Annotated in this window: 52 protein-coding genes, 2 tRNA genes and 2 rRNA genes (1 of these 56 cut by a window edge); 27 read left to right on the forward strand and 29 right to left on the reverse strand. The window is 51.4% G+C overall.

Translation table 11 applies throughout. From position 1 onward, the window contains the following. The first annotated feature begins 78 nt into the window (after window positions 1–78). The 6 genes from HND56_02150 to HND56_02175 all read left to right on the forward strand — a co-directional run bounded on the left by HND56_02150 (window position 79) and on the right by HND56_02175 (window position 5212). Window positions 79–155, forward strand: a tRNA-Ile gene (locus HND56_02150). Window positions 156–175: 20 nt separating this feature from the next. Further along, window positions 176–251: transfer RNA gene (locus HND56_02155), tRNA-Ala, on the forward strand. Between the two features lie 274 nt (window positions 252–525). Then, window positions 526–3292, forward strand: a 23S ribosomal RNA gene (locus tag HND56_02160). 162 nt (window positions 3293–3454) lie between these two features. Continuing rightward, window positions 3455–3569: ribosomal RNA gene (gene rrf, locus HND56_02165) — 5S ribosomal RNA — on the forward strand. Between the two features lie 128 nt (window positions 3570–3697). Then, window positions 3698–4684 carry a putative sulfate exporter family transporter gene (locus HND56_02170; protein ID QKK04562.1) on the forward strand — a complete coding sequence of 329 codons (987 nt, stop codon included), beginning with the start codon at window positions 3698–3700 and terminating at the stop codon, window positions 4682–4684. Between the two features lie 12 nt (window positions 4685–4696). Further along, window positions 4697–5212 (forward strand): DNA-deoxyinosine glycosylase, encoded by a 516-nt coding sequence (locus tag HND56_02175; protein ID QKK04563.1) that lies wholly within the window; start codon window positions 4697–4699, stop codon window positions 5210–5212. On the opposite strand, the gene HND56_02180 is transcribed toward HND56_02175, so the two are convergent. Continuing rightward, complete coding sequence (locus tag HND56_02180) at window positions 5209–6552, reverse strand: MFS transporter (protein ID QKK04564.1); 1344 nt, start codon at window positions 6550–6552, stop codon at window positions 5209–5211. The two genes, HND56_02175 and HND56_02180, sit on opposite strands and share 4 nt — an antisense overlap. 200 nt (window positions 6553–6752) lie before the next feature. On the opposite strand from HND56_02180, the gene ppa reads away from it, so the two are divergent. Together ppa and HND56_02190 are read left to right on the forward strand one after the other, a co-directional pair. Beyond that, complete coding sequence (ppa, locus tag HND56_02185) at window positions 6753–7418, forward strand: inorganic diphosphatase (GenBank protein ID QKK04565.1); 666 nt, start codon at window positions 6753–6755, stop codon at window positions 7416–7418. An 87-nt stretch (window positions 7419–7505) separates the two neighbouring features. Then, on the forward strand, window positions 7506–7997 hold the full coding sequence (locus HND56_02190) for a DUF1232 domain-containing protein (GenBank protein ID QKK04566.1): 492 nt from the start codon (window positions 7506–7508) through the stop codon (window positions 7995–7997). On the opposite strand, the gene HND56_02195 is transcribed toward HND56_02190, so the two are convergent. The 5 genes from HND56_02195 to HND56_02215 form a co-directional block, all read right to left on the reverse strand. Continuing rightward, complete coding sequence (locus tag HND56_02195) at window positions 7994–8497, reverse strand: hypothetical protein (protein QKK04567.1); 504 nt, start codon at window positions 8495–8497, stop codon at window positions 7994–7996. The genes HND56_02190 and HND56_02195 overlap by 4 nt on opposite strands. A gap of 10 nt (window positions 8498–8507) precedes the next feature. Continuing rightward, window positions 8508–9236: a hypothetical protein gene (locus tag HND56_02200; GenBank protein ID QKK04568.1), complete on the reverse strand. Its 729-nt coding sequence runs from the start codon at window positions 9234–9236 to the stop codon at window positions 8508–8510. Window positions 9237–9316: 80 nt separating this feature from the next. Then, window positions 9317–9799 (reverse strand): hypothetical protein, encoded by a 483-nt coding sequence (locus HND56_02205; protein QKK04569.1) that lies wholly within the window; start codon window positions 9797–9799, stop codon window positions 9317–9319. Window positions 9800–9858: 59 nt separating this feature from the next. Further along, a complete protein-coding gene (locus HND56_02210; GenBank protein ID QKK04570.1) occupies window positions 9859–10278 on the reverse strand; it encodes a hypothetical protein in 420 nt (139 codons plus the stop codon). Between the two features lie 2 nt (window positions 10279–10280). Further along, window positions 10281–10682, reverse strand: coding sequence for a hypothetical protein (locus HND56_02215; protein ID QKK04571.1), 402 nt, complete (start codon window positions 10680–10682; stop codon window positions 10281–10283). Window positions 10683–10827: 145 nt separating this feature from the next. Here HND56_02215 and HND56_02220 point away from each other — a divergent pair, with 145 nt between their 5' ends. Beyond that, window positions 10828–11418, forward strand: a complete 591-nt coding sequence (locus HND56_02220; protein ID QKK04572.1) for a hypothetical protein — start codon at window positions 10828–10830, stop codon at window positions 11416–11418. Window positions 11419–11424: 6 nt separating this feature from the next. Here HND56_02220 and HND56_02225 read toward each other — a convergent pair whose 3' ends face one another. The 3 genes from HND56_02225 to HND56_02235 are packed head-to-tail and all read right to left on the reverse strand — an operon-like array spanning window position 11425 to window position 13785. Next, window positions 11425–12183, reverse strand: a complete 759-nt coding sequence (locus tag HND56_02225) for a tetratricopeptide repeat protein (protein QKK04573.1) — start codon at window positions 12181–12183, stop codon at window positions 11425–11427. Next, window positions 12146–12433: an acylphosphatase gene (locus HND56_02230; GenBank protein ID QKK04574.1), complete on the reverse strand. Its 288-nt coding sequence runs from the start codon at window positions 12431–12433 to the stop codon at window positions 12146–12148. The genes HND56_02225 and HND56_02230 overlap by 38 nt, the downstream gene beginning before the upstream one ends. A gap of 14 nt (window positions 12434–12447) precedes the next feature. Beyond that, window positions 12448–13785, reverse strand: coding sequence for a D-alanyl-D-alanine carboxypeptidase (locus HND56_02235; protein ID QKK04575.1), 1338 nt, complete (start codon window positions 13783–13785; stop codon window positions 12448–12450). Between the two features lie 333 nt (window positions 13786–14118). On the opposite strand from HND56_02235, the gene HND56_02240 reads away from it, so the two are divergent. From HND56_02240 to HND56_02255, 4 genes are all read left to right on the forward strand, one after another. Continuing rightward, complete coding sequence (locus tag HND56_02240) at window positions 14119–14382, forward strand: DUF2312 domain-containing protein (GenBank protein ID QKK06524.1); 264 nt, start codon at window positions 14119–14121, stop codon at window positions 14380–14382. A 157-nt stretch (window positions 14383–14539) separates the two neighbouring features. Further along, entirely contained in the window at window positions 14540–15874 is a 1335-nt protein-coding gene (locus HND56_02245) for a sel1 repeat family protein (GenBank protein ID QKK04576.1), read from the forward strand. Between the two features lie 39 nt (window positions 15875–15913). Further along, complete coding sequence (locus HND56_02250; protein QKK04577.1) at window positions 15914–16483, forward strand: LemA family protein; 570 nt, start codon at window positions 15914–15916, stop codon at window positions 16481–16483. A 220-nt stretch (window positions 16484–16703) separates the two neighbouring features. Continuing rightward, window positions 16704–19331, forward strand: coding sequence for a PAS domain-containing sensor histidine kinase (locus tag HND56_02255; GenBank protein ID QKK04578.1), 2628 nt, complete (start codon window positions 16704–16706; stop codon window positions 19329–19331). Here the strand turns inward: HND56_02255 and HND56_02260 are convergent, their stop codons facing one another. Further along, window positions 19332–19619, reverse strand: coding sequence for a 4a-hydroxytetrahydrobiopterin dehydratase (locus HND56_02260; protein QKK04579.1), 288 nt, complete (start codon window positions 19617–19619; stop codon window positions 19332–19334). A gap of 145 nt (window positions 19620–19764) precedes the next feature. Between HND56_02260 and HND56_02265 the strand changes: the two genes are divergently transcribed. Further along, entirely contained in the window at window positions 19765–20196 is a 432-nt protein-coding gene (locus HND56_02265; GenBank protein QKK04580.1) for a metallopeptidase family protein, read from the forward strand. Between the two features lie 14 nt (window positions 20197–20210). Here the strand turns inward: HND56_02265 and HND56_02270 are convergent, their stop codons facing one another. The 4 genes from HND56_02270 to HND56_02285 form a co-directional block, all read right to left on the reverse strand. Then, complete coding sequence (locus tag HND56_02270) at window positions 20211–20915, reverse strand: hypothetical protein (protein QKK04581.1); 705 nt, start codon at window positions 20913–20915, stop codon at window positions 20211–20213. Window positions 20916–20938: 23 nt separating this feature from the next. Beyond that, complete coding sequence (locus tag HND56_02275) at window positions 20939–22933, reverse strand: hypothetical protein (GenBank protein QKK04582.1); 1995 nt, start codon at window positions 22931–22933, stop codon at window positions 20939–20941. Next, window positions 22930–24741, reverse strand: a complete 1812-nt coding sequence (locus HND56_02280) for a M3 family oligoendopeptidase (GenBank protein QKK04583.1) — start codon at window positions 24739–24741, stop codon at window positions 22930–22932. The genes HND56_02275 and HND56_02280 overlap by 4 nt, the downstream gene beginning before the upstream one ends. Before the next feature lie 135 nt (window positions 24742–24876). After that, a complete protein-coding gene (locus tag HND56_02285; protein QKK04584.1) occupies window positions 24877–26022 on the reverse strand; it encodes an L-lysine dehydrogenase in 1146 nt (381 codons plus the stop codon). A 76-nt stretch (window positions 26023–26098) separates the two neighbouring features. Between HND56_02285 and HND56_02290 the strand changes: the two genes are divergently transcribed. The 3 genes from HND56_02290 to HND56_02300 are packed head-to-tail and all read left to right on the forward strand — an operon-like array spanning window position 26099 to window position 28970. Continuing rightward, window positions 26099–26866 carry a rhomboid family intramembrane serine protease gene (locus HND56_02290; protein QKK04585.1) on the forward strand — a complete coding sequence of 256 codons (768 nt, stop codon included), beginning with the start codon at window positions 26099–26101 and terminating at the stop codon, window positions 26864–26866. Window positions 26867–26886: 20 nt separating this feature from the next. After that, a complete protein-coding gene (locus HND56_02295) occupies window positions 26887–28293 on the forward strand; it encodes a dihydrolipoyl dehydrogenase (protein ID QKK04586.1) in 1407 nt (468 codons plus the stop codon). Next, a complete protein-coding gene (locus tag HND56_02300) occupies window positions 28293–28970 on the forward strand; it encodes a hypothetical protein (protein ID QKK04587.1) in 678 nt (225 codons plus the stop codon). The genes HND56_02295 and HND56_02300 overlap by 1 nt, the downstream gene beginning before the upstream one ends. A 2-nt stretch (window positions 28971–28972) precedes the next feature. Here the strand turns inward: HND56_02300 and der are convergent, their stop codons facing one another. Together der and HND56_02310 are read right to left on the reverse strand one after the other, a co-directional pair. Then, window positions 28973–30430, reverse strand: coding sequence for a ribosome biogenesis GTPase Der (der, locus tag HND56_02305; protein QKK04588.1), 1458 nt, complete (start codon window positions 30428–30430; stop codon window positions 28973–28975). Then, window positions 30427–31749 (reverse strand): RsmB/NOP family class I SAM-dependent RNA methyltransferase, encoded by a 1323-nt coding sequence (locus tag HND56_02310; protein ID QKK04589.1) that lies wholly within the window; start codon window positions 31747–31749, stop codon window positions 30427–30429. The genes der and HND56_02310 overlap by 4 nt, the downstream gene beginning before the upstream one ends. A gap of 86 nt (window positions 31750–31835) precedes the next feature. On the opposite strand from HND56_02310, the gene HND56_02315 reads away from it, so the two are divergent. Continuing rightward, window positions 31836–33230 carry a hypothetical protein gene (locus HND56_02315; GenBank protein ID QKK04590.1) on the forward strand — a complete coding sequence of 465 codons (1395 nt, stop codon included), beginning with the start codon at window positions 31836–31838 and terminating at the stop codon, window positions 33228–33230. 34 nt (window positions 33231–33264) lie between these two features. On the opposite strand, the gene prfA is transcribed toward HND56_02315, so the two are convergent. The 4 genes from prfA to HND56_02335 are packed head-to-tail and all read right to left on the reverse strand — an operon-like array spanning window position 33265 to window position 39040. Next, window positions 33265–34344, reverse strand: a complete 1080-nt coding sequence (prfA, locus tag HND56_02320) for a peptide chain release factor 1 (GenBank protein QKK04591.1) — start codon at window positions 34342–34344, stop codon at window positions 33265–33267. A gap of 3 nt (window positions 34345–34347) precedes the next feature. Further along, on the reverse strand, window positions 34348–35373 hold the full coding sequence (locus HND56_02325) for a helix-turn-helix domain-containing protein (GenBank protein QKK04592.1): 1026 nt from the start codon (window positions 35371–35373) through the stop codon (window positions 34348–34350). A gap of 27 nt (window positions 35374–35400) precedes the next feature. After that, on the reverse strand, window positions 35401–37809 hold the full coding sequence (gene ptsP / locus HND56_02330) for a phosphoenolpyruvate--protein phosphotransferase (protein ID QKK04593.1): 2409 nt from the start codon (window positions 37807–37809) through the stop codon (window positions 35401–35403). Continuing rightward, on the reverse strand, window positions 37796–39040 hold the full coding sequence (locus HND56_02335; protein ID QKK04594.1) for an aspartate kinase: 1245 nt from the start codon (window positions 39038–39040) through the stop codon (window positions 37796–37798). The genes ptsP and HND56_02335 overlap by 14 nt, the downstream gene beginning before the upstream one ends. 130 nt (window positions 39041–39170) lie before the next feature. Here HND56_02335 and HND56_02340 point away from each other — a divergent pair, with 130 nt between their 5' ends. The 6 genes from HND56_02340 to HND56_02365 all read left to right on the forward strand — a co-directional run bounded on the left by HND56_02340 (window position 39171) and on the right by HND56_02365 (window position 47627). Continuing rightward, window positions 39171–40460, forward strand: a complete 1290-nt coding sequence (locus HND56_02340; GenBank protein QKK04595.1) for an adenylosuccinate synthase — start codon at window positions 39171–39173, stop codon at window positions 40458–40460. 51 nt (window positions 40461–40511) lie between these two features. Further along, window positions 40512–41600 (forward strand): TRAP transporter substrate-binding protein, encoded by a 1089-nt coding sequence (locus HND56_02345; protein ID QKK06525.1) that lies wholly within the window; start codon window positions 40512–40514, stop codon window positions 41598–41600. Between the two features lie 319 nt (window positions 41601–41919). Further along, window positions 41920–43851 carry a molecular chaperone DnaK gene (gene dnaK / locus HND56_02350; GenBank protein QKK04596.1) on the forward strand — a complete coding sequence of 644 codons (1932 nt, stop codon included), beginning with the start codon at window positions 41920–41922 and terminating at the stop codon, window positions 43849–43851. A gap of 139 nt (window positions 43852–43990) precedes the next feature. Next, window positions 43991–44881, forward strand: a complete 891-nt coding sequence (gene cysD / locus HND56_02355) for a sulfate adenylyltransferase subunit CysD (protein ID QKK04597.1) — start codon at window positions 43991–43993, stop codon at window positions 44879–44881. Continuing rightward, window positions 44881–46806 carry a sulfate adenylyltransferase subunit CysN gene (gene cysN / locus HND56_02360; protein ID QKK04598.1) on the forward strand — a complete coding sequence of 642 codons (1926 nt, stop codon included), beginning with the start codon at window positions 44881–44883 and terminating at the stop codon, window positions 46804–46806. Before cysD ends, cysN begins: the two co-directional genes overlap by 1 nt. A gap of 2 nt (window positions 46807–46808) precedes the next feature. Then, complete coding sequence (locus tag HND56_02365) at window positions 46809–47627, forward strand: hypothetical protein (protein ID QKK04599.1); 819 nt, start codon at window positions 46809–46811, stop codon at window positions 47625–47627. A gap of 33 nt (window positions 47628–47660) precedes the next feature. Here the strand turns inward: HND56_02365 and HND56_02370 are convergent, their stop codons facing one another. From HND56_02370 to HND56_02410, 9 genes are all read right to left on the reverse strand, one after another. Continuing rightward, complete coding sequence (locus HND56_02370; protein ID QKK04600.1) at window positions 47661–48440, reverse strand: methyltransferase; 780 nt, start codon at window positions 48438–48440, stop codon at window positions 47661–47663. Further along, window positions 48437–49201, reverse strand: a complete 765-nt coding sequence (locus HND56_02375; GenBank protein QKK06526.1) for a cephalosporin hydroxylase — start codon at window positions 49199–49201, stop codon at window positions 48437–48439. The genes HND56_02370 and HND56_02375 overlap by 4 nt, the downstream gene beginning before the upstream one ends. After that, a complete protein-coding gene (locus tag HND56_02380; protein QKK04601.1) occupies window positions 49164–50012 on the reverse strand; it encodes an NAD(P)-dependent oxidoreductase in 849 nt (282 codons plus the stop codon). Before HND56_02380 ends, HND56_02375 begins: the two co-directional genes overlap by 38 nt. Next, window positions 50009–50500: an acyltransferase gene (locus tag HND56_02385; GenBank protein QKK04602.1), complete on the reverse strand. Its 492-nt coding sequence runs from the start codon at window positions 50498–50500 to the stop codon at window positions 50009–50011. Before HND56_02385 ends, HND56_02380 begins: the two co-directional genes overlap by 4 nt. After that, window positions 50497–51723: a methyltransferase domain-containing protein gene (locus HND56_02390; GenBank protein ID QKK04603.1), complete on the reverse strand. Its 1227-nt coding sequence runs from the start codon at window positions 51721–51723 to the stop codon at window positions 50497–50499. The genes HND56_02385 and HND56_02390 overlap by 4 nt, the downstream gene beginning before the upstream one ends. Before the next feature lie 20 nt (window positions 51724–51743). Further along, window positions 51744–52310: a dTDP-4-dehydrorhamnose 3,5-epimerase gene (gene rfbC / locus HND56_02395; GenBank protein ID QKK04604.1), complete on the reverse strand. Its 567-nt coding sequence runs from the start codon at window positions 52308–52310 to the stop codon at window positions 51744–51746. Window positions 52311–52332: 22 nt separating this feature from the next. Continuing rightward, window positions 52333–53442 carry a CDP-glucose 4,6-dehydratase gene (rfbG, locus tag HND56_02400; protein ID QKK06527.1) on the reverse strand — a complete coding sequence of 370 codons (1110 nt, stop codon included), beginning with the start codon at window positions 53440–53442 and terminating at the stop codon, window positions 52333–52335. Window positions 53443–53483: 41 nt separating this feature from the next. Further along, window positions 53484–54257: a glucose-1-phosphate cytidylyltransferase gene (gene rfbF / locus HND56_02405; protein ID QKK04605.1), complete on the reverse strand. Its 774-nt coding sequence runs from the start codon at window positions 54255–54257 to the stop codon at window positions 53484–53486. Window positions 54258–54374: 117 nt separating this feature from the next. Beyond that, window positions 54375–55292 (reverse strand): glycosyltransferase family 9 protein, encoded by a 918-nt coding sequence (locus HND56_02410; GenBank protein QKK04606.1) that lies wholly within the window; start codon window positions 55290–55292, stop codon window positions 54375–54377. Window positions 55293–55383: 91 nt separating this feature from the next. Between HND56_02410 and HND56_02415 the strand changes: the two genes are divergently transcribed. The 3 genes from HND56_02415 to HND56_02425 form a co-directional block, all read left to right on the forward strand. Then, complete coding sequence (locus tag HND56_02415) at window positions 55384–56307, forward strand: glycosyltransferase family 2 protein (protein ID QKK04607.1); 924 nt, start codon at window positions 55384–55386, stop codon at window positions 56305–56307. A gap of 63 nt (window positions 56308–56370) precedes the next feature. Then, the gene (locus HND56_02420) at window positions 56371–57522 is read left to right on the forward strand and encodes a patatin-like phospholipase family protein (protein ID QKK04608.1); all 1152 of its coding nucleotides are present in this window, start codon (window positions 56371–56373) and stop codon (window positions 57520–57522) included. A gap of 69 nt (window positions 57523–57591) precedes the next feature. After that, window positions 57592–57671 carry the beginning of a hypothetical protein gene (locus HND56_02425; GenBank protein QKK04609.1) on the forward strand. Its footprint extends 748 nt past the window's final position, so 80 of the gene's 828 nt are visible here — the first part of the coding sequence; its start codon is at window positions 57592–57594; its stop codon lies off the right edge, out of view.

Consider the following 57671-nt stretch of genomic DNA (forward strand, 5'->3'; position numbering starts at 1 on the left):
TCTTTTTTTTACCAATTATCTGCGCCGGAAATCAGGCCGGATTTTGCCTACTGGTTTCAGGCTAAGTGTTTTTTCAAGGGGCCTGTAGCTCAGTTGGTTAGAGCGCGCGCTTGATAAGCGTGAGGTCGAAAGTTCAAGTCTTTCCAGGCCCACCATTGAACAGTTTGATGGATAAGGGGCCATAGCTCAGCTGGGAGAGCGCCTGATTTGCATTCAGGAGGTCGTCGGTTCGATCCCGATTGGCTCCACCATTAACTTCTTAAGTTCACTTGGATAAAAACAGTGAGTTTAAGAAGTTTATGAACCGGAAACGGCGCATAGATGATCGGAATTTTTTGCCAAAAGCAAATAACTCCGGGGTTCTTGTATATTGTGAATAGGTTTTGTCATCAGTAAAGCACACTGATAATATAACGAATGACCAAAAATTCAATTTGTGCTGCCGAGATCATTTGCAGGCGTCGAAAGCGTGCTTTTGTTTGTGTTACAACAAGCAAAAAAGCGGTTTTGTCACTGCGCGTGATTTCAATTCAAGCGTTTAATAAGAGCATTTGGTGAATGCCTTGGCGTATGAAGGCGATGAAGGACGTGATAGGCTGCGTTAAGCTGCGGTTAGCTGCCAATAAGCATTGATCCGCGGATTTCCGAATGGGGAAACCCACCACATTAGTGGTATCCTTAACTGAATACATAGGTTAAGGAAGCAAACCCGGGGAAGTGAAACATCTCAGTACCCGGAGGAAAGGACATCAACCGAGACTCCCTTAGTAGCGGCGAGCGAACGGGGACCAGGCCAGTGGTCCTACGATAAGAACTAGAATAGTCTGGAAAGACTAGCCAAAGTGGGTGATAGCCCCGTATAGGTAGAAAGTCGTAGGATCCTCGAGTAGGGCGGGACACGTGAAATCCTGTCTGAACATGGGGGGACCATCCTCCAAGCCTAAGTACTCTCATACGACCGATAGTGAACAAGTACCGTGAGGGAAAGGTGAAAAGAACCCCGATAAGGGGAGTGAAACAGACCTGAAACCGAATGCTTACAAGCAGTGGGAGCCCCCTTGAGGGGTGACCGCGTACCTTTTGTATAATGGGTCAGCGACTTAGTCTATGTAGCAAGCTTAAGCCGATAGGTGGAGGCGTAGCGAAAGCGAGTCTTAATAGGGCGAATAAGTTACATGGATTAGACCCGAAACCCGGTGATCTAGTTATGGGCAGGTTGAAGGTAAGGTAACACTTACTGGAGGACCGAACACGTATCTGTTGAAATAGATTGTGATGACCTGTGATTAGGGGTGAAAGGCCAATCAAACCGGGTAATAGCTGGTTCTCCGCGAAATCTATTTAGGTAGAGCGTCGTGTGATTACCTACGGGGGTAGAGCACTGGATGGTTGCGGGGGGCGCGAGCCTTACCAATACTAACCAAACTCCGAATACCGTAGAGTACAGCACGGCAGACAGACTGTGGGTGATAAGGTCCATGGTCGAAAGGGAAACAGCCCAGACCGCCAGCTAAGGTCCCTAAATCATTGCTAAGTGTAAAAGGAAGTGAAAAGTCCAAGACAATCAGGAGGTTGGCTTAGAAGCAGCCACCCTTTAAAGAAAGCGTAATAGCTCACTGATCTAAATATTAAGACTTCTTGCGCCGAAGATGTACCGGGGCTCAAGCAATGTACCGAAGCTGCGGATTCCATAGTTTACTATGGTCTGGTAGCGGAGCGTTCCGTAAGCCTGTGAAGGGTAACCGCGAGGTTGCCTGGAGGTATCGGAAGTGAGAATGCTGACATGAGTAGCGATAAAAAGAGTGAGAAACTCTTTCGCCGAAAGTCCAAGGGTTCCTGCGCAAGGCTAATCCGCGCAGGGTAAGCCGGCCCCTAAGGCGAGGCCGAAAGGCGTAGTCGATGGGAACTAGGTTAATATTCCTAGGCCAGATGGAGAGTGACGAAGGCTGTAAGTAGTATTTCCTTATTGGATTGGAGATGCTGCGAAGGACTTCCAGGAAATAGCCCCATCATTAAGACCGTACCCCAAACCGACACAGGTGGACAGGTAGAGTATACCAAGGCGCTTGAGAGAACTATGCTGAAGGAACTCGGCAAATTACCTCCGTAACTTCGGGAGAAGGAGGCCCAGCTAGAAGGCAACTTTTAGTTGGGGGCACAGACCAGGGGGTAGCGACTGTTTATCAAAAACACAGGACTCTGCTAAGACGAATAAGTCGATGTATAGGGTCTGACGCCTGCCCGGTGCCGGAAGGTTAAGAGGAGAGGTGCAAGCCTTGAATTGAAGCCCCGGTAAACGGCGGCCGTAACTATAACGGTCCTAAGGTAGCGAAATTCCTTGTCGGGTAAGTTCCGACCTGCACGAATGGCGTAACGACTTCCCCGCTGTCTCCAGCATAGACTCAGCGAAATTGAATTCTCAGTTAAGATGCTGAGTTCCCATGGTTAGACGGAAAGACCCCGTGCACCTTTACTACAGCTTTACAGTGGCATTAGATTTGACTTGTGTAGGATAGGCGGGAGGCTTTGAAGCATGGACGCCAGTTCGTGTGGAGCCACCCTTGAAATACCGCCCTTGTTAAGTCTGATGTCTAACCGAGGTCCGTGAAACCGGATCCGGGACCCTGTATGGTGGGTAGTTTGACTGGGGTGGTCGCCTCCCAAAGAGTAACGGAGGCGCACAAAGGTTGGCTCAAGTTGGTCGGAAATCAACTGTAGAGTGTAATGGCATAAGCCAGCCTGACTGCGAGACTGACAAGTCGAGCAGAGACGAAAGTCGGTCATAGTGATCCGGTGGTCCCGCATGGAAGGGCCATCGCTCAACGGATAAAAGGTACGCCGGGGATAACAGGCTGATACCGCCCAAGCGTCCACAGCGACGGCGGTGTTTGGCACCTCGATGTCGGCTCATCTCATCCTGGGGCTGGAGCAGGTCCCAAGGGTATGGCTGTTCGCCATTTAAAGAGGTACGTGAGCTGGGTTCAGAACGTCGTGAGACAGTTCGGTCCCTATCTGCCATGGGTGTTGGAATACTGAGGAGAGCTGCCCCTAGTACGAGAGGACCGGGGTGGACGTACCACTGGTGTACCAGTTGTTCCGCCAGGAGCACCGCTGGGTAGCTAAGTACGGACAGGATAACCGCTGAAAGCATCTAAGCGGGAAGCCCCCTTCAAAACAAGTATTCCCTATCAGAGTCGTGGAAGACTACCACGTTGATAGGCCAGGTGTGGAAGTATGGTAACATATGAAGCTAACTGGTACTAATATCTCGATTGGCTTGAATTGACCGCGCTTACTTATTTTCTTCGGAAGATAAATAAGAGCAAATTCACGCGCAGCGATAAGACCGCAAAATGAAAGCGGTTGTACAAAAGAATTTTTGATCGCGAATGCCCGTGTGCAATACGCGATGACAAAACCCCTGTTTTGATCAAAGACACATATGTTTGGATGAGTCGGTGATTATAGCGAGGATGAAACACCCGATCCCTTCTCGAACTCGGACGTGAAAAGCCTCTGCGCCGATGGTACTTTGTCTTAAGGCACGGGAGAGTAGGTCGTTGCCGACTCTTCCAAGCATATGTTTCTAAGAGAAAAACAGGTCACAAAAACAAGATTTTAAAAGGGAGCTTTCGGGCTCCCTTTTTTCTTTATGAATGTCCGTATAGCAAAGAATAAGAACAATAAAGGTGGCGCGATGATCACGCAAATCAGAACACTTTCCCCGGGATTCCTGCTGGCGGCACTTGTCGGTCTAGCAGCGCAAGGAGTAGGCAACCACTATGATGCGCCGGTGATGCTGTTTGCTTTGCTGTTCGGTATTGCACTCTCTTTTCTGCATGCGCGCTCCAATCTGCAGCCGGGTATTGACTGGACAGGGCGTACGGTTCTGCGCCTTGGAATCGGGCTTTTGGGTATCCGCATTGCCTTTCAGGATTTATTTGCTTTGGGCTGGACGATGGCGGCGGTGATTGTCTCCGGCATTGTGACAACAATCTTTCTCGGCGTGTTTTTGGCGAAATGGATGAAATTGCGGACCGAGCTGGGCATACTGACCGGCGGGGCGGTCGGCATTTGCGGCGCTTCGGCGGCAATGGCAATTTCCGCCGTCCTTCCCAACCATAAAAGCAAGGAACAGGAAACCGTGCTGGCGATTATCGGCGTGACGGCTTTATCCACTGCGGCAATGGTACTGTATCCGCTGGTTGCGTCTTTTTTCGGATTGGATGAACATCAGGCGGGCATTTTTTTCGGCGGCGCAATCCATGATGTGGCGCAGGTCGTCGGGGCGGGCTATTCCGTATCGGAAGGGACGGGCGATCTGGCAACGCTGACCAAGCTTGTCCGTGTCAGTCTGCTGGTGCCTGTGGTGATGGCGCTGCTCTTCTGGTTCAGAAAGCGCCATGCGGAAGCCGGAGAGGGAAAAGTGCCGGGACTGCCGCTGTTCCTGATCGGATTCTTTGCCTTGATGTTGCTGAACAGTTTGGTGGATATCCCCCCTGTTTTAAAAGACGCAACGGCAACATTGTCGCGTTTTGCGCTGGTCTTTGCGATCGCTGCCATCGGTGTGAAATCGCATTTGCAAAAACTGCTGACGCTTGGATTGAAGCCCGTTTTGCTGATGACATTGGAAACATTGTGGCTGACGGGCTGGGTGCTTTTGGCTGTGCTTTATCTGGTGTAAGGAAACAGGAAGATGAGCCGCGTAACAAGCTTTCCGCCTGTGGCTGCAGATGATGCGCAGATTTTGATTCTGGGTGCGATGCCGGGCGTAAAATCGCTGGAGGCCGGTGAATATTACGCGCATCCGCGCAATGCCTTTTGGCCGGTGATGGCGGTATTATTCGGCGTGCAAGGCTTTGATAATTATCAGGAAAAAACGGCGCTGCTGCGGGAAAACCGCATTGCGCTTTGGGATGTCCTGCAGCATTGCACCCGTCCGGGCAGTCTGGACAGCGCCATCAAAAATGACAGCATCGTCACCAATGATTTTGACGTTTTTCTGCGCAGGCACCAACAAATACACCATATATTCTTTAATGGCGGCAAGGCCGAGACGGAATTTCTGAAACGTGTGCAGCCTGATTTGCCGCAGGAAATACAGGCGCGGTTGTCGCTGACCCGTCTGCCCTCGACCAGCCCGGCAATGGCAAGCCTGAATGTTGTGCAGAAAACTGCGGCATGGTGCTGTGTAAAAAAGGCGCTGCTTTAACGCGTGGATTTTTTGCTTTTCTGCGCTGTTTTTTCTTCTGTTATATTGGCAGCTGTCTTGCGCTTGATCTTCGGCGTCATGCTTTCCTGTGCGGTTTTGATCATGGTTTTCAGCAGGGGTGTGACACCGACCGGCATACGCATGGCGGGCAGATAAGTTCCTTGTTCCGCTGAGGGTACAGCCTCGCTGATAGTGATGCGCCAGATGCTATAGAGTCCAAACAAAAGATGCAGAACGCTTAACGAGACAGGGAAACTCTGCATGCCGTAGACATTCATAACAAAGGCGCAGAGCAACGGCCCGATAACCGAAGAAACGCCGTAAAAAATATACAGCGTCGCGCTGGCCGAGACCATCTGGCTGGGCTTCAGTTTGTCATTCATATAGGCCAGAATCATCGCGTAAAGCGGCAGGAAAAACACGCCATAGGCAGCCATGAAAACGGCGGCAATCAGACGGTCCGTTTCGACAAACCAGCCGACACCCGCAATGGACACCGCCGATAAAAAAGATAAGCCGCAGATGACAACACGGCGGTCGCCGCGGTCGGATAATGCTCCTGCGGGCCATTGCGATAAGGCACCCGCAAGAATGAAGGTGGAGAGAAGTAATGTGATATCGGCAGTGGCCAGTCCGATCCTCTGCAGATAAATCACGCCCATCGTAAACATGATACTATGTGTCAGCCCCATATTGATGGCACCGATGGCACTCAGGCGACTGGTATCAAACAGTTTTTTAATCGGAAAAAGCTCGGGTGTTGAAAAATGCGGCGTTTTGCGCGTGGTTAGCAAGACGGGCAACAGAGCTGCGGAAATCAGGATGGAGACCAGAATATAAAGAAAGGCCTCCGTCGGCTGCGCCATATTCACCAGATTATAACCGAATGCCAGAAACAGATACTGAATGGTCATGTAAATAGCCACGACCTGTCCGCGGACGCGTGGACGCGCCATGTCATTCAGCCAGCTTTCCGCTGCGACAAACAGGCCGGCAAAGGCAAAGCCGTTGACGGCGCGCATCACCATCCAGACATAAGGGTCGATACTGATAAAATGGAACAGAATGGTAATCGAGGAGATGGAAGCCATCGCTGCAAACATGCGCGGATGTCCGATCCCGCCGATGATACGGGGCGCATAGCGCGCACCTGCCAGAAAACCCGCATAATACATCGACATGAAGACACCGATCATCATGGTTGAAAAGTCTTCAATGGCAGCACGTAAACCGATCAAAGTGCCTTGCAACCCGCTTGCCACCTGTAGCAAAGCAATCCCGAGAAGTAGTGCGGAAATATTTTTAAAAGAGCCGATTAAAAGGCGGGTGGCATGTTTCATTTTATTTCAGTTGCCGCTTTTTACTGTCGTTCATTGTTTTTTCAGTATATAACCATTTTGAAGGAAACGGGCGCAAGCGCTTTCTGTTCCCGCGGGCTTTTTGTTTGAAAGTTGCTCCCCCTTTTCCTATAATGAATTATGTTATCAAAACGACAGGTCGCCGTGATATAAACGGGCAGAATAAAAACAGGACAGAAAAAATGGATCTTTCAAAAATTCCAGTTGGCACGAATCCGCCGGATGAAGTTTATGTCGTTGTTGAAAACGGGAAGGGCGGCAATCCCGTAAAATATGAAATCGACAAGGACAGCGGTGCTGTGTTTGTGGATCGTTTCATGTATACCGCGATGCGTTATCCCGGCAATTACGGCTTTATTCCGCACACATTGTCGGAGGATGGCGATCCGGTTGATATTCTGGTTCTGGGCGATACGCCTGTCATCCCGACGGCGGTGATGAGCGTCCGTCCAATCGGTGTGCTGATCATGGAAGATGAGCAGGGGATGGATGAAAAAATCATCGCCGTACCGGTTGATGAACTTCTGCCCGATCAGGAAGAAATAAAATCCTATAAAGATCTCAGCAAGATCAAGCGCGAGCAGATTGAGCATTTTTTCAAACATTATAAAGATCTTGAGCCCGGCAAATGGGTGAAGGTCGGCAGCTGGGGTGATGCCGATGATGCGAAGCGGTTGATTGAAGAAGGCATCCAGCGCGAAAAAGATGCGAAAGCCTCTGTAAAGAAAGCGGCCAAGAATACGGCAAAGACGGATGGCTCTACTGCCAAAAAAGATAAGCCGCAAAATTCCTCCGCCGCGAATAAGAAGAAGCGCGCAGGCGGCAATACGGGTAAACCAAAGCGTTAAGCCGCTTTTTTCTTTTCATTCCCTTTTCTCTTTGTGTCCTATATCATAAACGGCAGGGACAGTTTATGCGCTGAAGGAACAAATCATATGGAACAGCAACCAGAGCAGAATATTCAGGAAACGGCAGCGGAAAAAAGTAATGCTGTGCAGCCGGAACAAGAGCCGGAAACAGTGCCGGAGAAACCGGAAGAGCAGGCGGAACCGAAAACCCGTATCGACAGATTGTTGCGCCGTGTACGCAATGATGTTCTGACCGTTTATCTGATTGGAAAAGATAAGCGCCTGTCCACAGGGCTGAAAATTTTTGCGCTTTGCATTCTGTCTTATGCGCTCAGCCCTGTTGATCTGATACCGGATTTTATTCCGGTACTCGGTTATCTGGATGATATTCTGCTGCTGGTTCCGGCCGTCTATATTCTTTATGCGATGATTCCGCCGGAAATTCTGGAAGAGCTGAAAATCAAAGCGCGTAATGCAAAAATCGAAGTCTCGAAAAAGCAGAAAATGGGCGCCGTCATGTTCGTCGTTACGCTTTGGACAATCGGCGCGGCATGGATCTTCTTTATGTTCGTTCTTTAAACATCCTCTTGATACGGCGCGATATTGTTAAGGGCCGCGATAAAATCCGTCACAGGTGCCAGCGGGTCGTCCTGTCCGGCCAGTTCTTTTGCGATAAATTGACCGATCACCCCTTCATGGGCAACGGCAAAGCGGATGCGTTCCTGTTCGTCAGGCGGGGCAAGCGGGACAGCAGCGGCATAATCGGCAATACAGTTATTCACCAGCTTCGCCATTTTTTTCAGCTCTTTCGTCCAGTCATTCGTGCCAAGCTCTTGTCCGGTTTGCACGGCGCGTGCCAGATAGGAGTCGGAGGCTTTGGGGATGCCGTGTTTTTCCGCCAGCGGTGTCAATAGCCGGATAACGCTTTCTTCCAGCTGTTTCAAAACCAGCAACTGTTCTTTAATCCGCTCGTCTTTCACGGCATCCGCTGCAGTCCGGAACATGACAACACCGAATTCCTCGCCGTGATAAATGTCGCGTAAATGCGCGTGATAGGATTTCTCGGTATTGTCAGCCATAAGAATGAAATCAGTGATTATGTTTGCGCCCGCGCCGGATCATTGTTCCCAGACGTGACGGTTTCTTGGGCCTGTCGGGAAGGTTCGGCAGGCGTTTCCATTTATCCATTATAGAGGAAACACCCATTAAAACAAAGATCATCGGAAAAACGGAGAATAGTCCGACGATGGCACCGGCGCCGGATTGGTTTCCATCCATATCACGCATCTCGCGGGACATATCGACGTAATCTTGGAATTGCGGGTTTAGAGGCAGATCTGCACGTGCCTCGTTCCGCCATTCCGCATAGGCGGGGTCAATCACAATTGCGGTTTGCTTGTCAAAACCGGATTGTTGAAACCTTTCGGCAACGTCGCGAAAATCCTCTTCATTGATAGCATCGGAGCGAAGCATAACAGAGGCATATTCCTGACTAAGCCAACGGATGGTTTTTGCGTTCTTATCAATCTGCGTGGATAGACTGCGGCGCTTGCTGATATCGTTATTCAGTGCGGCCATATCAAATTCCTGCTGCAGGCTGCTGTTTTCCGCCATCAGGTTTTCCAGACGATCCATGCGCTGATCCAGAACTTGCAGAACCTCCTCCCGCTGGGCGCTGTGTTCCATATCCATATCAGTATCCATAACGGTGAAGGTGGCCGTGCCAAGCGCGGCCATACCACTCAAAACAAAAGCGGCAGCGGCAAAGCCGTTATCCGTTTTGCGGGCGATTTTTTTGCGAAGCGGTTCTTGCGCCATGCTATGCACCATCCGTTGTTATTAGCGTACAAGGCGGTGACTATAGCGTATTTTTATTTTTATGTCAATTTGGCGGCGGGTCAGTGACTGCGAAACAGCGTGTCGGCCAGAAACATGCCTTCATCGCAAAGCGTGCTTTGCTGGGTTTCTCCCAGCGCCTGAATACCGCTGAGATAACCGATAAAAAAGCCGCGTTCTTTCGCCGGGGCGGTCAGAATCAGCGCGGCTTTATATTCACCGTAACCGCCGATCTCTGCGAGTTGTTCCTGCCGCGTATCAAGATATTCGTCAAGCAGTGCGGTAATTTTCAGCCCGCGCCGCTCGGAGAGCAGGGAGGTCAGCGTATCGGCAACGCCTTTTTCGCGGCAGGTTCCCAGCAGGATTTCCGCCTCCATAAAGGGGGAAATATCCAGCAATATTGCGGCGGCATCATCATAGGCCATTTCCAGCACATCCGTTGCCGTATCACTATCATCCGCAGCGAAAACCGGCGCGCTGCCGCATAAAACCAGCAGGCAGAACATACTCAGCAGGGAGAGGGCGTAAAAGGATATTTTCGGCATAAAGGGCGGATCTCTCTTTATTCTTCAAGAGATATTATGCGGCTTATATTTTAGAAAATCTAGCGCCGTTTTACCTGATGCCGGGCCGTATTGTCATTGCGTCCCCCGGTACCGGGAAGGCATTTTTGCGCTTCTTTGACCATTTTGGGCGGCATTTCGCTGAGCTTTTTGGTTTCGGTCGCGGTAACGCTATTGCCCTGAATGGTCGAAATTGTGGCCATAGACAGGCTGAAATCCAGTTCATACATGCGCAGTGTGTTATCGTCGACACGCCGGAAATAGAGTGCAGTCGTGTCGTCAAGAGCGCTATAACGCTCTTTGTGGCCTGATTGTTTAAAATCGGCGGCGACAGGAGGCATCTCTACGCGCTGCGCATCAATTTTTTTTGCCTGTTCTTTAAAGGAACGGCGCATATCATCGCGCAATTCGTCGATATTTTCCTGTGCGCGGCGAATGTAATAATAGGCGTCGCAGGACATTGTTATCCTCGCTTACTGCGGATGATGTTGCGGGGCGTATCGATTTTATGGGCTTGCTGGTGCCCTTGTAACAATTGCTGGCCCGTTTGCACCATTTTCGGCGGCATCTCGCTGAGCTTTTTGCTTTCGACACCGATCAGGCGGCGGTCTTTGACAACCATAATTGTGGCCATTTGCAATTCAAAATCAAATTCATAAAGGCGCAAGGGATAGGTGTCGGAGGTCTTCACATAGGTGACGGCGTCCTTATCGGTGACGTGATAGCCGCCGATGCCGGATTGTGCCAGTTCCTGCAATCTTTCCGGCAGTTCGGCAGCAGCCATTTTCCGGCGCATATCCTGCGCAAAGCGGTCAAAGTCGCTTTTCAGATTATTAATCTTGCTGCTGGAGTAATAACAACTCATATATCAGGGTGTCCTTAATCGCCGTAACTATCGCAGTAAGTATAATAAAAATACCAAGTTATGTCAATTTTTTATTGACAATTTATAGGGTGGTGATTACTGTTTCGGAAATGGTATCAAGACTTTTGCCTGAGGAGAGGAAAGTATGGTTTACCGTCGATCGGAACGTTTGGAAGAGCATTTGAAAAGCGTTAATACGCTTGAAATGTTCAAACGTTCGGAAAATTCAAAACAACCGGTGGAGAGTGATGCCGCATATTGGAGCGAGAGCCTCAATATGAAGGAATGCATGCGCAGTTTAAAGCAGTTGTGCAGCCTGTCCCCCTATTCCGAACGTTTTCAGGAATTGTGCGAAGACCGCGACGCGACACAGATTTTCTACCTGCATCTGGCGCGTATTGCCCGCAGTGTTGAAATTATGGGTGACCGTGCGCCGGCATTGTATAAAAAAATTGATGAGTCGCTGCGGGCATTAAGTGACGAAGACTATAGTGATACCCGTAAGGCCTATATGGTGGTCTGGACGGCGATGGATCTGGATAAGCCCGAACGCGTGCGTGATAATCCTTTCAACCGTCTTGCGGCAAAAAAAGCCGCTGTGGCGGAAGCAGAGGCGGCGCAGGAAAAAGAAAAAGCGGCGGCCGCGAAAACAGGCGTCAAAAAGAAGAAAACGGCAAAAAGCGCTCCTGCCAAGAAGAAACAGAGTAAAAAACAGCTTAAAAAGCCCGGACGTTAAAAGACATCAGTCTTTTTTCCAGAACAGCCATTTACGGCCGCGTGCCTCTTCCTTTGCGGTTTGGGCAACAGGTTTTGTATTGTTCAGCTGGTCGGAGAGGTAGTTTTCCTCTTCGCAGATACCGCCTTGGCAAAGACTGCGTAATGCGGCCAGACGCTCGATGACAAGGTCGCGCTTTCCTTCTTTTAACTGCAGCAGCCCGATATAAAGATGTGCGCCCATATGATGGGGGTTCCCCATCAGCGCCCGGTCAAGGGCTTTTCGTGCATCTTCCATCATGCCCAGATGAAAATAGCACTGCCCCAGATAGGCTTGGGTATCGGCATTGGAAGATTCGCGTGACATGACTTTTTTCAATGTTTGCACAGCCTGTGCATATTGTCCGGCCATCATCTGCGTTTCTGCGACCTTCAAGCCGGCATCCGCCCCCCAGGGTGCCATTGCCCCCGTTTTGGGCGGGACGGCTGCGCCGGAAACAGGGCTGTTTTCACCGGCAACGGCGTTTTTTAACCCGTATGATGGCGGCGGGTTTTCCGGTTGTTGTTGCGGGGCTGTTTCAGCATTGGACGGTGCCGCTGCGGGAGGAGGATCACTTTCCATGCGGAAATAGCCGTAATTCCCTTGTCCGGCTTTCATTGTCGGAGGTGTTTGTACACCGGGCGGTGTCTCGGCAGAGGCGGAATGGGGGAAAAGAAACAAAACGGCAATAGCGACGGCAATCACCGGTTTATATTGTCGGCTTCTGTTCAAAATTTTCGCTGCCATCATATTCCCCTTCTGTTGCGCTGATATCGCTCACGCGTGCTAGAACCGGTCCTTTATAGCAGGCTGCGACCATATCGTCCACCGCTTCCTTTGCGCCGTGAAACAGGGCTTCAACCCGTCCGTCGCGCAAATTTCTGACCCAGCCTTTCAGTTCGCGGCTTTGGGCTTCGGTGACCGTCCAGTAACGGTAGCTGACGCCTTGCACGCGCCCGCTAATGAAGACATGTGTTGTTATTTCGGGGGAGGTCATGGGGATGCTGAATCTTACTGTGCTGCGGCGACAATGATGCAGTTATTGATATTGCTGCATGTCTGCACGGCGCTGTCACGGCTGAAGCCGGTGATACGGGCGCGGTAAATCGTGCCGCGCTGGGTGTGCAGCGGCAGGACGCGGGGAAGAATTTTCTGCTCCCGCGGTGTTTTCAAGGTGGTGATCGTTTTGTTCAAAGCTTTTTCCGCCGCCTGTTTCGAGGTAAAGGCACCGATTTGAATTTGCCAGCCCGGATCATCTGCGGTTTGTGCGGCTTTTTTCGCGACAGGGCGCAGCCCTGCCTTTGTTTCGGCGATGGCGCTGACGCTTTTCCGTGTCTCTATATCAATATCGCCTTCACCCGTAATCAATCCCATCATATCGAATTGCGCATTGTGGTCGGCAGGCTGGGCGCCAAAGTTCTTTTCCACGGCGGTATCCAAAGCCGCCAGTTCGATTTTCGGTGTCACCGGCTTGCGGGACGGCAGCGGCGGTGCTTTTTGCCATTGCGCCAATTGCAAACGGTCTGCCCGGGCAAAGCCGTTATCCAGCAGCATGGCCATATGATTGTTACGTGTTTTTGATGTTCTTCCGCCGAACACAACACCGATCAGGCGGTGCCCGTCACGCACGGCAGAGGCAACAAGGTTAAAACCCGAAGCGCGGACATAGCCTGTTTTGATGCCGTCCATACCTTCATAGGTTCCCATCAGGTGATTGTGGTTTTTATATGTCACACCGGCATAGGTGAATTCGCGCAGGCTGAAATACTTATAATATTCAGGGTGATAATACATCAAAGACCGCGCCAGCACCGCCATATCCCGCGCCGAACTGACCTGTTGCGGATCATGCAGACCGGAGGCGTTTTTAAAGACGGTGCGCCGCATGCCGAGGGTGCGGCTTTTGGCCGTCATCATGCGGGCAAAATTCGATTCCGTGCCGCCGATGGCTTCCGCCAGAACAACAGCGACATCATTGGCGGATTTTGTCACCAGCGCGGCAATGGCATGGTCAACCCGAATCGACGTTCCGGGTTTGAGTCCCAGTTTCGATGGCACCATACTGGCCGCGTGCCGCGAAACGGGCAAATATTGGCGCATTTTCAGCTTGCCGCTTTTCAGGGCATCGAAAGCCATGTAAATAGTCATGATTTTTGTCAGAGAGGCCGGATGCAGGCTTTTATCGGCATGGCGTTCACTCAAGACCTTGCCGCTGCCTGCATCGACCACGATCGAGGCGTAGCGGCTGTTGGCATGGGCGGCAGACGGAAAAAACGCGGCAACAAAACATGCGGTCATTACAAACGCAAACAAATGCCTGAAGGTTTTAAGCCTGTCGTGCATGTGCATATCAAAAAATTCCTAAACGGTTTGTTTTAAAGACGCGACTGCGCTCAACCATCGGTCGGGAAAGAAAACGTCTCCCTGTCAGTTATTTTATCATAGCGGTTTTGCCCTGTGCTGTCCATATGCCCCTTGTTAAAGATAAATATGCGGGTAATAAAACCAGTATGGCACAATTTCGTAAATAAAATTCAAATAGATAGACGGCTTTTTAAGCGTTTTTTATTTTTTCCTGTGCCGATGCTTGACTAAGGCAGGAAGACAGGGCATTTTCTGATGTTTAAAACAATTACCAGAGCAACTCTTTTTTAAGGAGAGAAAAATATGACGACGGCAACGATGACAGCTGCGGCACCTTCAGATACGGCAGGGGTTGCGGGGGAAAGATTGAAATCATTTATCGAACGGATTGAACGGCTGGAAGAAGAGAAAAAAGCTCTGTCCGAGGATATCCGCGAAGTCTATGCAGAGGCCAAAGCCGTGGGTTTTGAGCCGAAAATCATGCGTAAAATGATTTCCCTGCGCAAAATGGAACTGGAAAAAAGACGGGAAGAAAATGAACTTCTCGAACTTTATATGGCTGCTGTCGGTATGGCGGAATAATTTTTCGTGATAATTCACTAGACCTTTTTGCCCTGCCGTCATAATATTTTCATTGGAAGCTTTCATCAACTGAAGGCGTTTTGAAAAAACGGGTTGTGGCCAAAAGGTTTAAACGCCGGAATTCAAAGCGAATATGCGGGTAAAACAATAAAATAGTATGACCAGCCAAAAACACAGTTATAACCCACTGCTTGTCTTGTTGGCGGCCTTTGTTGCCGTTTACTTTGTTGCTGTTCCGGTTGCGCTGGCACAACAGCAGATGATCAGAGGCGGTTTTCAACCCAGCTTTAACGCAGGGCTGCGCGCGTTTTCTCAAGGCGATAACGAACTTGCCGGGAAGCATTTCCTGCGTCTGGCGCATGATGGCGATGCCCGTGCGCAATATTATCTGGCCTATCTGATGGATATTGGCGAAGGTGTCGGTCGTGACCCCTATGGCGCGATTTCATGGTACCGGAAATCGGCGGAACAGGATTATCTGCCTGCGCAAAGCTATCTGGGTTATGCCTATAGCGCCGGAAAAGGTGTTCAGAAAAATGATACGGAAGCCTTTAAATGGTACACGATTGCGGCGCGGCGGGGGGATGCGATTGCGCAGAATAACCTTGCGACAATGCTGCGTCTTGGCCGCGGCTATCAGAAAGACGAGGCGCTTGCCGCGAAATGGTACGAGCAGGCGGCCATGCAAAATAACGTCCGCGCACAATATAATCTGGCCACGATGTATCTGCGTGGCGCAGGTGTTGCACAAAATTATAAGGAAGCTTTGCGCTGGTATGAATATGCCGCACGTCAAGGCGATGTTTTCGGACAAATGGCGCTGGCCTATATGTATCGCCGCGGTATGGGCGTTCCGCAGGATTACATGCAGGCAGTACAATGGTATATGCTGGCAGCGGATCAGGGCAATGCCGATGCCCGCTATAACCTTGCCCGCATTTATGAAAGCGATATTCCCGGTCTGGATAAGACGGCGGAAGATGCTGCTGTCTGGTATTTCCGGGCAGCCAGCGAAAACGGCCACCCCGGCGCACAATACCGTCTGGGAAAAATGTATGCGGAAGGCAAGGGCGGCGTCAAAAAAGATGACCGCGAAGCGATTGCCTGGCTGCGGAAAGCGGCGGATCAGGGCTATGTTCCGGCCTTTGTACCTCTGGCGCGCTATTACGAGAAATTCGGGACAGGTATCCCCGCGCGTTTGAACAGCGCGATTAATCTGTATCAAAAGGCTGCGGAATGCGGGTCGCCCGAAGGGCAAATGGAATTGGGGCGTATCAATTATGAAGGACTTGGCAATTTCCGCGCGAATCACGTGAAAGCCTATCAATGGTTTGCACTGGCGGCGATGAATATGCCATCGGGCGAGATGAAAAACAACGCGATTATCGCGCGTGTCCGCGTCTCTGCCAATCTGACGGAAGAACAGCTTTTTGAAGGCAAAAAGCAGGTGACGGCATGGAAGCCGAAGCCGGGATGCGGTACCGGCAATTAATCACTTCTGCGAAAAATTTACAGGGAAACGAGGGATATTATGAATGCTTTGGTGATTTTGCTGGTTATAGTCGGTGCCATCGGGCTTTTACTGATTGTTATTTACAACCGTCTGGTGGCTTTGCGTCAGAAGCGTCTGAATGCCTTTTCCGATATTGATGTACAGCTGAAACAGCGTTATGACCTTATCCCCAATCTTGTGGAAACGGTAAAAGCCTATGCAAAGCACGAAGATAAAGTTTTCATGCAGGTGACGGAGGCGCGTGCCAGCGCCATGAAAAGCCGCGATGACGGCATTGAAGGCCGTGCGGCTGCAGAAGGCGTATTAGGTGCGGCAATGATGCAACTGATGGCAGTTGCCGAGAATTATCCCGCACTGAAAGCCAATGAGAATTTTCAGCAGTTGCAGGCGGAACTGTCTGACCTTGAAAACAAAATTGCCGCGGCGCGCCGCTTCTTCAACAATGCGACGAGCGAGCTGAATACGGCAATCCAGCAATTCCCGGCGGTATTGTTTGCCGCATCTTTCGGCTTTAAGAATGAGGCGTTTTTCGAACTTCCCGAAGCCGAAGCGGAAGCCGTGCAAAAAGCGCCGGATGTCAATTTTTAAGCATTTCTTCCTTTGCCGGGACGGCAGAAATGTGAAAACTGTTTTAACAAGAGGTGTTCTACCTCTTGTTTTTCAATAAAAACTGTAAAAACAGTGCCTTGCGCCAATATCTGAAGATTTTAATAAAATTTTATCTATTTCTTGGTACTGTTAAAAATACGCCCCCTGTTTCTAGTGGACAGGGGTGTTTATCTAAGTGGAATCAGAGTGAAAGCTTTAAATGGCGGAGCAGCATCAGGCAGAAGCACGAAAAACAGGCCCCCCGCCTTCCGGGCCGGTGCGGGGCAGTGCTGCCGTTGTGTCCGGTAAAGCCGGCTATAGCGACGTTCTCGGCTTCTATCTCAAGGGGCTCAGCGTTGTTTTAATCTTTTTTGCCGTTATTTATCTCCTCATGCAGGATCTGAAATCCTCGGAAACGCAAAAAATTGCACATGCTTTTCTGCAATCTGCGCAAGAAAATGTCCGTGATCTGGAAGTCATCGGAGAGCATCTGAATAATTATCTGATCGCCTCCGGCGATACACTTGATAAAAAGGACACCACCTTCATCTGGGACATGCTGGATAAGGGTAATCTGGCACAAGGACTGCTTTGGTTTTCTCCCTATGATGGAAAATGGCGCCAGATGGATTCATTTTCCCGCTATAATGTCAGGGAAGTATTTACCGAAGGAAATTTAAGCCGCTTCCATAAAAAACTGGTTGAAAAAGCGCAGCTTGGGCAGAACCGTGCCGTACTGGATATGGATATGCTGTCTCCGGTGCTGCCGTCGTCTAATTTCAAAGACCCGGAACAAATCAAGGGGCTTTTGCCTTGGCTGTTTGCATATGAGTATAAGCCGGGTAATTACGGTTTTCTGATTTTACTGCCGGAAATTTCAAAGCTTTTTGCCCTCGAGCAAGTTGAAAACGGGGTCGCACCGGTCAGCGGGCTGGCTTTATTCACACCGCATAGCGAAAACGAGATGTTCCGCCATGGCGGCGACAATCAAGGGAGCGGCGGGCTGTTTAAGCCAATGAGGTTGCGTCAGGGGATTGTTATGGCCGGTGAAAGCTGGGAAACGGAAATTCTTGCACCGCCGACAACCGCTTACCGTGTCTTTACGGTTCTGCCCTGGGCGGGGCTTGTACTGGGCTTTCTCTGTATCGGTGCAGGCGGGGTATTGCTTCACCGCGGCTATTTGAAGGAAAGGCAGCTGGCGCATATCTCCGAAGCGCTGTCCAGCAAGAACACGGAACTGTTGAACCGTGAAACGGAACGGCAGAAGCTGATTACGGAGTTTCAGAAAAGCGAATGGGAATACCGTAGTATTATCAATGCGGTATCGGATGTGATTTTTGAAACCGATCAAACAGGGAAAATCCTGTTTTTGAATGATAAATGGCGCGACATTATGCAGGCCGAAGCGGATTATGCGATCAATACAAATCTGTTTGATTATTTGCACCCAAGCGATCTGGGACGGCATAAAGAGCTGTTTCAGGGATTTACCAGCGGTGACCGCGGATCGTACCGCCGCGAGGCACGTATGAAAACGGAAAGCGGTGATTTCCGTTTTGTCGAACTGGGTTTCAGCATGATCCGCATGTCGGAATCCGGCTCCCGCGTGGTCGGAACAATTACCGATATTGAACAGCGTAAAAAAGCCGAACTTGCGCATGACAGTGCTGAAAAACAATACCGGGAAATGTTTGAAAACGCGCTGAACGGGATTTATCAGGCGACGCCCGAAGGAAAATTCGTCAGTGTTAATCAGGCATTTGCCGATATTCTCGGCTATGCCGATCCCGAAGATTTGAAAGAGGCGATTACCAGCATCCGCGACCAGATCTATGTTGATCCGCATGAACGTGCCGTTCTGGAACTGCAGGTTGCGCAGCATGGTAAAGTCTTTGGTGTGGAACACGAGGTTTATAAAAAAGACGGCAGTACGATATGGGTACTGGAAAATCTGCGTGCCGTTTACGGCAGTGATGATGAAGTAAAACATTTCGAGGGGAATTTATGGGATGTCACATCGCGCCGTGCGGCCGATGAAGCCTTGAAGAGTGCCAAACTGGAGGCGGAATTAACCAGCCAGGCCCGGATTGAATTTATGGCGAATATGAGCCATGAGCTGCGCACGCCGCTGAATGCGGTGATCGGTTTTTCCGAGATTATCCGTAACGAAGTCATGGGACCGATCGGACAGGATGTTTATAAAGAATATGCGCAAGACATTCATGACAGCGGCAAACAGCTTCTGAATATCATCAATGATATTCTGGAATTGTCACAGATTGAAATCGGCGACCGCGAATTGAAGGAAAAATCTTTCCCGATGGCGCGGATTATCCAATCCGTCCTCAGCTTGCTGGATCATAAAATAAAAGAAGGGCAGCTGCGCGTTGACACCTCCATTCCGGAAGACCTGCCGAATATCTTTGCGGAAGAGCTGGCGATGAAACAAGTGCTGATGAATGTGGTCAGTAACTGTGTGAAATTTACACCGCCCGGCGGCAAAATCGGAATCACTGTCTCTATTGATCCGGAAGAACATATGATGGTTGAAATCACCGATACAGGTGTCGGCATGACGGAAGAAGAGCTGGCGAAAGCAATGCAGCCCTTCGGTCAGGTCGAGACGGAGCTGGATCGTGATACGTCGGGAACGGGGCTGGGACTGTCTATCGTTCAGGCGCTGGTGGACCTCCATAGAGGCCGTTTTATGATCGCCAGCCAGAAAGAGAAAGGCACGACTGTCAAAATGGTTTTCCCGAAAGAGCGCGTCGTGCCCAAGCCTTATGAGGCACCGCGGGAGGAAGACGAGACGCAAACAGGTGATAACCGCTCTGCCGGTCTGATTTAATCAGGCGATTTTCTCAAGATACTCCGCCATTTTTATATCTTTTTCCGATAAGCCGCCCGCATCATGGGTCGTCAATGTAATCTCGACACGGTTATAAACATTGAACCATTCAGGGTGATGGATCATTTTTTCCGCCTTCATGGCAACCCGCGTCATAAACGCGAATGCCTGGCTGAAGTTTTTGAATTTGAAAGTTTTTTTAATCGCATCCCGTGCGGGGTCATGGGTCCAGTCAGGATGTTTTGACAGGAAATCATTGCGCTGTTCTTCTGAAAGTTTATTTTCCATTTTTCATTTTCTTCTCGTCTGGTTATACTGAATATTACGAAGCAGATTAGTCGGGTCTTTTCACGATTGCAACAAAAGGGTGTCAAACCTGAAAACGGGAAAGATTTCTTAGGAGGAGATAGGCTTGGAAAACCGCGGAATTATAATGAGTTACACGGAGCCTCCGACATTGGAGGATCTTGAAGCACTTTCAAAATCCATTGTTGACGCACTGCCGGACGGGCTTGGAAAATATATCGGCAAGCTGAAGATCATTGTCGAAGATTTCCCCGATGCCTATATCGAGCAGGAGCTCGAACTGGATACGCCCTACGACATCCTCGGCTATTACGAAAGCGCAGGCCCTGCCGCTATCGGCCATCTTGCCGCCCATAAAGACCGCCGTGATACGCTGCGCCTGTTCCGCCGTCCCATTCTGGATTTATGGTGTGAAACGGGCGAAGACCTGACCACAGTCGTCAATCGCGTGATCTTGCAGGAAATCGGCAACCATTTCGGCTTTACTGATGACGAGGTGGAAATGTATGAGGAAGATATGGAGAAGAATGATCTTCTCAATTTCGACCTGACGGCCTAAAGTATTTTTCGATTTTACCAGAACCTGTCGTAATGCACTCTTTCTTCGGGAACGCCAAGCGTTTCGAGGATGCCGAGCGTGTGCAGCATCATGCCTTTGGGGCCGGCAAGGTAAATATCGGTATTTTTCCAGTCATGTGCCGCTTGTTCAATATGTTCGCCGACCAGCCCGGCGGCAAAGTCCTGATGCGGGCGCAGCAATACGGGCGTGTAGAGAAAATGCGGATTGGCGTTATCCAGTCCGCGGAACAGATCATGCAGATACAGCTCATCCGCCGTATTACATCCCCAGTAAAGATGTACGGGGCGTGCGGGGTTATGCGCCTGTGCCGTGGTGATGATCGAATGTATGGGGGCAATACCGACACCGCCGGCAATGGCAATGAGCGGGGTATCCGCGTCTTTTTCCAGACGGCTTTTCCCATGCGGCATATCTATAGTCAGGCTGTCGCCTTGTTTTAGCTGTGCGAAAGCCTCTGTCGTAGGGCTTGCAGGGGCGGTTTTGATGTGAAAGCTGATCAGCGCATCACCTTCGGCGCTGGCGATGGAATAGGGACGCGGCTTTTCCATGGCCTCTGTTTGCAGATAAGCAAATTGTCCGGCGGCAAAACCGGCAGGCGCGTCGGGACGGCACATCAGGATAATGGTTTCCTCTGTGGCTTTGATAATGTCTTCAACAATGGCTGTCATTGTCTGCGCGCCGGAGGCGGGATTTTTCATGGGTCTTGTCGCCGTTTTGTCTTTTATGGTCTAAAGCGGAAGCTTTTCTTATTGTTATCGCCGCCGCGGGCGGAATTGTCGAGATTTTTTTTATCTGCCAATCCCGGAACAGTCGTTCCCAGAATATCCGCAATGGAAGGTGCGGAGGTCGGAATGGCGGAGGGGGTGCCGCTTTCAAGAATATTCAGATAATCCTCAATCAGTTCCAGCCCTTTTGTCCAGAATTCCTGCGATGTATGGTCAAGGCCGAGCGGTTGCAGCAGTTCTTTTAGGTCGGCGCTCATACCCGCTTTCAGCAGATTGGTGTAATCTTCGATAAATTGCGGCTTGTCATCGGTTTCCTGATACAGTTTGTAAAGGCTGTTGGCCATGCCTTGCGCAAAGCTGTAGGAAAAGACATAGAAAGACGGCGGTTCGAAGAAATGCGGCACCATGCACCAGGAATAACGCTGGTAGTCGTCGATTTCGACGGACGGGCCGTAATATTCCTGCAAGACATCCACCCAGATATCGCTGATTTCTTCCGCATCAGGCGCGCCGGTTTGTGCGCTTTCATAGACGCGTTTTTCGAAATCGAAATAAGCCATTTGCAGCATACCGCTTTCCAGCAGCCCCTCGATCTGGTGCTGTAGCAGTTTTCTTTCGACATCGGGGTCTTTGGTTTTGCCGCGCAGATAATCGAACATCAGCATCTCGGAAAAGACGCTGGCGATTTCCGCCATGGTTTCCGGCGTGTCGGATAAAAGCCCGCCCTGGGCTTCTTCCGCCAGCACCATATGAATGCCGTGTCCCAGCTCATGCGCCAGTACGACAAGGCTGATAATATCTTCATTGAAATTGGTCAGGATATAAGGGTGTCCATCCGGTCCCGTCGGCAGGGTGAAATCACTTGCCGCTTTGCCTTTATGCGGCGCGGCATCAATATAGCCGCCCTCGAAATATTCTTTGGCGATATTTGCGAATTTCGGCGAAAATTTGCGGAAGGCGGAAAGGATTTCCGGCTCGGCCTGCTCCCACGGATATTCCAGATCTTCCAGTTCCGTCTGACCCGGCACAGGGTCGGAGAGGCGGCTGGATGGCAGTACATCCACACCATGCTGGTCAGCCAGCCATTTGTAATAGCGGTGCGACAGCGAGATATAGGATTTTTTCACGGTCTCGCGCAGCATATCGGCGGTATCCGCATCCAGTTTGTTACGGTCAAGAAAGTTCTGGTCATGGCGGTCATGCCCCAGCCATTCGCGGTCGATATCCTGTGTTTTAATCACGGTGCTGAGGACGGTGGCAAAGCGTTTGCTATGCTGTTTCATCAGATCGGCCTGCGCCTGACGGGTTTCCTCAGGCGTGTCTTTTTCCACCGCGGCGACCTTTTCTTCCAGCGCGATGACATGTTTCTGATAATAGGCGGACAGCCCTTCGGTATGGATGGAATCAAAAACACCGCTCAGCGTCTGGATGTCCGCAGATAATTCACGGGTGGGCGTGCCGCCGCGCAGCTGCGCCAGCCAGGGCGCGTATTTTGACATGGCGGGGGCGCCGAGTTTGAACAGCAGTTTTTCCTCGCTCATATCCGCCAGCTGGTCAAGAAAGTCTTCAAGCTGCTGGTCAATACCGCCGACCCAGCTTTGCAGCGGTTTGATCTTTTCAAAATTCGCGGCATTGTCGGAAATCAGCAATTCGCCATAGGCATAGATTTTCATTTTGCGGTTATTGATGACCTCATAAGCGGCAAGGGCTTCGGCCAGTTCTGCGCCGGGCATGTCATTAACATCAACACCTTCATAAGCATCTAGAAATTCAGCCAGTTTTTCTTCGACAAAAGCCTGATCATTTTTCAAAGCGCGGGAGCGCAGGCCGGGATAAAGATTTTTTAAATTCCAGCGGCCGTTTTTACCATTGGCGCCGCGCCCGGCATCATTCTCTGCTGTTTTTTTGGTGTTCTCCGGTGCGTCATTGCCCTCCGCGCTACGGCGTTTTGCAAAAATACGGGACAGGCGGTCATGGCGTTGTGGTTTCATGCGGACGGCCCTCCTTTTTTCTTTTGTGCAGCGGGCTTTTGTACCGATTTGTCTGCCGCCAACTGCTTGTCCAGCGCGGTCAATTGCTCCAGACGCTTCTCCAGCAGGCTGACACCGTCCTGCCATGTTTGCTCATCCGTGATATCAATTCCCAGCGTTTTCAGAAGCGGTTTCCCCTGTTTGGAGGAACCTGCGGCCAGAAAATCGGCGAATTTTTTATTCTCCGCCGCCGGATCGCTGCTGTCTTTGCGGTCATGCATCAGCTTGGCGGCAAGCGTCAAACCGAACATATCCTGCAAAGCGTCAGCTGTATCGGACAGCATATAGGGCGCTTCGACCCACAGCATATCCAGACCCGGTGCATCATAATCGACGGCAGGACCAAAAGCATTTTGCAGCGAGGCTTTCCAAAGTTTTTTCGCTTCATCAACGGAGACTGTACCCTGTTTTTCCGATAAATCGTTTAAGGCGCGGTCACATGCGGTGACGGCGGCGGAAAGCGAGAGCGTTAAAAGGCTGCGCTCAATCTGATAGGCAATCAGGTCGCGTTTTTCAGCGGGATCATTTGCGGCATCGATCAGCGCATCCAGCGCGGCGAATTCCGCCGCATGTCCGGCCAGCGTTTCAAAACCGGGCAGCGGTTTTGCCGTCAGCGGCGTATTGTTTTTGGCGGCATGATCTCGCTGGATATCGCGTCCAATGCCGTGTGCCGTCAGCGCCATACGTTCCAGCGTTGCGGGTGTACCGTCAAGGCACAGATAGGACGGGCGGTCATCGGGCATGATAAACAGCTTCATCGGGCGCAGCGGTGTTCCGCTGCCGCTGTTTTGTCCATCCAGAACTTTCAGTGTGCCGTCATTTTTCGGGAAGAGCTTTTCCAGCGCGGGCAGGGCGGTTTTCTCCCACGCTTCTTCCTTGGTTTCCGGTACGGGAATATGCAGCAGGTCGGCGGGGTGCAGGCGCGGTACACCCGCTTGCTGCGCCTTGCGTTTGTAAAATTTTGCGGCAATTTGCGGCAGCTTTCCGGTGAGGGCCTTCATCATTTTATGCGGCACATCCTCGGGAGTCTGGCTTTGCGCGGTAAAAGCCTTTTCCGGCGTATCAAAGCCGCGGATGGCGGCGGCAGCACCAGTGCTGCGCATACGGTTGCTGAGAAGTTGCATCAGCGTTTCGACATCTTCTTCCGTCTCGGCAGCAAAATTTGCAAAAATTTTGCTGCGTTTCTCTGCATCACTTTCTTCACGCAAAGCCTGCAAAAGCGGTGCAGCATTATCTTCCGTAACGGGGGCGGCAAGTTTGGCCCAGATATCTTTCAAATCAGGGTGCTTATGCGCCTGATCATGCAGATAGCATTCGACATCTTCTTCATAAACCGTACCGCTATAGGAACGGTGCAGGCGCAGCCAGGGCGTATAGGCGGCCAGTTTCGGCTCTTCCGCCATGCGGTCAAGAAGTTCGAATTCCGGAAAGGCGGCAATCTCGCTTTTGAAAAACAGCGTGTCGCGTGCGGCGTCATTCAGTTTTTTTTGTGTTTTGCGCGCCCAGTCATCGTTTTTCTCGACGGTGATATGGCGCAGATCAACATAGGAATGCAGGGCTCCGGCCTGTGACAAAATGGATTCATACTGCTGAAAAGCGGTTAGAAGGCCCTGCCCGTCAAGATCGGCAATGCCTTCCGCATAGTTGTCGCGGAAGGCTTTGACGTCTTTTTTCAGTTGCGACATAGCAGCGCGGAATTCACCGGAGGTTTTTCCGGGGAAAATATCCTTCAGGCTCTGCAAATGGGAGGCAGGGCGCTCGGTTTTCATGGCGTACCGTCTTTCCGCATATCTTCCTGCAAATGGTTTAAGGTCACAGGAAGCCTAGCATAAATCCGGATACAGGGAAAACAAAACTTCTGTGCAAGCTTTATGTGAATAGGGCTTGCGACAGGTTTTATGCGCTCATGCGCTCATACTCTCATTCGTTGCGGCATATTTGATATCAATATCTTCAATACTGGTATCTGCCGGGCCGCGCTTTTTATAAAGCTGGCCGTTGCGCGTTTCCAGAAATTCATCAAAGGGAATATCTTCCTGACGGATAAATCCGCGGCCGGCAAGCTTGCCGGTATCCACCATTTCAATAACCGAACAGACCGAGGCTGCCGTTGTCCATGAAATAGCGCGCCATTGCCGTCCGTTAATGACTTTGGGCAGATAGCCGTTGATGAATTCTTCACGCAGCAGCTTGTCATGCTTGCTCCAGCCTTCGACCGAGGCATGGACATAAACGATGTCTTCGGAAACCGGCGGTTTTGCATGGGACAGGACTTTAGCGGTTTCCTGCAGGTTTTCACGCATGAACAGCTCATGCAGCAGGAAATTCATCATCTTGGCATGACCGGGGTAACGGATGCTTTTGTAATCCAGATTTTCAACACGGTCGATATAAGTATCGCACATTGTGCCAAGCCCGCCCGATGTGGTGAAGGCTTCCAGCTCCTGCCCGTTAATGAAGATTTTTTCCAGCCATTCCAGCGGTGATACCAGTTTTTTCTGGCCGCGTTCTATGACTTCACAATCATTCAGATATTCGTTGATAACACCTTCGGGTGACCAGTTAAAGGCATAGCCCAGATGCCCTGTCGGGTGCTGGGGCAAGGCGCCGACGCGCAGTTTCATATGGCGGATTTTTTTGAAATCGCGCGCCAGATAGGCACCGACAATCCCGATGAAGCCGGGGGCAAGACCGCATTGCGGTGCCAGCACGGTTTTGGCATCTTTTGCCAGTTCCAGAATATATTGCGTGGTCGGGACATCTTCCGTCAGGTCAAAATAATGCAGACCTTCTTCAACCGCCAGACGGGCGATATCTTTATTCAGGAAAAACGGCAGGCAGGAAACAACAGCATCATTGTCTTTCATCAGCGCCTGCAACTTTGCGGGATTGGAAACATCCAGCTCTTTTGCGTCAAAGGGAAAGTCTTCGGACAGCGCGGCATCTGCGCCCGTGACCTTATAACCGGTTTCATGCAAAAGTGTTGCAACCAGTACACCGACACGCCCCAGCCCCAATACCAGGATATTTTTGATTTTTTCCTGTGCCATTTCTTTCCCTTCCTTTTCTTCTGAAACTTGTTATCTTATTGTCTTGAATAGACCAAAATACGGATAAAGACAAGTAATGTCGGAGCAGGATAAAAAAAGCGGTAAAGGTAAAAAAAACGGTGCCGGTGATGATAATGTCACACCGTTTCCGTCTTCGATGCGCGATCGCCAGCAATATTACAAGGAAAAACAGCTGAAAGAGCAACCGCCGCCACCGAAACAACCTTACGAACCGATGCTGAATCTGCCGCCGGCGGTGAAAATACTGTCTTTGGTACTGATCGGCATTCATGCGGCATCGCTGCTGCTGTCGGCGGACATGAAATTCAAAATTTATTACGCTCTGGCTTTTGTGCCGGCCCGTTACACGGGTGACATGCCTTTTGATATATGGGCGTTTATCGCACCTGTAACGCATATGTTTCTGCATGTCGGCTGGACGCATCTTTTCGTCAATACCGGTATGACGCTGGTATTCGGAACCATGCTGGAGCGCCTGATGGGCGTGAAGCATATGATGATGATTTTTATTGCCGCGGGTCTGGTCGGGGCGTTTACGCATATGGCCTTTTATCCTTTTTCACCCGCGCCGCTGATCGGCGCATCAGGGGGGCTTAGCGGTTTGTTCGGTGCGGTGATTATCATCATGGGCAACCAGCCCGGCGCCAGCCGGAAAAGCATGTACTGGATGATCGGTATCTGGGTTCTGATCTCGCTGGTTTTTGGCGGCATCGGTTTCGGCAGTGTTGACAATGTCGCATGGACGGCGCATATAGGCGGTCTGTTCGGCGGAATCGGCATGTTCGCCTATCTCAGAAAAAAATACTATAAATACAAAGAGTAAAAGAAAAAGAGGAAATGCGGATGTCTGACAAAAGCTATGATGTTGTGGTAATCGGGGCGGGACCGGGCGGTTATGTTTGCGCTATTCGGGCGGCACAGCTGGGGCTTTCCGTAGCCTGTGTTGAAAAACAGGCGCTGGGTGGTACCTGTCTGAATGTCGGCTGTATCCCTTCCAAAGCGCTATTGCACACATCCGAGCGTTTCGAGGAAGCGGGGCATGATTTTAAAAAACTCGGTATCACTGTTTCCGCACCGAAGCTGGATTTGAAAACCATGATGGCGCATAAAGATGCGGTGGTGAAAGACAACACGCAAGGCATCGGCTTCCTGTTCAAGAAAAACAAGGTCGATCATGTCAAAGGCACAGGAAAAATTCTTGATGCAGGCAAGGTTGAAGTAACCGAAGGAAAAGGCAAGCCGACGGTTTTAAAAACCAAGGCGATTGTGATCGCGACGGGTTCGGAAGTCACGCCATTGCCGGGGATCGAGATTGATGAAAAACAGATCGTCTCCTCGACGGGGGCGCTGGTATTTGATGCCGTGCCGAAAAAGCTCGCCGTCATCGGCGGCGGTGTGATCGGGCTTGAAATGGGAACGGTCTGGCGCAGGCTGGGTGCGGAAGTGACCGTCATCGAATTTCTGGATAAAATTCTGCCGCCGATGGATAACGAAATTTCCAAACAGATGCAGCTGATTTTGAAAAAACAGGGCATGTCCTTCAAGCTGGGAACAAAAGTCACCGCTGCGAAAAAAGCGGGCAAGAAAGTCACATTGACGATGGAACCCGCCAAAGGCGGCAAAGCCGAAACGGCTGACTTTGACGCTGTTCTGGTCTCGATCGGGCGCCGCCCGCATACGGAGGGGCTCGGTCTGAAAGAAGCGGGCGTGAAGATGACGGAACGCGGACAGGTTGATGTGAATGATCATTTCGAAACCAATGTCAAAGGCATCTATGCCATTGGTGATGCCATCCGCGGCGCGATGCTGGCGCATAAAGCCGAAGATGAGGGCATGGCGCTGGCTGAAATTCTGGCAGGCAAAACCGCACATATTAATTACGATTGCATTCCGGGGGTGGTTTATACCGCGCCGGAAGTTGCCGAAGTCGGCAAAACCGAAGAGCAGTTGAAAGAGGCCGGTATCAAATACAAATCCGGTAAATTCCCTTTCATGGCCAATGGCCGCGCCCGCGCGATGAATAAAAGCGAAGGCTTTGTCAAAATCCTGACCGATGCGAAAACCGATAAGGTTCTTGGCTGTCACATCATTGGCGCGGAAGCGGGAACGCTGATCGCCGAAGTGGTGCTGGCGATGGAATTCGGCGGCAGTGCGGAAGATATCGCCCGCACCTGTCACGCACATCCGACTTTGAACGAGGTTGTGAAGGAAGCGGCTTTCGCAGCCTTTGATAAACCCATCCATATGTGATGGCTGTGATGCGGCTGCTTGTCACAGGTTTTCCTGCCTTTTTGACGGTGCGGCGCAATCCGTCGGAAATTCTTGTCCGAAAATTGCAAACCGAAAACTGGCGACCGTTTGAGAATTGCCGCACGGATTATGCCGTACTGCCGATGGATTACGATGAAACCCGCAAAATCATTCAGGGCTTTTTTGATGATGATCCGCCCGATGTTGTTGTACATCTGGGGCTGGCGGTGTCATCTTCCGCGATCCGGCTGGAAAAATTTGCGAAAAATCTGGTTTTCCCGAAAGACCCTGCACAGCAGATCAGGATAGAAGAGGCTGAAGAAGGTGATTGCGGTGATGTGGCGGCAGACGGCGCGGCGCGGCTGAAAGCGACATTGCCGCTGGAAAAAGTAAAACAAGCGCTGCTGCAAAACGACATTCCTTGTGTAATCTCCGAAGATGCCGGTACCTATCTGTGCAATTTTGCCTCTTATGTGACGGCTTATGAAATCCGTCGTCGCAACAGCAAAAGCTTATCGGGTTTTATCCACATTCCCTTCACAACGGCGGAGCGGGATATTCTGCAATATTGCGCGATGGAGAAGGCCTCTCCCTATCTGATGACGCCGGAGATGCTGGAACAAGGCATCAAAACGGCATTGCAAATTTGCGCGGCGGAAATGCAGGCCGTCGTCTGATTTTAATGCACATACGGATTTTTGGTGGTGCGCAGCATCAGCCGTATCGGTGTTCCGGGGATGTCGAAAGATTCGCGCAATCCTGAAATCAGGTAACGCTGATAACTGTCGGGCAAATCTTTTGGACGCGACAGCCATAATGCGAAGGTCGGTGGGCGTGATTTGACCTGCGTCATATAGCGTAAACGGTTCGGGCGTCTTTGTACCATCGGTGGCGGGTGGCGGCCCTCCATATAGGCCAGCCAGCGGTTTAAGCCGCCTGTCGGTACACGTTTGTTCCAGACATGGTAGGCTTCCAGAACGGTATCCATCAATTTATCCATACCGCGTCCGTTCAGGGCGGAGATCGTGACAATCGGCACATCCTTGATTTGCGGCAGCGATGTTTCCAGCTTATAGGCGGCATGTTCCAGCACTTCGGTTTTTTCCTCTGCCGCATCCCATTTATTGATGGCGATCACCAGTGCGCGGCCTTCTTCGACCACATGCGCGGCAATGGATAAATCCTGACGCTCAAACAGCTTATCGGGTTCCAGCATCAGCACGACAACCTGTGCCAGACGAATAGCGCGGAAACTGTCATCCACCGCGTATTTTTCGATTTTATCGGTGATTTTGGCTTTTTTGCGGATGCCTGCCGTATCGACCAGACGAAACGGGCGGTCATTATAGACCCAATCGGCGCTGACGGCATCGCGGGTAATACCGGGTTCCGCCCCCGTCATCGAGCGTTCTTCTTTTAAAAGCGCATTCATCAAAGTTGATTTTCCGGCATTCGGACGGCCGACAATGGCCAGTTTAATCGGTTTTTCCAATGCGGCTTCCAGCTCTTCCGGGCTTTCCTCTTCATCGCCAAAACCTGTACCGCTGCCTTCCTCATAAGGAATATAGGCGTTTTCCGCATCCTGCGCTGCGGCATTTTCCTCCTCTTCTTCGGCGGCCTTTGCTGCCGCCTCTTCGTCCGCTTTTTTTACCAGCGGCGCCAAAAGCGAGGCAAGATCGGTGAAGCCGACGCCATGTTCGGCGGAAATCGGGACGGGTTCGCCCAGGCCCAGCTCATAAGCTTCGTAAAGGCCTTCGTCGCCGCGGCGGCTTTCGCATTTATTGGCGATCAGGGCACAAGGCATATTCTGACGGCGCAGCCAGCCTGCGAAATGCGTATCCAGCGGCGTTACGCCCGCACGGGCATCAATCATAAACAGCACAAAATCGGCATGTTTCAGCGCATTTTCAGTGCTTTTACGCATCCGGCCTTCGATGCTGTTATCAAAATTCTCTTCCAGCCCTGCCGTATCGACAACGCGGAATTTCAGCCCCATGAATTCACAATCGGATTCGCGCCAGTCACGCGTGATGCCCGGCGTATCATCGACAATCGACAGTTTTTTGCCCGTCATGCGGTTAAACAATGTCGATTTTCCGACATTCGGGCGTCCGATAATGGCGACTTTTAACGTCATTCTGGCTTATGATCCTTTTTATCTTCTTTTGCGTCTTCTTTGCGCACAGCTATAGCACAGAAAAAGCCGTCTGTCTTGTGTTCGGAGGGCAGCAGCCGCATCGCCGCACCGCTTAAAGGAATATGTGCCAGTTCCGGCATTTTTGACAGATCGGTTTGCGTGAAATCAGGGTGTTTTTCAAGGAATGCGGCGAATTGCGCTTCGTTTTCCTCAAATAGCAGCGAGCAGGTGGCATAAACCAGCTTGCCGCCCGGCTTTACCTGTTTGGCGGCACTGTCCAGAATGCGCGCCTGTGTTTCCAGCAGAGATGACAGGTTCGGGCCGATATTGCGCCATTTTTTATCCGGGTCGCGCCGCCATGTCCCTGTTCCCGTACAGGGGGCATCCACCAGCACGATATCAAATGTGCCGCGCTTCCGTTTTAAGATTTTGTCGTTTTCACTGCTTAGCGGCAGCAGCGTGGTATTGAACATTCCGGCACGTTTAAAGCGCTGCTTTGCGCGTTTCAACCGGCCTTCGGAAATATCGGCGGCGGTGATACTGCCTTTATTTTCCATCAAAGCACCCATTGCCAGCGTTTTCCCGCCCGCACCTGCGCAGATATCCAATACCCGCATACCGGGCTTCGGCGCTGCGGCCAGCGCAATCAATTGCGAGCCTTCATCTTGTATCTCGAAAAGCCCGTCCTGAAACAGTTTCATCTGCCCCAAAGCAGGACGACGCCCTGCAATACGCAGTCCCCAGGGGGAATAGGGTGTTTCTTCAATGCCGCGCGGCAGTGCTTTTTCCAATGCGGCTTTCAAGGTCGCGCGGTCGGTTTTCAGCGTATTGACGCGCAAATCCAGCGGCGCTTCCTCCAGCATGGCTTCCATGACGGCATGAAATTTGTCGCCCAGAGTTTTCTTGAGCGTATCGGCCGCCCATTGCGGGCATTCCAGCGCAATATGTTCGGGCTGGCCTTTTGTGAAAATCGGCTGGCCTTCCAGCATCCGGTACAGCTGTTTTTCATGCTCCGACAGCGGGGCGGGGGCATATTTGTTATCCGGCTCTCCGAAGAAATCGCCGGGTTTTTCCTTGGACAGCAGCGCCATTTCGGCAATCACGAACAGCCGCGGCTCGGGCGCGGGAAGATGTGCAGACAGGCGGTGATAATGACGCAGGATACGGTACAGCCGGTGGGTAATATCGCGGCGGTCACCGCCGCCGATATAGCGGTGATTGCGGAAAAAAGCCGAGATCACGCCGTCAGCAGGACGGTCAGAGGCAAAAATCTCGCCCAGAAGGGAGATAACGGTGTCGATACGGGCAGCGGGCGTCATAGGCGGAGCCTGTCTTTCTTTTTTGTGTTTTCTTGTATTCGTGTTATAAACGGGAACAGAGTTTTTGCAAAGGAAAGAGTATATTCATGCAGCTGATACGTCCTGTTTTTCTGGCGTTTTTCGCATTCATTTGTTTCACCGTCCTGCCTCATGCGGCAAAGGCCTCTCTGCAACGTGAAGGTATTGTCGCGGTTGTGAATGATTCCGTGGTGTCTTACAGCGATATGCGCAACCGTATCCGTCTGAATATGACGGGTTTCCGCGGTGAACTGACGCCGGAAATCCAGCAGCAGATCGAAAAGCAAAGCCTTGATGCGCTGATTAATGAAACCCTGCAAATGCAGGAAGCCGCACGTCTTGATATCAGTATCACACAGCAGCAGGTCAATGAAGGGATTGATCAGGTCGCCAAAAATAACGGCTTTGACCCGCAGGAATTCCGTGCCCGTTTAAAAGCGACAGGGGTTCCGATGTCAACGCTGGAAGATCAGGTGCGTGCGGAAATCGCATGGTCATATGTGGTACAGCGTAAACTGCGCCCGCAGATCAATATTTCCGAAACGGAAATTGATGCGACTTTCCAACGGATTGAACATCAGAAAACCCGCCATCAATACCGGATTGCGGAGATCGTCCTGAAAGGTGAGGATGATGAGGTTTTGAACGGCAGTATTAAGGAAGTTGTCGGGCATTTACAGCAAGGCGCACCTTTCCCGGCGGTTGCACAGCGTTATTCGCAAAGCGCCACCTCCGGCCGCGGCGGCGATCTGGGCTGGATGGATGAACAGCAATTGCCTGCGGAATACCGTGATGCCGTGTTGCAATTGGCAAAAGGCCAGCTGGCGCCGCCCTTGCAAGTGGATGGCGGTGTAGCGATTGTGTTGCTGATTGATAAATATGATGCGGATACAGATAGCACCGCTCCGGCTGTCGCGCCTGATTCTGCGGCAACGGAAAGCGCTGCGGCAGGGACGGATTCCGAAATGCGCGTCACGCTGAAACAGATTGTTATTCCGATTGCGGAAGATGAGCCCGAGGCCGTGATTGTGGCCAAAACCGCCCGCGCCCGCCAGCTGGTACAGGAAATCAGCGGTTGTGCCGATATGGCGGAAAAATCCAAACATTTCCTTGCTCCGGCAACAGGGGATATCGGAACGATTCCTTTAAGCGCCCTGCCGCCGCAGATTGCGGCGATGGTGGCTGACCTTCCCATCGGAAAAGTAAGCGATCCGATCCGTCACCGTGACGGAATCGGCGTGTTGATGGTCTGCGCCCGCGAAGGAGCGGCGGCAAAAACTGCAGAGGTTACAAAATCCGCACCTTCGCCTGCCGCACAGGCTGTGGCATCTTTGTCAGAGAAAGATGAGGCGATGCGTGACGAGGTCGCCAACCGTCTGGGTATGGAACGTCTTGGCCGTTTGCAGGAACATTATCTGCGCGATCTGCGCGCTTCGGCTTATATCGAGCTGCGCGCACAATAAATCCTGTGGTTCAGGGGGTAACAAGGGTGCGGTTTTAGGTTTCGGACAGCAATGCGGCCTGATCTTCGGATACCAGCACATCAATAATCTCGTCCAGCGCTTCCCCGGTTAAGACCTTATCCAGCTTATACAGTGTCAGATTAACGCGGTGGTCGGTGACGCGCCCTTGCGGAAAGTTATAAGTACGAATGCGTTCGGAACGGTCGCCGCTGCCGACCTGACTTTTACGGTCTGCAGCACGTGCATCGGCTTGTTTCTGCCGCTCGGCTTCGTAAATCCGTGCGCGCAGAATTGTCATCGCTTTGGCACGGTTTTTGTGCTGGGATTTTTCATCCTGCTGGCTGACAACGATTCCTGTCGGAATATGGGTGATGCGCACGGCGCTATCGGTGGTGTTGACGGATTGTCCGCCGGGTCCCGAAGCGCGGAACACGTCAATCCGCAAATCATTTTCATTGATATCGACATCAACCTCTTCCGCTTCGGGAAGAACGGCAACGGTTGCGGCGGATGTGTGGATGCGCCCGCCGCTTTCCGTTTTCGGCACACGCTGGACACGGTGAACGCCCGATTCAAATTTCAACCGTGCAAAAACATTGGTGCCGGTAATCGAAACAATGACTTCCTTATAACCGCCGATATCGCTTTCCGACGCTTCCATAATTTCAAAACGCCAGCCACGCAGACCGGCATAGCCGCGATACATATCAAACAGGTCGCTGGCGAAAAGTGCGGCTTCATCGCCGCCTGTTCCGGCGCGGATTTCCAAAATGGCGTTTTTGGCATCGGCCTCGTCTTTGGGCAGCAGGGCGATGCGGATATCATGTTCCAGATCGGGCAACTTTTTTTGCAGAGCGTAAAGCTCTTCTTCTGCCATGTCGCGCATGTCTTTATCCATGCCGGGATCGGCAATCATACCTTCCAGATCAGCCGCTTCTCCGGCGGCGGATTGATAGCTTTCGATTTTTTCGGCAATGGGGGACAGTTCGGCATATTCGCGCGACATGCTGACGAATTCCTCTGACGAAGCCGTGCCCTCGGACATCAGCGCGGTCAGTTCCTGATGCCGCGCCAGAACCTGTTCCAGCTTGCGGTGAAAAGATTGTGAGGACATTGGCTATCGTCCCGTATGACGTTTGAGGATTTCATCGGCATCCAGAGAGATACCGCGAATAATGTCGCCTTTTTTACCGAAAGGCGGCATTTTCTTGCCGTCGACATAGACATCAATGCCGCCTGCATTCGCTGTCGCCAGCTTGGTATTCTCGCCGCGCGGGACGTAATAACTTTGCCCGGGGCGTAAAACCTGCTGGAACAGGGTCTGGCCGCTGCCGTCGCGCACCTGCACCCAGCTGGAATCGCGGGCAATCAGAACGATACGGCTGTTGCCGCGCCTGTTGCCAAAGCTTTCTCCGGTCTGGATATCGGAGATAATGCGCTGGCTGCGCTGTGTGACAGGCGGCGGAATGGGAGCCTGCCGTTCCTCGACCGGAATAATATCTGTCGGGGCGGTTTCCGTTTCAGCCATGCTGTCAGTTGCGGCTGTTACAGCGGCGTCCTCTGTTGTTTCTTCCGTTATTGCGGTTGTTTGCGCGGCGATATCCGTTTCGGCAGCGAGAAGGTCATGCGTGCCGTCCGGTGTATCTGTTGAGGTGATACTTATCTCGGCATTTTGCAAAATACCGGTATCGTCATAACCCGCCTGCATTTGTGCGGGAACATCCGGAACCATTTTTTCAGCGCCTGTTTCCTCATCGCCGCCGGAGAAAAGGAACCACAGTGCCAGAATAAGAACCAGCCCCACGCCTGATGCCGCCAGAATGAAATGTGACGGCAGATGCGTGTCACGTGGCGGAGGGGAGATGTTCAGCTCCGCCTGTTTGGGGGCGGAAGCGGCATGTTCCTCTTTAAACAGCCGGGCAATCTCGTCGCCGTCCAGCCCCAGCTGCACAGCATAGCTGCGCACGAAACCGATGGCATAAACCATGCCCGGCAATTCAGCGATATTGCCGCTTTCAATGGCTTCAAGCTGTCCCGCACGCACATTGATAGAGGTCGCGACATCTTTCAGGGAAAGATTTTTCGCCTCTCTTTCACGTTTTAAAAACGCGCCGACTGATTCGTGTCCATCCTGTGTGTTCATCACATAACCGTTTATTGTCTTTGCCGCTTATACTGTGCTGATTCCGTGATCCTGCGCGAAAGCGTGCAGTTCGACCCGCAGACTGTGTTCCTCCGTCTGCATCAGCTTTTCTATATAAGGCTTTAGCAAGGTAATATCAAGGCTGCCGCACATGTTGTGCATCAACGGGATGCGCGCGCCGGGCATGGATAGCCGCGTATAGCCCAGGGCAATCAGCGCGGCGGCTTCCAGCGGCTGTGCGGCGGCTTCGCCGCAGACCGAAAGCTCCGTCCCGTGTTTTTTGCAGCTATCGGCAACATGTTTCATGATGCGCAGCATCGGCGGTGATAAAAATTCATAACGGCCATGCATCAGGGCACTGCCGCGGTCGGCGGCGAAAATATATTGCATCAGGTCATTGGTGCCGACGGAAATAAAATCGACCTCGCGGCAGAGCGCATCCATTTGCCACAGCAGTGACGGCACTTCCAGCATGACACCGAATTTGACATTTTCCGGCACATCGCGTCCTTTGGCGGCAAGCCGTTCTTTGGTCGCGCGGAGGATCGTTTTGACATGACGGATTTCTTCAACCTCCGTCACCAGCGGCAGCATAATATGCAGCGGTATTTTGTAATTGCCTGCCGCTTGCAGAAAGGCGCTGAATTGCGTCCGCAGAATGGCGGGGCGGTCGATGCCAATCCGTACGGCACGCCAGCCCAGTGCGGGGTTCTCCTCTGTCGGTGCTTCGAAATAGGGCAGGGGTTTGTCGCCGCCGATATCCAGCGTACGGAAAAAGACAGGTTTTTCCGCGCCCGCCTGATCGAGAACCTTGCGGTACATTTCCGTCTGTTTGGCGACGCTGGGATAACGCGTCCAGCCCATAAAGGTCAGTTCGGTGCGGAACAGCCCGATCCCCGCTGCGCCGTAATCATGCATCAGCGCGACCTCGGAGGGCAGGCCCGCATTCATATAAAGAGATATTTTGGTGCCGTCACGGGTGGTGCAATCAGCATTGCCTTGCCGTCCGCTCAGACTTAAATGGCGTTCGCGCTGACGGATTTGCGCTTTCTTGCGTTTATACAGGCGCAGCGTATGCGCCTCTGGCAGCACGAAAGCAACGGATTGGTCGGAATCAATAATAATGCGGTCGCCCGGATTAACATGCCGCATTGCGCCCGCGCATTGTCCCAGAATGGGGATATCCATCGTGCCGGCGATAATGGCGATATGGCTGGAAATGCTGCCGGTTTCAAGAATGATACCTTTGATCGTTTCCAGCGCATATTCCATGAGCCCCGACACACCCAGATTATGAGCGACCAGAATGATCTCATCGGTGTTGGCTGTCTCGGTATCGATATTATCCAGCGCCAGCCGCAATTTGTCGGACAGGTCATTGATATCGGAAAAACGGTCGCGGATATAAGGGTCGGCGACTTTCGCCAGTGTGAAATAGGTTTTTTGCCGTGCAAATTCGACCGCTGCCGGAGCGGACAGGCCGAAAGTGATGCCCTGGCGGATCTGCTCAATCCACATCGGATCCTGTAACAGCAGCTGGTGCATACGCAGGCAGTCCACCGCCTCCTGTGACAGATGGGCGCGTTGCAGAGTCAGAACCTGCTCGTTCTTGGCGATCAGCTTGGCGATGGCATCATCCAGCGCGTTATATTCATGTTTCTTGCTTTTGGCGGCATAGGTTGTGATCTCATGCGGCGCACCATGCAGCACGGCCTGACCGATGGCAATGCCGCCGCCAAAACCGGTACCGGTTATATGGGTCGAACGCGGTGTGTAATTCAAAGGCGTTTTACTGACATCACGGCGGTAGGAGGCGGTGTTTTTCCGCCGCCGCTTGATCTGCGGCGCAAGGCTTTCATGCAGTTTTCGTTGTGCCGTTTCCGATAAAAGATGTCCCGCCGTCTGATGCCGCATCAGAGATGACAACCCGACGGCCAGTACATGCAGCTTGTTGATGCGCTCATCCGTCATGTCATCGGTTTTACGCGTATAACAGACAAAGCCGCCCTGCACATCCATCTTGTGGTCAAAAACCGGCAGAGCCAGAAAAGCGCCTTCTTTCGTGCGCAACGGAATATCGCCGAATTTGCCGGAAACCAGCAACGGCGCTTTGTCACGCACCAGCACATTCAACACGGCAAAACCGTCATTGATGCGTTTGTCTTCATAACGCTTGCTGCGTACCCTGCCGTTGATATAAAGGGGTCTGCGGTCTGTCGGTGTCAGGTAACACAGAAAATCCATGTCGGGAAAACAGAGCCCCGTATCTTTCAGCAGTGCCAGAAAGGCGTCCTGAAAACTGCTATCCTGCTCTTTTGAAACATCCTGATAAGCTGTGCGCAAATTGTCGATGCGCTTCAGCAGCATGAGAAGCGTCATACGGCGCTTTTTTGCGGGCGTATTTCCGCTTGCCGCAGTTTTTTTACGCGGCATCATCCAGCCCATAGGCCGTATGCAGCGCACGCAAGGCCAGCTCGGCATATTCCTCGCCGATCAAGACGCTGACCTTGATTTCCGATGTGGAAATGACATGGATGTTGATGCCTTTATCGGCAAGGGTCTGGAACATCTGCTGTGCGACACCGGCATGGCTGCGCATGCCGATACCGACAATGGATATTTTGGCGACATCGCTGCTGTGCTCCATTTCGCAACCTTCCAGCCCTTCATTCTTGATGGATTTGTTAAAGATGCTGATGGTGCGTTCCAGATCGGCACGCGGTACGGTAAAAGTCAGATCCGTCATACGGGTATCGGCGGCGATATTCTGGACAATCATATCGACATTGACGCTGGCCTCGGCCAGCGGCCCGAAGATTTTTGCTGCGACGCCCGGCGTATCGGGCAGTTTCCGCAAGGTAATTTTCGCATCGTCGCGGCTGCATGTGATGCCGCTGATAAGAGCTTTTTCCATTAATTCATCCTCACTGACAAGTAGGGTTCCTTTTAAATCGCTGCCGACGGCATCTGCAAAGCTGGACAGCACCTGCACGCAGACATTTTCCTTCATCGCCATTTCGACCGAGCGCGTCTGTAACACTTTTGCGCCGACCGAGGCCATTTCCAGCATTTCCTCATAACATATCTGTTTCAGCTTTTTCGCCTTTGGCACAATGCCGGGGTCGCAGGTATAAACGCCTTTGACATCGGTATAAATATCGCAACGGTCTGCGCCGACGGCTGCGGCCAGAGCCACAGCGGAGGTGTCCGAACCGCCGCGCCCTAATGTCGTGATACGGCCTTCGGGCGAAATGCCCTGAAATCCGGCGACAACGGCGACGGCATTGCCGGCGAATTGTTTTTTGAATTTTTCGGTGTCGATATCTTCAATCCGTGCCTTGGCATGGGAACGGTCGGTTAAAATAGGGATTTGCCAGCCCTGCCACGAGCGGGCATTGATACCGCGTTTCTGCAAGGCCATCGCCAGCAGTCCTGATGTGACCTGTTCACCCGAGGACACAACGGCATCATATTCGCGCGCATCATGCAGCGGGCTGATTTCCTGACAATAGGAGACAAGCTGGTTTGTCACGCCCGCCATGGCGGAGACGACAACGGCGGCGCTATGCCCTGCGCGAACTTCCGCCGCGACTTTATTGGCGACATTCTCAATCGCCTCAATCGTGGCGACCGATGTTCCGCCGAATTTCATGACCAAAAGCGCCATTTGATCGCCCTTCCGCTTTTCTTTCTTCAAATTGTTTATAGCATTTTCACAAAGACATTGGAAACGCTACCTTAATCGAATAGAGTAGATTCGGCTTCTAAAAAAACACCAGCATGAAGGAAGGTTTGTCATGGGAAATGTCGTCGTCGTTGGCTCGCAATGGGGAGATGAGGGCAAAGGCAAAATCGTTGACTGGCTGGCAAGCCGCGCCGATGTGGTTGTGCGCTTTCAGGGCGGGCATAATGCCGGTCACACGCTGGTGATTGATGATGTGACCTATAAGCTGCATTTGCTTCCCTCGGGCATTGTCCGCAAAAATACACATTCCGTCATCGGTAACGGCGTTGTGCTGGACCCCTGGGCATTACTTGAGGAAATTGCCGCCGTCGGCAAACAGGGCGTAAAAGTCACACCCGATAATTTGTCGATTGCCGCGAATGTGCCGCTCATTCTGCCGCTGCATGGAGAGCTTGACCGCATTACCGAAGAGGCGCGCGGACGTAATAAAATCGGCACGACCGGACGCGGTATCGGCCCGGCCTATGAGGATAAAATAGGCCGCCGCGCCATTCGTCTTTGTGATCTGGCGGATGCCAAGGCGCTTTCAGGAAAAATCGAACGTCTGCTGGTACATCATAATGCGCTGCGCCGCGGTTTTGGCGTTGCCGAAACCGATGAATCGGCCCTGGTGCAGAAATTGCTGGATATTGCGCCGAAAGTTCTCCCTTTTGCCAAACCGGTCTGGAAAATGCTGGCCGATGCACAGGCCGCCCGCAAACAAATTCTGTTCGAAGGGGCACAAGGGATGATGCTGGATATCGATCACGGCACTTATCCTTATGTGACCTCATCGAATATCGTGGCGGCGCAGGCGGCAACGGGCAGCGGCTTTTCGAGCGAACATCTCGATTTCGTTCTCGGCATTACCAAAGCCTATACGACGCGCGTCGGTGAAGGGCCGTTTCCGACCGAGCTGAGCGATGATACGGGCGAGGAGCTGGGGCGTCGCGGACATGAATTCGGTACAACAACGGGACGCAAACGCCGTTGCGGCTGGTTTGATGCCGTACAGGTGCGTCAGGCTGTGATGACAGGCGGTATCAACGGCATGGCTTTGACCAAGCTGGATGTGCTGGATAGTTTCGCGGAGATCAAAATCTGCACGGGTTACGAATATAAAGGTGAAAAACTTGATTATCTTCCCGCCGCCGCCGAAATACAGGCGAGTGTGACACCCGTCTATGAAGTCATGGAAGGCTGGAAGGGCGAAACCAAAGGCGCAAAAAGCTGGGCGGAATTGCCTGCCGCCGCCGTCAAATATGTCCGCCGTCTGGAAGAGTTGGTCGGTATTCCCGTGACAGTCCTGTCAACAGGCCCGGAACGGGATGAAACGATTTTGGTCGCCGATCCTTTCGCCTGATACATATATTATATATGTCCTGAAAAACAGGAGATGATGACGATGAGCCTTCTGAAACGCCGTTCCTTTCTGAAAAAAGCCGCACTTGCCGGTATCGCCGCCCCTGTTGCGGCGGCGTCAAGCTTTCCGGCACCGGCAATTGCCAAAGATAAACTGCGCTGGAGCATGACGACGACATGGCCGAAGAACTTCCCCGGTCTCGGCACGGCGGCAAACCGTCTGGCACAGGAAATCACTCGCGCCTCTGACGACCGTCTGGAAATTCGCGTCTATGGTGCGGGCGAGATTGTACCGGCCTTTGACGCAATGGATGCGGTGTCAAACGGCACCGTGGAAATGGGGCATGGCGCGCCCTATTACTGGAAGGGCAAAGCCCCTGCCGCACAGTTTCTGGCCAGCATCCCTTTTGGACTGACGGCACAGGAGCAGAATGCCTGGCTTGATTTTGGCGGCGGACAGGAGCTGGCGGACGAGATTTATGCTGGAATGGGCTGCAAGTTTTTTGCCGCAGGCAATACCGGCGTGCAGATGGCGGGATGGTATAACCGCGAGATCAACAGCATTGCCGATTTTCAAGGGTTGAAAATCCGTCTACCCGGTCTGGGCGGTGAAGTGTTAAAGGCGCTGGGGGCAACCGTGGTCAATCTGCCGGGCGGGGAATTACTGCCTGCCATTCAGTCCGGCACGATTGACGCCATTGAATGGGTCGGCCCTTATAATGATGTCTCTTTCGGGCTACACCGCGCGGCAAAATACTATTATGCACCCGGCTGGCATGAACCGGCGACGATTCTGGACAGTTTTATTAATCTGAAGGCATGGCAGGCTTTGCCTGCGGATTTGCAGGCTATTGTTGAAAATGCCGCCCGCGCGGCGAATCAGTATGTTTTGAACGAATTAATGGCCAGGAATGCTGAATTTCTGCGGATTTTGCAGGAAAAGCACAAGATTGTGCCGCGGCAACTATCTCCCGAGATTCTGAAAAACATCAGAAAAGCGGCGGAAAAGGTCGTCGGGGAGCTTGCTGCGCAAGATGCTGTCAGTAAAAGACTTTATGACAGCGTATCCGCCTTTCAGGCCATGGCGGCACCATGGAGCGCACTCTCCGAAACGGCCTATCTGACGGCGCGCGGCGCGTAGAGCCCCTGATATATGGGGGCTCTAGGCGGTTTCCTGTTGAAAATCCCTTTACAAGCGGCGGGCGGTATTATATGACTGCAGGATCACCGCGAATTGTATTTATTCGGAAAAACGCAAAATTATGGAATTTTCCGGTTGACAAAATTTCCGTGTTATGGTAATTCTTAACCATACGACGGAATACGACATATGCGAAAAAATGCTCAGCAATGATGCTGTGCGGATTTTTTTTACAAAAAACGGCATATGCCCGCGTAAAAAACGGAAAACGGATTTGAAACAGATTATAAAGACTGAAAAGTAAGAAAGGGGAATACTGATGGGTAAGGTCATCGGGATCGATTTGGGAACAACGAACTCCTGTCTCTCTGTGTTAGAGGGTGGTTCATACAAGATTTTGGAAAACCAGGAGGGCGAACGCACGACCCCTTCTATTGTCGCGTTTACAAAAGACGGCGAATGCCTTGTCGGTGACCCGGCAAAGCGTCAGGCGGTTACCAACGCACAGAACACGCTTTATGCGATTAAACGTTTGATCGGTCGTCGTTTTGACGACGAGAAAACGAAAGAGCTGCAAAGCAAAGTCCCTTATAAAATTGTGGAAGCCGATAACGGCGATGCATGGGTCGAAATCGACGGCAAGAAAATGTCGCCGTCCGAGGTTAGCGCCCGTATCCTGCAAAAACTGAAAAAAGCCGCAGAAGACTATCTTGGTGAAGAAGTCACGGATGCCGTTATTACGGTTCCGGCTTATTTTGACGATAGTCAGCGTCAGGCAACGAAAGATGCCGGTACGATTGCCGGTCTGAACGTCCTTCGTGTCGTGAACGAGCCGACGGCTGCCGCACTTGCCTATGGTCTGAAAAAATCCGGCGACAGCAAAGTCGTTGTTTATGACCTTGGCGGTGGTACATTTGACGTTTCCATTCTGGAACTCACCGAAGACGAAGGCGAGCAGACCTTTAGCGTTCTCTCCACAAATGGTGACACCTTCCTGGGTGGTGAAGATTTTGACAACCGCATCATCGACCATTTGGCCGAAGAATTTGCCAAAAGCAATGACGGCATGGATCTGAAGAAAGACCAGCTGGCACTGCAACGTCTGAAAGAAGCTGCGGAAGATGCCAAGAAAAAACTGTCCACGGGACAAAGCTATCAGGTCAATATTCCGTACATTACGGCTGATGCAAGCGGACCGAAACACCTTGATGTCACGATTACGCGTTCGACGCTGGAAAATCTCGTCGGCGATTTGATCGAAAAATCAATCGGCCCGTGCAAACAGGCGCTGGCGGATGCCGGTCTGACGATGAATGATATCGACGAAGTCATTCTGGTCGGCGGTATGACCCGTATGCCGAAAGTCCGCGAGACGGTGAAAAACTTCTTCGGTAAAGAACCGAATAAGAGTGTGAACCCCGATGAAGTGGTTTCCGCAGGTGCGGCACTGCAAGGCGGTATCATCTCCGGTCATATCGATAACGCACTTCTGGTTGATGTCACGCCGCTGAATATCGGTGTTGAAGTTGAAGGCGGCTTGATGGATGTCCTGATTAAGGCGAACTCGCCGATGCCGTGTGAAGGCAAGGATATTTATACAACGGCCAAAGACAATCAGATGGATGTTGAAGTTCAACTGTTCCAGGGTAACCGCGCACAGGCGAAAGACAACCGCCCGCTGGGAACCTTCTGTCTTGAACTGCCGCCCGGCACGAAAAAAGGCGAGCCGGAAATTGAACTGACGGCCCGTATCGATGCCAACGGTATTCTGAATGTTTCCGCGATGGATAAATCCACGGGACAGAAAGCCGATATCACGATTAAAGCCAATAGCGGCCTGTCCGAAGACCAGATCGAGGCAATGCAGCAAGACGCGGAAGCCAATGCTGCGAAAGATAAGGAAGTCCTTGAGAAAGCTGAATTCAGCAACAAAATCGAGGCGGCCCTGAACGTGATCGATAAGGTCAAAACCAAAGAATATTATACGGAAGCAAAAGAAGATTTGCAGAAAGGCTTTAATGAGGCCGCAGAAAAACTGCAAACCGTCAAAGGCTCCGATAATGTTAAGGAACTGAAAGAAGCCTATACGGCCTTCCAGGAAAAACTGGAAGAGCTCGGCAAAGCCTTCACGGCCGCAAAACAGGCCGAGCAGGCAGCAAAAACGGGCAAAGACACGGCAGCACCCGCAGCAAATGCTGATGAAGCCGAGAAAAAAGCACCGAAAACGGGTGGCGGTGCAACCCCGAAATAAGTTGTTTCAATCCGTTTGGAACTCTAATAAAGGCGGGCAGATAGAAATATCTGCCCGTTTTTTTTATTAATTTAAGGTTGAAAAAAAAAATCTTTTTGTTAAAATTCCTTATTTGTTAATTTTTTAAAAATATTTTTTTATGGCTTGCCAATCCCTTGAATCTGAAAGCATTTACATCCTTCGTGAGGTTGTAGCCCGGTGTGAAAATCCCGTGATGATGTACTCGATCGGTAAGGATAGTGCCGTCATGTTACATCTGGCGATGAAGGCATTTTATCCTGCAAAACCGCCATTCCCGCTGTTACATGTCGATACGACATGGAAGTTTCGCGAGATGATCTCTTTTCGGGATCGCGTGGCGGCAGTAAGCGGTATGGAGCTGATTGTGCATGTCAATGAAGACGGTGTACGGCAGAATATCTCTCCCTTAAACGGAAATAGCAGTCTTTATACCGATATTATGAAGACGGAAGGGTTAAAGCAGGCGCTGAATAAATATGGCTTTGACGCGGCGATCTGCGGTAGCCGTCGTGATGAGGAAAAGTCGCGTGCCAAGGAGCGTATTTTTTCATTTCGTGATACGCATCACCATTGGGATCCTAAAAATCAACGTCCCGAATTGTGGGATGTCTATAATACACGCAAGCAGAAAGGCGAAAGTATTCGGGTTTTTCCACTATCAAATTGGACAGAGCTGGATGTCTGGCAATATATAAAAGACGAAGGCATTGATGTTGTGCCGCTGTATTTTGCGAAGAAACGTCCCATCGTTGAACGTGATGGAGCATTGATCATGGCGGATGACAAGCGTCTTCCGCTCTTGCCGGGAGAAAAGCCGCAGATGCGCTGTGTGCGCTTTCGTACGCTGGGTTGTTATCCTTTGACGGGGGCGGTGGAATCCGATGCAGACACACTTGAAAAAATTATCGACGAGATGTGCGTTGCGACAACATCGGAACGTCAAGGGCGTCTGATTGACCATGACAGCTCAGCATCTATGGAGAAAAAGAAACGCGAGGGATATTTCTGATGCAGGGACGACAAACACAGGTGGTGAAGCCATCCTTTAAGCATAAAAAGCAATTGCAGATGGCAACTGCTTCTGCACAGGACGTTCTGCGTTTCATTATCTGCGGCTCTGTTGATGACGGCAAATCAACCTTGATAGGACGCCTTTTATATGAATCGAAAAAGATTTTCGATGATCAGCTTTATGCGCTGGAAAATGATTCGAAGCGATTTGGAACGACAGGAGAAAAGATAGATTTCGCTCTGTTGGTCGACGGGCTTGCTGCAGAGAGAGAGCAGGGCATTACGATTGATGTAGCTTACCGTTATTTTTCGACTGAGAAACGGAAATTTATCGTTGCAGATACCCCCGGCCATGAACAATACACACGCAATATGGCCACTGGTGCCTCTACAGCAGAACTGGCAGTTGTTATTGTCGATGCCCGTAAAGGTGTGTTGGAGCAAACGCGTCGACACAGCATGATCGTCTCCATGATGGGAATTCGGAATGTTATTCTGGCCGTTAACAAGATGGATATGATGGAATATGATGAGGCTGTTTTCCACAATATTGTACAAGATTATATGCATTCTGCCGCATCTCTTGGAATAGAAAATGTCACGGCAATACCTATTTCAGCACTTCAAGGCGATAATGTCACAAAGCTTTCCCCAAAAATGCCCTGGTATGGCGCGTATGTGTTGCTGGAGGCGCTGGAGAATGCGGAAATACGAAAAGATGTAAAAGATGCCCCATTCCGTATGGCTGTGCAATGGGTAAATAGACCTCATTCAGATTTCCGCGGATATGCCGGAAGAATTGCATCCGGGGCAGCTTATCCGGGAATGTCGGTAAAGATCATGCCATCGGGGCGGCAGACGACAGTCACGCGTATTGTGACGTATGACGGTGATTTACCCGAAGCTGTGGCGGGACAATCCATCACTCTAAAATTGGCAGATGAGGTCGATATCTCGCGCGGCGATGTGTTATGCTCTGCAGAAAATCCGGTTCCTGTCGCGGATCAATTTGAAACAAAACTGGTCTGGTTTTCTGACAGGCCGATGGTTTCCAGCCGCCAATACATATTGCAGGCGGGGACGGCATCACTTTTTTGCACACCGAGCAAGCCAAAATATATCTACGACATGGAAACGTTTGAATGCAAAGCGGGAAAAACACTCGCCATGAATGATATTGGTATTTGCGAAATCGCGCTGGATCGCCCGCTGGTCTTTGAACCTTATCAGGACAACCATGTTCTGGGCTCTTTTATTCTGATTGACCGCATGACCAATGAAACCGTAGCGGCAGGTATGATTAATCATTCACTACGGCGTGCAACTAATGTGCATATGCATGCATCAAACGTCAATAAATCCTCACGCAGCCTCGTAAAAGGACAACAACCTTGCGTATTGTGGATGACAGGCTTATCCGGTTCGGGAAAATCGACAATTGCCAATATCGTTGAGGCGAAACTGACGGCGATGGGGCGGCATACGATGCTGCTGGACGGTGATAATCTGCGCCATGGGCTGAACCGTGATTTGGGTTTCACCGATCAGGACCGGGCCGAAAATATACGCCGTGTTGCTGAAGTCAGTAAGTTGATGACGGAGGCAGGTCTCATTGTTCTGGCTGCTTTTATTTCCCCCTTCCGCGCAGAGCGTGATATGGCGCGGCAGCTGATCGGTACGGAAGAGTTTATCGAAATTTTTGTCGATACACCACTGGCTGTCGCTGAACAACGCGATGTAAAAGGCTTATATAAAAAAGCGCGTGCCGGTGAAATTCCTAATTTTACAGGCATAGGAAGTCCTTATGAGCCGCCTGAAAAACCGACGATTCATTTGCAGACAGAAGAGAGTGATGCCGAACATCTGGCGGAACATGTTATTTCTTTCATGGAAGAACGAGGCTTCCTTGGAGATGAGGGGTGAATATGACAGGAGCAGATTTACCAGCCTACAGCTTTCCGCTTTATAGCTTTAACAGGCTGTGGTTTAACACGACAACTTTGCGCCGCCGTAATTTTGACGGGCAAATTGTCAGTACACATCAGTCCGGCAGTCATTGGCTGAAATATATGCTTTCGCATGTTTTGGCGATGGCATTTGATCTGCCGCCACCGGAACATATTCAAGATGATAAAATTATTGGGCATCCAAAGTCCCCGACCAGATATAAAAATGTGCCATGTATTGTGCATTCCCATTCCATACCGCATGGATTTCTTAAAAACGGTATTGCTGATAAATTTCTGCGGTTTCCGCGTTACCTTGTTTTGTTACGTGATCCGCGCGAATCTCTGATTTCCCATTACGAACGTTTTAAAGGCGATTATGGGAATGTTGATTTTACGACTTACCTGCACGGCGACCCGCGCGGAAAGAAATTTTATAGTGACTTGTGGACGCGTCTTTGTTTTATGAATGCATGGGGCGATATTCTTCGCTCCCAACCGCAACGCAGTCTGCTTTTAACCTATGAAGGGATGGAAAAAGATACGGAAGGTAATCTGCGCCGCACCTGCAGTTTTTTCTTTCCCAATTTAGATGTGCAAGATGATGTTATTCGGCGCACATTAGAGTTGTCAACGCGAGATAAAATGGCAAAGAACCCGAATAAGGCCGTGACGACAACAGTGATACGCAAAAACAAAAAACCGCTTGCGGAGTATTTTACGCCTGAGAATGAGGAATTTTTCCGTGCGGCATGTCGCAAATTTCTGCGCCATGATTTTGGCTATGATTTAAAGTAAAGCACAAGGCAGATAGAAATATCTGCCCGTTTTTTATTTGATAAGAATACCTTGCCCTGTCGGAAGCGTGGCGATGCTGCGCCCTTGTGCGGCTGCGAAATTATCCCACATTTCCTGCTGCGGACGGTAAGCGGCAAAACCGTAATCATCTAATAATATAACAGCACCTGTTGATAGTTTTGGCCAAAGAATATCTATACAGGCTTTCTCGTAATCCGCATTATTCAGGTCAATGGAAAGATAGGCGATTTTTTGAATATCGGCCTGTGCAAGTGTTTCCGGTAACATGCCTTGTATCATGCGCACATGCGGGAAGGGCGCAAAGGATTCCGTTACGGCTTCGAAGACACCATCGCGGTGGTAATAACTCTTGTTATTGCCATCAGCGACTTTTCTTTCTGCTTCGGAAACGCCGTCAACAGGAACACCTGACCATGTATCAAAAAGCCAGAAATTTCTGTCGGTGTTCTCGAACCCGAAATAGCGGCAGATCATCATTGATAGCAGACCGGTGAAAACGCCGCATTCGACGAAATCTCCCTCAAGCCGTAAACCGTTTTGCGCCGCCCAGATTGCCGTATGGGCACGCCAGCGGACATCGGGTGCTTTCAGACCCGTTGTCGCGAGATGGCGTGCAGCGGTGTAGTCCCAAGCCTGTTTAAATTTGGGGTCTTCCATAAACTGTAAAGATTTTCCCTTGGTGCCGAAACCGTCACCGCGGTAGTCACAGGACATACGGTAAGGAAGTTTGCACAGGCCGAGTTTGTGTAAAACAGACTTATTCTTTACATATGTGTTTGCGGGGGGGATCATTTGACCCTCTTTAAATAACCATTCGGCGCAACGGAAATCATCAATTTGTTATCCATTTTCTGATCAATCTCAAATTCGGGATGGGATTTCAGATATTCCCAGACCGCAGTTTTCGGATTATCGCCGGGGCTCCACGGGCGGTCGGGCCACATATCGGCGGGCAGGTCTTCGACAATCGTGTCAAAAACAATGCAATAGCTGCCGACACTGGTCAGCGGCGCATAGGCTTCCAGCTCCGCCATCACATGTTCATGCGTATGGTTGGAATCCAGAATAACCAGAACCTTCTTCTTGCCCTTGGTGGCATCATGCACCTGATCAATAATCTCCTGCGAGGTACTGGAGCCTTCCAGCATGGTAATGCGTTTTGCCATCGGATGGTTTTCAATGGCATCACGGTTATGGGCGCGGATATCAATATCAATCGCCAACACGCCGGCATCAGCGGGGCCGCCGCAGGCCGCATTCAGTTCCAGCATCGCTGCGGAAAAAATGATAGAGCCGCCATGAGCGATGCCTGCCTCGATAATCAAATCCGGCTGTACGTCCCAGATAATTTCATGCAGGGCAATCATATCAACCGGGGTCTGGATAATCGGACGCCCCATGAAAGAGAAATTATACATGTATTTCTTTTCAAAAGCGGTACGCAGCCAGTCGCCGGACAGTTTCTTCCATGCGTCGTCATTGCCGTAACTTTCGATCAAAGCCGATTTCTCTTCTTCAAACGCCACGATCGGATTGTTTGCAGCCTGTGTCATCATTCTCTTCCTTTGTCAGTAAAAACGGTAAGTCATCTTGTATTAAACGGGGTGAAAAATCAAATTCATTTGCAATGCGCGCAATGTCGATTTTCGGAAAGGCACGGGGCGGCGGGGCGGTTTCGGCAAAGCCGATATCATATCCCAGCGCATGGATGGCATCAGCCAGCATATCGCAACGCGTTTGTGTGCCGCTGGCGACATTGTAAATTTTCTGTTTGCCGGAGAGTGCGATTTTTTCCAGCAAGGGTACGACATCATCTATGGAGACGTAATCTTTTGATGATGCCGGATTGTCAAGGATTGTCGCTGTGCCCGTTTCTTTCAGGTCTGTTGTCAGTGATCCCAGAAAAGTATGCGGACTTTGCCCGATGCCGTAAACATTGGACAGACGGGCGACCCGCATGGCGGGATGATCGATGGTCAGGCACAGGGATTCACCGAGCAGCTTGCTGTAATCATACAGCGCATCTGCGGAAGGCTTTGCCGGAAGCATGCTCTCCTCGGAAGCAGTATCCTCAACGTCAAGCCCGCCATAAACGCGCGTGCTTGAAAGATAAAGCCATGAGTCAAAAACCGTGTTTTGCAGCAACGCCGATAAAACGCCGACATGAGCTTCAATCGTGTCAAAGGGCTGCTGCCGGAAATTACCCGTCAGGCCGATACAGTAAATAACATGGCCGAGATTTTTTCCGTGCAGTGTGGACGTGTCGCGGGACGGCGCGGCAACATCATGCCCTTGCGCCTGCAGATGCGCCGTTAAGTGGCGGCCGACAAAACCGCTGGCTCCCAAAACCGTGAAAGAGGTCATTTTCTCTGTCCGATCATTTTCAAGGGATTGCCTGCATTGATGCTATAGGCCGGAATTTCACCGCGCACCAATGACATGGCACCGATGACGCAGCCTTTGCGCAGAATTGTACCGTCCAGCAGAATACAGCCTGCGCCGATCCAGACATCATCTTCAATGATAATGCCGCCTTTGCTGGGTTTGAAACGCTGTTCGCGGATCGGACGGTCTTTTTCCTCATAAGCATGATTGACCGGCGCAAAGACGCAATTGGCGGCAATCGCCACATCATCGCCGATGGTAATGCCGTTGCCGGAATAAAACACACAGCCGGAATTGATATAACTGCGCGCGCCGATAATGACATCGCCGTTGCCGCCGACCGGTTTGATTTTGACAAAGCTGTCGACCATGCTGTCATCGCCGATGACGATGCGCGTGCCGCGTGTGCTGTCTTCAATATCGGCCTGTGCGGAAACGCGTGCCGTCGGAGAAATTTCGATGCTCATGCCGCCTCCAGTTCCGGTACGGCGGTCACAAATTGACCGTCCCAGCTGCGGATATAAGCCAGTTGTTCGGCAATTTCCGTACGCAGATTCCACGGCAGAATAATCACGAAATCCGGCTTTCTCTCTTCAATTGCTGCGGGCGGCAGGATCGGAATACGGCTGCCCGGCAGAAATTTACCCTGCTTGGCGGGGTTCATATCGACCACGAAGGGCAGCAGATCAGGACGGATACCTGCGTAATTCAGCAAAGTATTGCCTTTTGCCGCCGCGCCATAACCGGCAACGGTTTTGCCCTCACGTTTGGCGAAAAGCAGAAATTCCAGAAAGTCGTTTTTGATTTTATCGGCCTTGTCCTGAAATCCGGCATAGTAAGCGGCTGTTTGCATTCCGGCGGCTTTTTCCCGCGCTAGCAATGCGCTGACACTGTCCTGAACCTTATGTGCTTCCGTATCGGCGCGGCAGGCATAGACGCGCAGACTGCCGCCATGGGTCGGCAATTCCTCGACATCAAAAACCGTCAATCCGTTTGCGGCAAAAATATGACTGACCGCCGTCAGCGACAGATAGGAATAATGTTCGTGATAAATCGTATCAAACTGGCCATGTGTGACCAGCTGCATCAGATGCGGAAATTCAAAACTGGCCACGCCGGAGGGTTTCAAAAGAAGAGAAAAGCCGCGCACGAAATCATTGATATCCGGCACATGCGCCAGCACGTTATTGGCGGCGGTCAGATCAGCCTGTTTACCTTCCGCGGCAAGGCGCTCCGCCAGTGCCACACCAAAAAATTCTTCCAGCGTATCGATGCCTTTCTCGCGGGAGGCGGCGGCCGTGCTTTTCGTCGGCTCGATCCCCAGACAGGGAATGCCGCGTTCCTGCACATATTGCAGCAGATAACCGTCATTGGAAGCGATTTCAACGATATGGCTTGCATCCGTCAGACCGAAACGCGCCTGCATTTTTTCAACAAAATTCTCGGCATGGGCCAGCCATGATTTGGAAAAAGAGCTGAAATAGGCGTAATCCTCGGAAAACAGCTCATCAGCATCGGCGTAATCTTCCGTCTGCACCAGCCAGCAATGTTCGCAGACCAGAATATGCAGCGGATACCATTTCTCCGGTTTTTTCAGATCATCTTTGCCAAGATAAGCGTTGGAGGGCGGCGCACTGCCAAGATCAATAAAGCTGGTGGCAAGCGGTGTCTGGCAATGGCGGCATTTCATAGGCGTTTTATCCTCGGATTTTATAAGTCGATTCCGGCAAATTCGCGATCCGCCAGCATTTTATGCGCCTCGTCGCGTGCTGACAAGCCCTTGGGCGGTAGCGGCCAGTCGATGGCCAATACCGGATCGGCGATATTTAACGCGTCTTCGGCTTCGGGTTCGTAATTGCCGGTATGCAGATAGATCAGTTCGCAATCATCTTCTAGCGTTTGAAAACCATGGGCGAAACCTTCGGGAATAACCAGCGCGTTCTTTTTTTCAGGCGACAGTTCCACGCCGTACCATTTCAGATAGGATGGCGATTGCGGGCGCAGATCAACGGCAACATCGAATACACGCCCTGCCGTGCAGGAAATAATCCGTGTTTCGGCATAGGGCGGATGCTGAAAATGTAAGCCGCGCACCGTGCCTTTCTTGCGTGACAGCGAATGGTTGATTTGCACGATCGGGCGTGTCAGGCCGATCTTTTTGAAATCATTAGCGGAAAAAAGCTTGGCGAAAACGCCGCGCTCATCGGAAAAATCATTCCGGACAATTTGCCACAAGCCGCTGATCGGAGTGGTGTGAAAGGAAAACCGTTCGCCCATTTTGCCGCACCTTAATTATTGTTTATGCGATTTGCTGTTTTTGTTTTTGGCCGCCCGTTGTCGTGGCTTCTTCGCCGCAATAATCTGCGATTTGCGCCAGAGAAATATCCCGCATGATGCTGTTCCCTTCAACGGCGGTCTTATACCATTGGACGGTGTTTTTCAGTACCTCCATGATCGGCCAGTTCGACTCCCAATCAAGATGTGTGCGTGCAAGGCTGGAATCAAGGCGCAGCAGGGCGGTCTCTTTCGGATCGTCGGGGTTCGGTTTAAAGACGGCCTCGGCTTTATCCCCCCACATCTGCGCCATATGACCGGCAACGAAACCCACGGTTTCCTCCGACGACGTATCCGGTGCAAAATTCCATGCACGGGAAAATTCTTCCGGTTTGCGCCATTGCGCTTCGGCCAGCATTAGGTAGCCTGTCAGCACATCCAGAACATGCTGCCACGGGCGCACGGCATCGGGTTTGCGCAGCTCCAGCGGCTTTCCGGTTGAAAAGGCGCGGATGGCATCGGGGATCAGACGGTCTTCCGACCAGTCGCCGCCGCCGATAACATTCCCCGCCCGCGCCGAGGCGATGCTTTTGCCTTGTCCTTCCAGAAAGGAGCGGCGGTAGCTGGAAATCACGATCTCGGCGCAGCCTTTACTGGCACTGTAAGGGTCATAACCGCCCAGCATATCCGTCTCACGGTAAGGGTGCGGCCAGTGCTGGTCTTCATAAACCTTGTCGGTCGTAATCATTGTGGCAACGCGGACACTGTCCGTCAGACGGATGGCTTCCAGTACATTAACCGTGCCCATCGTATTGACGGCGAAAGTATAAGGTGCATCTTTGTAGGAAACGCGGACAATCGGTTGTGCCGCGAGATGAAAAACGATTTCAGGCTGAATACCGGTGACGATTTTGCTGACGTCATCACCGTCGCGGATATCTCTGCGGTGATCGCTTGCTAGGTAATCTTTGACGCCTGCCAGCGTAAAATGATTGGGCTCGGAGAGCGGATCAAGCGCAATACCGTGAACCTCCGCCCCCATCGCGCTCAGCCATAAAGCAAGCCAGCTGCCTTTAAATCCGGTATGTCCGGTGACCAGTACGCGTTTTCCCGCCCAGAATTTTTTATCGGGCATCACGCGCGGCTTTGCTGTTGCTGTGCTGTTTGTCATTGTCATCAATCCCATGTTTTCCAAGGCGCTTTGCCGGCATCCCAAAGATCTTCCAGCATATTCTTTTCACGCAGCGTATCCATCGGCTGCCAAAACCCTTCATGTTTAAAGGCCTGCAGCTCACCTGCTTCGGCAATCTGCTGCAAGGGCTTCACCTCCCAATGTGAGCTGTCGCCGTCAATGTAATCGATGACTTTCGGTGACAGGATAAAAAATCCGCCATTAATCCATCCGCCTTGCCCTTTTGGCTTTTCAGTAAAACCGTTGACGGCATCGCCGTCCATTTTTAAAGCGCCGTAGCGTCCCGGCGGCTGTACGGCCAGAATGGTTGCCAGTTTGCCATGCGCCTTGTGAAAGGCGATCTCCGCCGTGATATCGACATCGGACACGCCGTCACCATAGGTAAAGCAGAAGGCGTCCTCGTCTTTCAGGTAATCTTTGACACGTTTCAGCCGTCCGCCCGTCATGCTTTCATCGCCGGTATCAACCAGCGTCACACGCCAGTTTTCAGCCTTTTTGCGGTGGACTTCCATTTCGCCGGTCGCGGTATGAAAGGTCACATCGGACATATGCAGGAAGTAATTGGCGAAATATTCCTTGATCAGATAACCCTTATAGCCGCAGCAGATCACAAAATCATTAATGCCGTGGGTGGAATACAGCTTCATAATATGCCACAAAATCGGACGTCCGCCGATTTCGACCATCGGCTTGGGTTTCAGTGTCGTTTCTTCCGAAAGACGTGTGCCGAGGCCTCCTGCCAGAATGACTGCTTTCATGGATATTCTCGCCTTTGTTTTTTTAATTTGTATCGGTCTGTATGCGGCTTTTGTCGTGTTTTTTCAAGCCGTTTTGTAATACACGTTTTCGCCCTTTGAGTCAATGAAGCGGGGTTGTCAGGCTGAACGGGTTTCCGCCCCTGCGGCAGCGCTTTTGCGTATAGTCTCGGCAAAACCCTGCCAGACATCTTCGGGTGGAAGTTTTTCAATGGGAATGGCGCGCAGCACCGTGACATTCTTACCGTTCGGTGCGGATTGTTCAGGCTGCGATGTGCCGCCGAACAGTGAAATAACAGGGCATCCTGCGGCGGAAATCAGATGCATCGGTCCGGTATCATTGCCGATTGCGGCAAGGGCCTGCCGCGCCAGCGCGGCAATATCGCCAAAAGACGTCTGTCCGCACAGATTCAGGGCCGTGTCTTCATGTCCCGCAACTTCCGCAGCGATCTCCTGTTCCGCCGGACCGCCCAGAATAACAGGTTGAAACCCCTCTTTGGCCAGTTTTTGCGCCAGAATGCCGTAATTTTCGGCGGGCCAGCGTTTTAACGGGTGCTGCGGCGCAGCGCCCGGCACCAGCAGAACAAAAGGCGGTTTTAGGGCAAAAGCGCCGGTGTCACCGTCCATCCAGGGCATATCGGGAATGGGGAAAACGCGGCTGTCGGTAATGGTTAAAACCTGTTTGCTCGTGGCACCGCCGCGGTACCAGTTTTTGCGCGCCGGAGCAGGGGACAGCAGACGCAGGATTTTTGTGCGGTCATTCTGCTGCATGTCATAGACAAGGTCGAAACGCTGCTTCCGCATCATGCGGCGCAATCCCAGCCATTTACCGATTTCCGCGAAGCGGTAACGCTGCATGGTCAGAACCTGATCGAAATAGCCGGATTGTTTTGCCAAATCTTCAAACAGTGGCGTGGTCAGCAGCGTTATTTTGGCATCGGGATGATATTTGCGCACGGCTTCCATCACGCCGAGCGTTAAAATAAAATCGCCAAAGGCGCTGAGCCTGATGAAAAGGATGTTTTTATAATCCGCCATGTTTTCTTCGCGTTTGCTTTTGCTGTTGACTGCTTTTATATATACAGGTGTTTGACGATGATACAAGAGAACAATATGTGACGGAATGACCATGACGGAATTGCTTGAAAAACTGACAATTGCCATTCCCGTCTATAATGATGTGAAATATATCGGACGGACGATTGAAACCTGCCTGACCGAGGCGGGGAAAATCGTTATTTATGATAACGCATCGGATGACGGCACCAGCGATGTTTGCGCGGCTTTTGCCAAAGAGCATCCGCATGTCACGCATATCCGTCATGCGGAAAATGTCGGGGCGTTTGAAAATTTCAAACGGCCCTTATTTGATTGCGACACGGAATATTTCAGCTGGGTCGGATCGCATGATCTGCTGGGAAAAAACTATGCTGCGCCGATTTTGAAAGAAATGGAAAAAGACCCTGCCGCGATTCTGGCTGTCGGCACAATCAGACATATTGATGAAAACGGCACGGAAACGGGGCGGGTCAGTATTTCGCGCTGGGTCAATAAAACGCGGAACAAACCGCCGCTTAAGCGTCTGGCAAATTGTGTGGCGAACTTAAAAGACTGTTTTATGATTTACGGCGTTTTCCGTACGGACGGTCTGCGTAAGGCATGGATTGATCACGCGCTTTTGGGGCATGACCGTGTCATGCTGACAAAGCTGGCAGGGCATGGCAATTTTCTGTATGTGCCCGGCAGTATCTTTTATGCGCGTAATCAGGATAAAGCGCGCGATGCGGCAAAAGATCAGGAGCGCCGTACGGAAGTACTGGTCGCAGCGAAAGAGAAACCTTTGGAAAAATCGCTGCTGCCAAGAAATCTGGGTATGGTTGAAACCGTGCTGTCTTTCGTGGAAAGCGACAAGGATCTGAAAAAGGCGCTGAAAATTATTGATAAGATCAACCGCCGTTACGTCAACCGCCGCTATTACCAGAAATTGCGGCTGGTAAAAATCGCAGCCATGCTGTTGGCGGGCGCTTTGCTGTTCTGGCTCTGGCGTATCTGAAACCGCTTTACGCTTTGCCGCCCCTGCGTTACCATCTTGTAGAGAAGGGGATCAGGCTGCGCCATGGCGACCAAAAAAACACCCGCAAAGAAAAAGACGAAAAAACCTGCCGCGAAAGAGCAAAAGCAGGTTGAACTTGCTTTGCAAGGCGGCGGTGCGCATGGCGCAATTACATGGGGTGTGCTGGATCGCTTGCTGGAAGATGAGCGGGTGAATATCGCCGCCATCAGCGGTACCAGCGCAGGTGCGATGAACGGTGTTTTGGTTGCTGACGGACTGTCAGGGAAGGGCGGTCGCCAAAACGCCCGCAAAAAACTGCATGATTTCTGGAAGGCTGTCAGCGATGCGGCGCGGTTCAGCCCGTTGCAGCGGACATTCTGGGATCGCTGGGTCGGGAACTGGAATCTGGACCATTCCCCCGCCTATCTGATGATGGACTACATGTCCCGCACATTTTCTCCCTATGAAATCAATCCGCTGGATATTAATCCGCTCAGGCAGGTTGTCGAAACCATGGTCGATTTCGGACGCGTCAATTCCTGCAAGGCATTGCAGGTTTTTGTCACGGCAACAAATGTCCGCACCGGCACGGCGCATATTTTCCGCCAACCCGATATTACGGCGGAAACGCTGATGGCCTCCGCCGCGCTGCCGTTTTTATACAAAGCGGTTGAAATCAAAGGTGAAGCCTATTGGGATGGCGGTTTTACCGGAAACCCTGCGCTGTTTCCGCTGGTTGATGACTGCCATGCCCGCGATATCGTGCTGGTGCAGGTAAATCCGTTTTACCGCGAGGACGTGCCGCGCACGGCGCGTGAAATTATCAACCGTTTAAATGAAATTACCTTCAATGCCAGCTTGCTCAAAGAGTTGCGCGCGATCATATTGCTGAAAGAGATGATCGAAAATGAAGGGCTGGAGCAGGAAAGCTACCGCTATATGCGTATTCACCGCATCCATGCCGATAAGGATGTGGCGCGGCTGTCGGCTTCCAGTAAGCTGAATGCGGAATGGGATTATCTGATTCATTTGCGTGATATCGGGCGCAAACATGCGGAAAAATGGCTGAAAGAAAATTGGGAAAATGTCGGAGAAAAATCGACATTTGACCTGTCTTGCGCTTTGGCAGGCAGTATCCGCCCTGTCAGCCGTCCTTTTTCCGATGCTGCGAAATCGGGCGCTGTGAAAGAGAAGCCGAAAAAACCCGCCAAGTAATTCACATAATGTTAACCCTCTTTCTCTATACTGTTCAAAGGGATAATAGAGCTTAGAGGGGGATTGATTGTGGGGACATCAATCGAACGCGACCGGCTGAATGCCGCGGTCGCAAGGCTTTTCGGCCTGAGAGAGAATCTGGAACAGCA

The organism is Pseudomonadota bacterium (assembly GCA_013285465.1).
Classification (GTDB): Bacteria; Pseudomonadota; Alphaproteobacteria; order Micavibrionales; family CSBR16-224; genus CSBR16-224.

Coding starts and splice junctions, on each gene's coding strand:
- HND56_02205 (QKK04569.1), bottom strand. CDS start 9,799: ATGCCGAAAATATCCTTTTACGCCCTCTCCCTGCTGAGTATGTTCTGC.
- HND56_02285 (QKK04584.1), bottom strand. CDS start 26,022: ATGGCACAGGAAAAAATCAAAAATATCCTGGTATTGGGGCTGGGGCGT.
- HND56_02385 (QKK04602.1), bottom strand. CDS start 50,500: ATGAGCATCGAAATTTCTCCGACGGCACGCGTTTCCGCACAGGCCGAT.
- cysD (QKK04597.1), top strand. CDS start 43,991: ATGGCTTGCCAATCCCTTGAATCTGAAAGCATTTACATCCTTCGTGAG.
- HND56_02295 (QKK04586.1), top strand. CDS start 26,887: ATGTCTGACAAAAGCTATGATGTTGTGGTAATCGGGGCGGGACCGGGC.
- HND56_02280 (QKK04583.1), bottom strand. CDS start 24,741: ATGAAAACCGAGCGCCCTGCCTCCCATTTGCAGAGCCTGAAGGATATT.
- HND56_02380 (QKK04601.1), bottom strand. CDS start 50,012: ATGACCTCTTTCACGGTTTTGGGAGCCAGCGGTTTTGTCGGCCGCCAC.
- HND56_02300 (QKK04587.1), top strand. CDS start 28,293: ATGGCTGTGATGCGGCTGCTTGTCACAGGTTTTCCTGCCTTTTTGACG.
- HND56_02225 (QKK04573.1), bottom strand. CDS start 12,183: ATGGCAGCGAAAATTTTGAACAGAAGCCGACAATATAAACCGGTGATT.
- HND56_02170 (QKK04562.1), top strand. CDS start 3,698: ATGATCACGCAAATCAGAACACTTTCCCCGGGATTCCTGCTGGCGGCA.
- ptsP (QKK04593.1), bottom strand. CDS start 37,809: ATGATGCCGCGTAAAAAAACTGCGGCAAGCGGAAATACGCCCGCAAAA.
- HND56_02255 (QKK04578.1), top strand. CDS start 16,704: ATGGCGGAGCAGCATCAGGCAGAAGCACGAAAAACAGGCCCCCCGCCT.
- rfbF (QKK04605.1), bottom strand. CDS start 54,257: ATGAAAGCAGTCATTCTGGCAGGAGGCCTCGGCACACGTCTTTCGGAA.
- HND56_02230 (QKK04574.1), bottom strand. CDS start 12,433: ATGACCTCCCCCGAAATAACAACACATGTCTTCATTAGCGGGCGCGTG.
- HND56_02250 (QKK04577.1), top strand. CDS start 15,914: ATGAATGCTTTGGTGATTTTGCTGGTTATAGTCGGTGCCATCGGGCTT.
- HND56_02200 (QKK04568.1), bottom strand. CDS start 9,236: ATGGCGCAAGAACCGCTTCGCAAAAAAATCGCCCGCAAAACGGATAAC.
- HND56_02420 (QKK04608.1), top strand. CDS start 56,371: ATGGCGACCAAAAAAACACCCGCAAAGAAAAAGACGAAAAAACCTGCC.
- rfbC (QKK04604.1), bottom strand. CDS start 52,310: ATGGGCGAACGGTTTTCCTTTCACACCACTCCGATCAGCGGCTTGTGG.
- ppa (QKK04565.1), top strand. CDS start 6,753: ATGGATCTTTCAAAAATTCCAGTTGGCACGAATCCGCCGGATGAAGTT.
- HND56_02415 (QKK04607.1), top strand. CDS start 55,384: ATGACGGAATTGCTTGAAAAACTGACAATTGCCATTCCCGTCTATAAT.
- HND56_02375 (QKK06526.1), bottom strand. CDS start 49,201: ATGACACAGGCTGCAAACAATCCGATCGTGGCGTTTGAAGAAGAGAAA.
- HND56_02275 (QKK04582.1), bottom strand. CDS start 22,933: ATGAAACCACAACGCCATGACCGCCTGTCCCGTATTTTTGCAAAACGC.
- HND56_02270 (QKK04581.1), bottom strand. CDS start 20,915: ATGAAAAATCCCGCCTCCGGCGCGCAGACAATGACAGCCATTGTTGAA.
- prfA (QKK04591.1), bottom strand. CDS start 34,344: ATGTCCTCACAATCTTTTCACCGCAAGCTGGAACAGGTTCTGGCGCGG.
- HND56_02410 (QKK04606.1), bottom strand. CDS start 55,292: ATGGCGGATTATAAAAACATCCTTTTCATCAGGCTCAGCGCCTTTGGC.
- HND56_02195 (QKK04567.1), bottom strand. CDS start 8,497: ATGGCTGACAATACCGAGAAATCCTATCACGCGCATTTACGCGACATT.
- HND56_02240 (QKK06524.1), top strand. CDS start 14,119: ATGACAGCTGCGGCACCTTCAGATACGGCAGGGGTTGCGGGGGAAAGA.
- der (QKK04588.1), bottom strand. CDS start 30,430: ATGACGTTAAAAGTCGCCATTATCGGACGCCCGAATGTCGGAAAATCG.
- HND56_02220 (QKK04572.1), top strand. CDS start 10,828: ATGGTTTACCGTCGATCGGAACGTTTGGAAGAGCATTTGAAAAGCGTT.
- HND56_02235 (QKK04575.1), bottom strand. CDS start 13,785: ATGCACATGCACGACAGGCTTAAAACCTTCAGGCATTTGTTTGCGTTT.
- cysN (QKK04598.1), top strand. CDS start 44,881: ATGCAGGGACGACAAACACAGGTGGTGAAGCCATCCTTTAAGCATAAA.
- HND56_02190 (QKK04566.1), top strand. CDS start 7,506: ATGGAACAGCAACCAGAGCAGAATATTCAGGAAACGGCAGCGGAAAAA.
- HND56_02290 (QKK04585.1), top strand. CDS start 26,099: ATGTCGGAGCAGGATAAAAAAAGCGGTAAAGGTAAAAAAAACGGTGCC.
- HND56_02370 (QKK04600.1), bottom strand. CDS start 48,440: ATGATCCCCCCCGCAAACACATATGTAAAGAATAAGTCTGTTTTACAC.
- HND56_02340 (QKK04595.1), top strand. CDS start 39,171: ATGGGAAATGTCGTCGTCGTTGGCTCGCAATGGGGAGATGAGGGCAAA.
- HND56_02175 (QKK04563.1), top strand. CDS start 4,697: ATGAGCCGCGTAACAAGCTTTCCGCCTGTGGCTGCAGATGATGCGCAG.
- HND56_02260 (QKK04579.1), bottom strand. CDS start 19,619: ATGGAAAATAAACTTTCAGAAGAACAGCGCAATGATTTCCTGTCAAAA.
- dnaK (QKK04596.1), top strand. CDS start 41,920: ATGGGTAAGGTCATCGGGATCGATTTGGGAACAACGAACTCCTGTCTC.
- HND56_02325 (QKK04592.1), bottom strand. CDS start 35,373: ATGAACACACAGGATGGACACGAATCAGTCGGCGCGTTTTTAAAACGT.
- HND56_02365 (QKK04599.1), top strand. CDS start 46,809: ATGACAGGAGCAGATTTACCAGCCTACAGCTTTCCGCTTTATAGCTTT.
- HND56_02180 (QKK04564.1), bottom strand. CDS start 6,552: ATGAAACATGCCACCCGCCTTTTAATCGGCTCTTTTAAAAATATTTCC.
- HND56_02265 (QKK04580.1), top strand. CDS start 19,765: ATGAGTTACACGGAGCCTCCGACATTGGAGGATCTTGAAGCACTTTCA.
- HND56_02215 (QKK04571.1), bottom strand. CDS start 10,682: ATGAGTTGTTATTACTCCAGCAGCAAGATTAATAATCTGAAAAGCGAC.
- HND56_02335 (QKK04594.1), bottom strand. CDS start 39,040: ATGGCGCTTTTGGTCATGAAATTCGGCGGAACATCGGTCGCCACGATT.
- rfbG (QKK06527.1), bottom strand. CDS start 53,442: ATGCCCGATAAAAAATTCTGGGCGGGAAAACGCGTACTGGTCACCGGA.
- HND56_02390 (QKK04603.1), bottom strand. CDS start 51,723: ATGAAATGCCGCCATTGCCAGACACCGCTTGCCACCAGCTTTATTGAT.
- HND56_02210 (QKK04570.1), bottom strand. CDS start 10,278: ATGTCCTGCGACGCCTATTATTACATTCGCCGCGCACAGGAAAATATC.
- HND56_02245 (QKK04576.1), top strand. CDS start 14,540: ATGACCAGCCAAAAACACAGTTATAACCCACTGCTTGTCTTGTTGGCG.
- HND56_02315 (QKK04590.1), top strand. CDS start 31,836: ATGCAGCTGATACGTCCTGTTTTTCTGGCGTTTTTCGCATTCATTTGT.
- HND56_02310 (QKK04589.1), bottom strand. CDS start 31,749: ATGACGCCCGCTGCCCGTATCGACACCGTTATCTCCCTTCTGGGCGAG.